The sequence below is a fragment of the Pseudomonas capsici genome (assembly GCF_017165765.1).
Classification (GTDB): Bacteria; Pseudomonadota; Gammaproteobacteria; order Pseudomonadales; family Pseudomonadaceae; genus Aquipseudomonas; species Aquipseudomonas capsici.
Genome location: NZ_JAFGZD010000008.1, coordinates 57,672 through 113,855 on the forward strand (window position 1 = coordinate 57,672; position 56,184 = coordinate 113,855).

57 protein-coding genes (2 of these 57 running past the window's edge) are annotated in these 56,184 nt (G+C 59.9%); 29 read left to right on the top strand and 28 right to left on the bottom strand.

Going from position 1 to position 56,184, the window contains the following annotated elements; all coding sequences use genetic code 11:
- Positions 1-210: the end of an Lrp/AsnC family transcriptional regulator gene (locus JSY17_RS13185; RefSeq protein WP_025261939.1), read on the top strand. 270 nt of this gene lie to the left of the window's left edge; the window shows 210 of its 480 coding nt (coding positions 271-480); the start codon falls outside the window, past its left edge; it ends in the stop codon at positions 208-210.
- A gap of 24 nt (positions 211-234) precedes the next feature.
- Positions 235-441, top strand: a complete 207-nt coding sequence (locus JSY17_RS13190) for a DUF2788 domain-containing protein (RefSeq protein WP_117182025.1) — start codon at positions 235-237, stop codon at positions 439-441.
- A 112-nt stretch (positions 442-553) separates the two neighbouring features.
- Here the strand turns inward: JSY17_RS13190 and JSY17_RS13195 are convergent, their stop codons facing one another.
- The 4 genes from JSY17_RS13195 to JSY17_RS13210 all read right to left on the bottom strand — a co-directional run bounded on the left by JSY17_RS13195 (position 554) and on the right by JSY17_RS13210 (position 6,513).
- Entirely contained in the window at positions 554-1,180 is a 627-nt protein-coding gene (locus JSY17_RS13195) for an rRNA large subunit pseudouridine synthase E (RefSeq protein WP_232849445.1), read from the bottom strand.
- A 66-nt stretch (positions 1,181-1,246) separates the two neighbouring features.
- Entirely contained in the window at positions 1,247-2,710 is a 1,464-nt protein-coding gene (amn, locus tag JSY17_RS13200) for an AMP nucleosidase (RefSeq protein WP_117182023.1), read from the bottom strand.
- Positions 2,711-2,762: 52 nt separating this feature from the next.
- Positions 2,763-4,412 (bottom strand): acyl-CoA dehydrogenase family protein, encoded by a 1,650-nt coding sequence (locus JSY17_RS13205; protein ID WP_206401904.1) that lies wholly within the window; start codon positions 4,410-4,412, stop codon positions 2,763-2,765.
- Positions 4,413-4,524: 112 nt separating this feature from the next.
- Positions 4,525-6,513, bottom strand: a complete 1,989-nt coding sequence (locus JSY17_RS13210) for a 7TMR-DISM family protein (protein ID WP_206401905.1) — start codon at positions 6,511-6,513, stop codon at positions 4,525-4,527.
- A 369-nt stretch (positions 6,514-6,882) separates the two neighbouring features.
- Here JSY17_RS13210 and JSY17_RS13215 point away from each other — a divergent pair, with 369 nt between their 5' ends.
- Together JSY17_RS13215 and thiE are read left to right on the top strand one after the other, a co-directional pair.
- Positions 6,883-7,680 carry a bifunctional hydroxymethylpyrimidine kinase/phosphomethylpyrimidine kinase gene (locus JSY17_RS13215; protein ID WP_206401906.1) on the top strand — a complete coding sequence of 266 codons (798 nt, stop codon included), beginning with the start codon at positions 6,883-6,885 and terminating at the stop codon, positions 7,678-7,680.
- Positions 7,681-7,703: 23 nt separating this feature from the next.
- Entirely contained in the window at positions 7,704-8,327 is a 624-nt protein-coding gene (gene thiE, locus JSY17_RS13220) for a thiamine phosphate synthase (RefSeq protein WP_122369818.1), read from the top strand.
- Between the two features lie 81 nt (positions 8,328-8,408).
- On the opposite strand, the gene JSY17_RS13225 is transcribed toward thiE, so the two are convergent.
- Complete coding sequence (locus tag JSY17_RS13225) at positions 8,409-8,930, bottom strand: methylated-DNA--[protein]-cysteine S-methyltransferase (RefSeq protein ID WP_122369820.1); 522 nt, start codon at positions 8,928-8,930, stop codon at positions 8,409-8,411.
- Complete coding sequence (locus JSY17_RS13230; protein ID WP_206401907.1) at positions 8,927-10,372, bottom strand: AlkA N-terminal domain-containing protein; 1,446 nt, start codon at positions 10,370-10,372, stop codon at positions 8,927-8,929. Before JSY17_RS13230 ends, JSY17_RS13225 begins: the two co-directional genes overlap by 4 nt.
- A gap of 192 nt (positions 10,373-10,564) precedes the next feature.
- Here JSY17_RS13230 and hemL point away from each other — a divergent pair, with 192 nt between their 5' ends.
- Together hemL and JSY17_RS13240 are read left to right on the top strand one after the other, a co-directional pair.
- Positions 10,565-11,848: a glutamate-1-semialdehyde 2,1-aminomutase gene (gene hemL / locus JSY17_RS13235; RefSeq protein ID WP_206401908.1), complete on the top strand. Its 1,284-nt coding sequence runs from the start codon at positions 10,565-10,567 to the stop codon at positions 11,846-11,848.
- Positions 11,849-12,037: 189 nt separating this feature from the next.
- Positions 12,038-12,586 carry a tetratricopeptide repeat protein gene (locus tag JSY17_RS13240; protein ID WP_117182189.1) on the top strand — a complete coding sequence of 183 codons (549 nt, stop codon included), beginning with the start codon at positions 12,038-12,040 and terminating at the stop codon, positions 12,584-12,586.
- Between the two features lie 33 nt (positions 12,587-12,619).
- Here JSY17_RS13240 and JSY17_RS13245 read toward each other — a convergent pair whose 3' ends face one another.
- On the bottom strand, positions 12,620-12,946 hold the full coding sequence (locus tag JSY17_RS13245; RefSeq protein WP_025261951.1) for a DUF1820 family protein: 327 nt from the start codon (positions 12,944-12,946) through the stop codon (positions 12,620-12,622).
- A 129-nt stretch (positions 12,947-13,075) separates the two neighbouring features.
- On the opposite strand from JSY17_RS13245, the gene miaB reads away from it, so the two are divergent.
- The 5 genes from miaB to lnt all read left to right on the top strand — a co-directional run bounded on the left by miaB (position 13,076) and on the right by lnt (position 18,472).
- Positions 13,076-14,404 (top strand): tRNA (N6-isopentenyl adenosine(37)-C2)-methylthiotransferase MiaB, encoded by a 1,329-nt coding sequence (gene miaB, locus JSY17_RS13250; protein ID WP_117163490.1) that lies wholly within the window; start codon positions 13,076-13,078, stop codon positions 14,402-14,404.
- 166 nt (positions 14,405-14,570) lie between these two features.
- Complete coding sequence (locus JSY17_RS13255) at positions 14,571-15,593, top strand: PhoH family protein (RefSeq protein ID WP_117184849.1); 1,023 nt, start codon at positions 14,571-14,573, stop codon at positions 15,591-15,593.
- On the top strand, positions 15,586-16,086 hold the full coding sequence (gene ybeY, locus JSY17_RS13260; RefSeq protein ID WP_117182016.1) for an rRNA maturation RNase YbeY: 501 nt from the start codon (positions 15,586-15,588) through the stop codon (positions 16,084-16,086). Before JSY17_RS13255 ends, ybeY begins: the two co-directional genes overlap by 8 nt.
- 5 nt (positions 16,087-16,091) lie before the next feature.
- Positions 16,092-16,934 (top strand): HlyC/CorC family transporter, encoded by an 843-nt coding sequence (locus JSY17_RS13265; protein ID WP_117182015.1) that lies wholly within the window; start codon positions 16,092-16,094, stop codon positions 16,932-16,934.
- A gap of 17 nt (positions 16,935-16,951) precedes the next feature.
- Positions 16,952-18,472: an apolipoprotein N-acyltransferase gene (gene lnt, locus JSY17_RS13270; protein WP_200979691.1), complete on the top strand. Its 1,521-nt coding sequence runs from the start codon at positions 16,952-16,954 to the stop codon at positions 18,470-18,472.
- 57 nt (positions 18,473-18,529) lie between these two features.
- Here the strand turns inward: lnt and JSY17_RS13275 are convergent, their stop codons facing one another.
- Positions 18,530-19,288, bottom strand: a complete 759-nt coding sequence (locus tag JSY17_RS13275; protein WP_201014251.1) for a YdcF family protein — start codon at positions 19,286-19,288, stop codon at positions 18,530-18,532.
- Between the two features lie 84 nt (positions 19,289-19,372).
- Entirely contained in the window at positions 19,373-19,744 is a 372-nt protein-coding gene (locus JSY17_RS13280) for a hypothetical protein (protein WP_117182012.1), read from the bottom strand.
- A gap of 316 nt (positions 19,745-20,060) precedes the next feature.
- On the opposite strand from JSY17_RS13280, the gene leuS reads away from it, so the two are divergent.
- From leuS to JSY17_RS13305, 5 genes are all read left to right on the top strand, one after another.
- On the top strand, positions 20,061-22,667 hold the full coding sequence (gene leuS / locus JSY17_RS13285) for a leucine--tRNA ligase (RefSeq protein ID WP_206401909.1): 2,607 nt from the start codon (positions 20,061-20,063) through the stop codon (positions 22,665-22,667).
- Positions 22,668-22,755: 88 nt separating this feature from the next.
- The gene (locus JSY17_RS13290) at positions 22,756-23,361 is read left to right on the top strand and encodes an LPS-assembly lipoprotein LptE (RefSeq protein ID WP_117182010.1); all 606 of its coding nucleotides are present in this window, start codon (positions 22,756-22,758) and stop codon (positions 23,359-23,361) included.
- Between the two features lie 41 nt (positions 23,362-23,402).
- Positions 23,403-24,440, top strand: coding sequence for a DNA polymerase III subunit delta (gene holA / locus JSY17_RS13295; RefSeq protein ID WP_206401910.1), 1,038 nt, complete (start codon positions 23,403-23,405; stop codon positions 24,438-24,440).
- A 207-nt stretch (positions 24,441-24,647) separates the two neighbouring features.
- Positions 24,648-24,803, top strand: coding sequence for an alternative ribosome rescue factor ArfA (gene arfA, locus JSY17_RS13300; protein ID WP_117182008.1), 156 nt, complete (start codon positions 24,648-24,650; stop codon positions 24,801-24,803).
- 87 nt (positions 24,804-24,890) lie between these two features.
- A complete protein-coding gene (locus tag JSY17_RS13305) occupies positions 24,891-26,219 on the top strand; it encodes a lytic murein transglycosylase (protein ID WP_206401912.1) in 1,329 nt (442 codons plus the stop codon).
- A 69-nt stretch (positions 26,220-26,288) separates the two neighbouring features.
- On the opposite strand, the gene lipA is transcribed toward JSY17_RS13305, so the two are convergent.
- From lipA to JSY17_RS13365, 12 genes are all read right to left on the bottom strand, one after another.
- Complete coding sequence (gene lipA, locus JSY17_RS13310) at positions 26,289-27,296, bottom strand: lipoyl synthase (RefSeq protein WP_117163502.1); 1,008 nt, start codon at positions 27,294-27,296, stop codon at positions 26,289-26,291.
- A gap of 1 nt (position 27,297) precedes the next feature.
- Entirely contained in the window at positions 27,298-27,945 is a 648-nt protein-coding gene (lipB, locus tag JSY17_RS13315) for a lipoyl(octanoyl) transferase LipB (protein ID WP_117163503.1), read from the bottom strand.
- Positions 27,945-28,220 (bottom strand): DUF493 domain-containing protein, encoded by a 276-nt coding sequence (locus tag JSY17_RS13320; RefSeq protein WP_025261966.1) that lies wholly within the window; start codon positions 28,218-28,220, stop codon positions 27,945-27,947. The genes lipB and JSY17_RS13320 overlap by 1 nt, the downstream gene beginning before the upstream one ends.
- An 89-nt stretch (positions 28,221-28,309) precedes the next feature.
- Positions 28,310-29,470: a D-alanyl-D-alanine carboxypeptidase family protein gene (locus tag JSY17_RS13325; RefSeq protein ID WP_117163504.1), complete on the bottom strand. Its 1,161-nt coding sequence runs from the start codon at positions 29,468-29,470 to the stop codon at positions 28,310-28,312.
- A gap of 234 nt (positions 29,471-29,704) precedes the next feature.
- Positions 29,705-30,718 (bottom strand): septal ring lytic transglycosylase RlpA family protein, encoded by a 1,014-nt coding sequence (locus JSY17_RS13330; protein WP_117163506.1) that lies wholly within the window; start codon positions 30,716-30,718, stop codon positions 29,705-29,707.
- Positions 30,718-31,737 carry a lytic murein transglycosylase B gene (mltB, locus tag JSY17_RS13335; protein WP_200979678.1) on the bottom strand — a complete coding sequence of 340 codons (1,020 nt, stop codon included), beginning with the start codon at positions 31,735-31,737 and terminating at the stop codon, positions 30,718-30,720. Before mltB ends, JSY17_RS13330 begins: the two co-directional genes overlap by 1 nt.
- A 5-nt stretch (positions 31,738-31,742) precedes the next feature.
- Positions 31,743-32,846 carry a rod shape-determining protein RodA gene (gene rodA / locus JSY17_RS13340; protein WP_162880485.1) on the bottom strand — a complete coding sequence of 368 codons (1,104 nt, stop codon included), beginning with the start codon at positions 32,844-32,846 and terminating at the stop codon, positions 31,743-31,745.
- A 31-nt stretch (positions 32,847-32,877) separates the two neighbouring features.
- The gene (gene mrdA / locus JSY17_RS13345) at positions 32,878-34,773 is read right to left on the bottom strand and encodes a penicillin-binding protein 2 (RefSeq protein WP_117163509.1); all 1,896 of its coding nucleotides are present in this window, start codon (positions 34,771-34,773) and stop codon (positions 32,878-32,880) included.
- Positions 34,774-34,801: 28 nt separating this feature from the next.
- Positions 34,802-35,269, bottom strand: coding sequence for a 23S rRNA (pseudouridine(1915)-N(3))-methyltransferase RlmH (rlmH, locus tag JSY17_RS13350; protein ID WP_025261972.1), 468 nt, complete (start codon positions 35,267-35,269; stop codon positions 34,802-34,804).
- 9 nt (positions 35,270-35,278) lie between these two features.
- Positions 35,279-35,665 (bottom strand): ribosome silencing factor, encoded by a 387-nt coding sequence (rsfS, locus tag JSY17_RS13355; RefSeq protein WP_117163511.1) that lies wholly within the window; start codon positions 35,663-35,665, stop codon positions 35,279-35,281.
- A gap of 60 nt (positions 35,666-35,725) precedes the next feature.
- Positions 35,726-36,385 carry a nicotinate-nucleotide adenylyltransferase gene (gene nadD, locus JSY17_RS13360; RefSeq protein WP_162880486.1) on the bottom strand — a complete coding sequence of 220 codons (660 nt, stop codon included), beginning with the start codon at positions 36,383-36,385 and terminating at the stop codon, positions 35,726-35,728.
- A 22-nt stretch (positions 36,386-36,407) separates the two neighbouring features.
- Complete coding sequence (locus JSY17_RS13365) at positions 36,408-37,679, bottom strand: glutamate-5-semialdehyde dehydrogenase (RefSeq protein ID WP_117182005.1); 1,272 nt, start codon at positions 37,677-37,679, stop codon at positions 36,408-36,410.
- Positions 37,680-37,954: 275 nt separating this feature from the next.
- On the opposite strand from JSY17_RS13365, the gene JSY17_RS13370 reads away from it, so the two are divergent.
- Positions 37,955-38,626 (top strand): DNA-3-methyladenine glycosylase, encoded by a 672-nt coding sequence (locus JSY17_RS13370; protein WP_206401914.1) that lies wholly within the window; start codon positions 37,955-37,957, stop codon positions 38,624-38,626.
- 3 nt (positions 38,627-38,629) lie between these two features.
- On the top strand, positions 38,630-39,946 hold the full coding sequence (locus tag JSY17_RS13375) for a bifunctional DedA family/phosphatase PAP2 family protein (protein WP_117182003.1): 1,317 nt from the start codon (positions 38,630-38,632) through the stop codon (positions 39,944-39,946).
- Between the two features lie 58 nt (positions 39,947-40,004).
- Here the strand turns inward: JSY17_RS13375 and JSY17_RS13380 are convergent, their stop codons facing one another.
- Genes JSY17_RS13380 through JSY17_RS13390 form a run of 3 tightly spaced genes read right to left on the bottom strand, consistent with a single transcriptional unit; the run spans position 40,005 to position 41,683 of the window.
- Positions 40,005-40,595, bottom strand: a complete 591-nt coding sequence (locus tag JSY17_RS13380) for an LON peptidase substrate-binding domain-containing protein (protein ID WP_117182002.1) — start codon at positions 40,593-40,595, stop codon at positions 40,005-40,007.
- A 12-nt stretch (positions 40,596-40,607) separates the two neighbouring features.
- Positions 40,608-41,324, bottom strand: coding sequence for an LrgB family protein (locus JSY17_RS13385; RefSeq protein WP_117182001.1), 717 nt, complete (start codon positions 41,322-41,324; stop codon positions 40,608-40,610).
- Entirely contained in the window at positions 41,321-41,683 is a 363-nt protein-coding gene (locus tag JSY17_RS13390; RefSeq protein ID WP_117163517.1) for a CidA/LrgA family protein, read from the bottom strand. The genes JSY17_RS13385 and JSY17_RS13390 overlap by 4 nt, the downstream gene beginning before the upstream one ends.
- Positions 41,684-41,886: 203 nt before the next feature.
- On the opposite strand from JSY17_RS13390, the gene JSY17_RS13395 reads away from it, so the two are divergent.
- The 3 genes from JSY17_RS13395 to JSY17_RS13405 all read left to right on the top strand — a co-directional run bounded on the left by JSY17_RS13395 (position 41,887) and on the right by JSY17_RS13405 (position 44,864).
- Positions 41,887-42,342: a MaoC family dehydratase gene (locus JSY17_RS13395; RefSeq protein ID WP_117163518.1), complete on the top strand. Its 456-nt coding sequence runs from the start codon at positions 41,887-41,889 to the stop codon at positions 42,340-42,342.
- 128 nt (positions 42,343-42,470) lie between these two features.
- Positions 42,471-44,195, top strand: a complete 1,725-nt coding sequence (locus tag JSY17_RS13400; RefSeq protein ID WP_201014248.1) for a C13 family peptidase — start codon at positions 42,471-42,473, stop codon at positions 44,193-44,195.
- Positions 44,196-44,222: 27 nt separating this feature from the next.
- On the top strand, positions 44,223-44,864 hold the full coding sequence (locus tag JSY17_RS13405) for an oxidoreductase (protein WP_117181999.1): 642 nt from the start codon (positions 44,223-44,225) through the stop codon (positions 44,862-44,864).
- Between the two features lie 44 nt (positions 44,865-44,908).
- Here JSY17_RS13405 and JSY17_RS13410 read toward each other — a convergent pair whose 3' ends face one another.
- The 3 genes from JSY17_RS13410 to mpl are packed head-to-tail and all read right to left on the bottom strand — an operon-like array spanning position 44,909 to position 47,161.
- Positions 44,909-45,193 (bottom strand): YceK/YidQ family lipoprotein, encoded by a 285-nt coding sequence (locus JSY17_RS13410; protein WP_206401916.1) that lies wholly within the window; start codon positions 45,191-45,193, stop codon positions 44,909-44,911.
- Positions 45,186-45,815 (bottom strand): flavin prenyltransferase UbiX, encoded by a 630-nt coding sequence (gene ubiX / locus JSY17_RS13415; RefSeq protein WP_025261986.1) that lies wholly within the window; start codon positions 45,813-45,815, stop codon positions 45,186-45,188. Before ubiX ends, JSY17_RS13410 begins: the two co-directional genes overlap by 8 nt.
- Positions 45,812-47,161 carry a UDP-N-acetylmuramate:L-alanyl-gamma-D-glutamyl-meso-diaminopimelate ligase gene (mpl, locus tag JSY17_RS13420; RefSeq protein ID WP_122369844.1) on the bottom strand — a complete coding sequence of 450 codons (1,350 nt, stop codon included), beginning with the start codon at positions 47,159-47,161 and terminating at the stop codon, positions 45,812-45,814. Before mpl ends, ubiX begins: the two co-directional genes overlap by 4 nt.
- Before the next feature lie 195 nt (positions 47,162-47,356).
- On the opposite strand from mpl, the gene exaC reads away from it, so the two are divergent.
- The 8 genes from exaC (at position 47,357) to JSY17_RS13460 (ending at position 55,306) form a co-directional block, all read left to right on the top strand.
- On the top strand, positions 47,357-48,877 hold the full coding sequence (gene exaC, locus JSY17_RS13425) for an acetaldehyde dehydrogenase ExaC (protein ID WP_117181997.1): 1,521 nt from the start codon (positions 47,357-47,359) through the stop codon (positions 48,875-48,877).
- 278 nt (positions 48,878-49,155) lie between these two features.
- Positions 49,156-50,550 carry an ethanolamine ammonia-lyase subunit EutB gene (locus JSY17_RS13430; protein WP_117163525.1) on the top strand — a complete coding sequence of 465 codons (1,395 nt, stop codon included), beginning with the start codon at positions 49,156-49,158 and terminating at the stop codon, positions 50,548-50,550.
- Positions 50,547-51,386: an ethanolamine ammonia-lyase subunit EutC gene (gene eutC, locus JSY17_RS13435; protein ID WP_206401918.1), complete on the top strand. Its 840-nt coding sequence runs from the start codon at positions 50,547-50,549 to the stop codon at positions 51,384-51,386. Before JSY17_RS13430 ends, eutC begins: the two co-directional genes overlap by 4 nt.
- Before the next feature lie 84 nt (positions 51,387-51,470).
- Positions 51,471-51,923 carry a GNAT family N-acetyltransferase gene (locus JSY17_RS13440; protein ID WP_117163527.1) on the top strand — a complete coding sequence of 151 codons (453 nt, stop codon included), beginning with the start codon at positions 51,471-51,473 and terminating at the stop codon, positions 51,921-51,923.
- A 210-nt stretch (positions 51,924-52,133) separates the two neighbouring features.
- On the top strand, positions 52,134-52,781 hold the full coding sequence (locus JSY17_RS13445) for a DedA family protein (RefSeq protein WP_117163528.1): 648 nt from the start codon (positions 52,134-52,136) through the stop codon (positions 52,779-52,781).
- Between the two features lie 3 nt (positions 52,782-52,784).
- Positions 52,785-53,597 carry a M90 family metallopeptidase gene (locus JSY17_RS13450; RefSeq protein WP_206401919.1) on the top strand — a complete coding sequence of 271 codons (813 nt, stop codon included), beginning with the start codon at positions 52,785-52,787 and terminating at the stop codon, positions 53,595-53,597.
- Positions 53,598-53,700: 103 nt separating this feature from the next.
- Positions 53,701-54,228 (top strand): inorganic diphosphatase, encoded by a 528-nt coding sequence (gene ppa, locus JSY17_RS13455; RefSeq protein WP_117184836.1) that lies wholly within the window; start codon positions 53,701-53,703, stop codon positions 54,226-54,228.
- Between the two features lie 346 nt (positions 54,229-54,574).
- Positions 54,575-55,306 carry a LexA family transcriptional regulator gene (locus JSY17_RS13460; RefSeq protein ID WP_117163531.1) on the top strand — a complete coding sequence of 244 codons (732 nt, stop codon included), beginning with the start codon at positions 54,575-54,577 and terminating at the stop codon, positions 55,304-55,306.
- A 483-nt stretch (positions 55,307-55,789) separates the two neighbouring features.
- On the opposite strand, the gene JSY17_RS13465 is transcribed toward JSY17_RS13460, so the two are convergent.
- A protein-coding gene (locus tag JSY17_RS13465) for a glycine betaine ABC transporter substrate-binding protein (RefSeq protein ID WP_122369850.1) crosses the window boundary here: on the bottom strand, positions 55,790-56,184 show its 3' end. 637 nt of this gene lie beyond the right edge of the window; 395 of the gene's 1,032 nt are visible here — the last part of the coding sequence; the start codon falls outside the window, past its right edge; its stop codon occupies positions 55,790-55,792.

Here is a 56,184-nt window from a genome sequence, read left to right on the forward strand (position 1 = left end):
AACCTGCCTCAGGTGCAGGAATGCAGCCTGGTAACCGGAATGGACGCCGATTATCAATTGAAAGTGGTGGTTCCTGATATGGATCACTACCAGAAACTGCTGCTGGGCCATCTTACCCGCATCGAAGGCGTCACCAGCGTCAAGTCGAGCTTCGTGCTCAATCAGGTGCTGGCCAGCACTGAATTACCCCTGACTCACCTGCGCAGCTAAGCGGCACCCGGACTGGAGCAAACGATGGATCCCGTGCTTTTCGAAGAATGGATGATGACGATCCTGGTCACCATCCTGATCTGTTTCATGGGCTTTATCGTCTGGGATCTGGCGAAGAAATCCAGGGCCGGCAAATTCGGCACCTTCATATTGTTCTTCGTGCTGGGCCTGGGAATCATGGCATTCGTGATCAAAAGCCTGGTGATTGCCTATATCGAGAATGGCTCCTGAGAACCCGATCAATCAAGGCGCACACAAACCTGCAGGAGGCAGCTATATTCTGCGGCTGAACGAGAAGTCGCCAGCAAGCTGCCTCCCACAAAGTGATTTACGGCCTTATCCGTCAGAGCTTTATTTCCCGATATTGCCCCTGATCCAGCCCCTCCAGCGTCCAGTCGCCAATCCTGACCCGCACCAGCCGCAGGGTTGGCAGGCCTACCGCAGCCGTCATGCGCCGTACCTGACGATTGCGGCCTTCCTTGATGATCAATTCCAGCCAACTGGTCGGCACGCTCTTGCGAAAGCGCACCGGCGGGTTGCGCGGCCAGAGTTGCGGCTCGTCCAGTTGGCGAGCCTCGGCGGGCAAGGTCGGGCCATCGTTGAGCTCGACACCGTTGCGCAGTTGTTGCAGTTGCTCGTCGGTCGGCTCGCCTTCAACCTGCACCCAATACGTCTTGGGCAATTTGTGTCTGGGGTCGGCAATCCGCGCCTGAAGCTGGCCGTCGTTGGTCAGCAACAGCAAGCCTTCACTGTCGCGGTCCAGACGCCCTGCCGGATAGACGCCGGGGATATCGATAAAATCCTTGAGCGTTGCCCGGCCATCACCATCGCTGAACTGCGTCAGCACATCGAAAGGCTTGTTGAACAGGATAAGTTTCGGCTCGGCAGGCGGCGCTTTGGCGACGCGGCGGGTCGTGCCGGCGTGCTTGGCTGCAGGGCGGCGAGGCACAGGACGTTGGGTGCGGGGCATGAGAACTTCAGTGGCTGACAAACAGAAAGGGCCACTTTAGTGGCCCTTTGCATAAATACCAATCACTTAACGGAACGGCGGCTCATCGAAGCTGCGCAGTTTGCGTGAGTGCAGCGAGTTCAACTCGGTGCGCAACAGATCCAGCGCGGCGATGCCGATCTTCAAATGCTGGCTGACGGCACGCTCGTAGAAAGCGTTGGCCGACCCCGGCAATTTGATTTCACTGTGCAAAGGCTTGTCCGATACGCAGAGCAAAGTGCCGTAAGGCACGCGCAGACGGTAGCCTTGGGCTGCGATCGTGCCACTTTCCATATCCACCGCCACGGCGCGGGACAGGTTGATAAGCGGACGCTCCTGTGCCCAGCGCAGTTCCCAGTTGCGGTCATCGTAGGTCAGGACCGTGCCCGTGCGCAGGCGCTTCTTGAGATCGTCGCCACGCTCGCCGGTAATCTGCGCCGCCGATTCCTGCAACGCCAGTTGCACTTCGGCCAGGGCCGGGATCGGGATATGCGGAGGCAGCACGCGATCCAGAATGCCATCGCGACGCATGTAGGCGTGAGCCAGTACATAGTCGCCAATGGTCTGGGACTGACGCAGGCCGCCGCAGTGGCCGATCATCAGCCAGCAATGCGGACGCAGCACCGCCAGGTGATCGGTAATGTTCTTGGCATTGGACGGGCCGACGCCGATATTGACCAGCGTGACGCCATGACCATCTTCCGCGATCAGGTGGTAGGCCGGCATCTGGTAGCGGTGCCAGACCACGCTGGCAACGATGGCCTGGGCCTCTTCGCTCCCCATGCTCTTGTCGACCACCACATTGCCGGGCAGCACCATGCGTACGAAACGCGGGTCTTCGCGCAGTTTTTCCAGGCCATGCAGGATGAACTGGTCAACGTAGCGGTGATAGTTGGTCAGCAGAATCCACGGCTGCACATGACGCCAGTCACTGCCGGTGTAGTGCACCAAACGCCGCAGAGAGAAATCCACCCGCGCCGCGTCGAACAGCGCCAGCGGCAACGGGTCGGTATTGGCCCAGTCGTACAGACCATCAGCGATGCCGTCGGTCGCGGCGGACAGGTCGGTGCTGGGGAAAACACGGGCCAGCGCAGCGGCGGTCACGCCGGAGCCAGCCAGTTCATCGCCCTGCTCGACCACATACGGATAAGGAATGTTCTGCTCGCTCATGCCCACTTCGATGGTGACCGTGAAATCGTTCATCAACGGGCGCAGTTGTTCGAGCAGGTATTTACGGAATGCCTTGGGGTGGGTGACGGTGACGCTGTAAGTGCCGGGCAGTTGCACCTTGGCGTAGGCGCGGGTGGTCAGCGGCACATCGCCCTGATAGGCGTAGGTCAGGCGCAATTCCGGGTAGCGGAACAGCGCTCGTTGTTCTGCGTCGGGCTCGACGCGGTCTTTCAGGTAGCGCTTGAGGGCCTGGCTCAAGGCGCTGGTTGCACGTTCATGCAGTTCTGCGAGCCGCTCCACAGCTTGCTCGGCGGTTTCTACAACAACAAAGGCTTGCGTCACGGTTTAGGTCCTGTCTGATCTTGCAGGCCCTCATCCTAACGGGTTCGCGTGCTTATGCCACCTGTGGTGAAGAGCGGGCCAGCAAAGTTTCTGCATCGACACCTACCGGCAAAGCGCCATAAACACGCCCGGACGACATCAATCGACCGGCAATGAAAGCGTCACTGACAGCGGTATTACCCGCTTCGAGCAGCAGTCGGGCCTGCAGGCCCAGCGCGATGTCTTCAGTCAGTTGCCGGGCGCGGTACTGAATATCGCGGGTGTCTGTGAATGCGGCTTGCAGTTTTTCGATATGCGCCTTCAGATGCCGGTCGCCATGCCCGTCACCCAATTCAGCGAACAAGACATCCAGCACACCCGACTCCTTCGACAGCGCCCGCAACACGTCCAGGCACTGCACATTGCCGGAGCCTTCCCAGATCGAGTTGACCGGCGCTTCGCGATACAGCCGCGGCAGAATACTGTCTTCCACATAACCGGCACCGCCCATGCATTCGGCGGCTTCGTTGATCATGGCCGGTGCACGCTTGCAGATCCAGTACTTGCCCACTGCCGTGACCAGCCGCACAAAACGCCTCTCATGATCGTCATCCAGATGATCCAGCGCGCGCCCCATGCGCAGGGTCAACGCCAGCGCGGCCTCGCTCTCCAGAGCCAGGTCGGCCAGCACGTTCTGCATCAAGGGCTGCTCATTGAGCAGTCGCCCGCCGACCTTGCGATGGGCACAGTGATGTGTGGCCTGGGTCACCGCTTGGCGCATCAGCGCGCTGGAGCCGATCATGCAGTCGAAGCGGGTCATGGCGACCATTTCAATGATGGTCGGCACACCCCGGCCCTCCTCACCGACCATCCAGGCCAGGGCACCGCGCAGTTCGATCTCGCTGGAGGCGTTGGACCAGTTGCCCAGCTTGTCTTTCAAACGCTGAATATAGAACTCGTTGCGGGTGTCATCCGGACGATGGCGTGGCAGCAGGAAACAGCTCAGGCCCTTGTCGGTCTGCGCCAGGGTCAGGAATGCATCGCACATGGGAGCGGAGCAGAACCACTTGTGGCCGACCAGCTCATACGCCTGCCCCGGCCCGCCCGCACCCACCGGATAAGCCCGCGTGGTGTTGGCGCGCACATCGGTGCCGCCCTGTTTCTCGGTCATGGCCATGCCGATGGTTGCACCGGTTTTATGAGCGATGCCGATATTGCGCGAGTCGTATCGGGTAGACAGGATTTTCGGCAACCATATCTGCGCCAGCTCGGGCTGCAACCTGAGGGCCGGTACGCTGGCAAAGGTCATGGTCAGCGGGCAGCCGCTGCCGGGGTCGGCCTGGGTGTGCAGATAACTCATCGCAGCCCGCGCCACATGGGCACCGGGTTGCGGATCGGTCCATGGCAGGGAAGGAATACCATGCTCGACGGCGGTGTTCATCAACTGATGATAAGCCGGATGAAACTCGACCAGATCAATGCGATGGCCGTATCGGTCATGGCTGGCGAAGGTCGGCTTGTTCTGGTTGGCGAGAAAACCGGCCTCCATGAGAGTGCCGCCCGCCAGTGCGCCATAAGCATCGATCCGGGACTCGGCCCAGCCCGCGTCAAAACGTTTTACCCAGGCCTGCAGTGGCAGGTCGATGCGGTAGAGGTTGACGCCATCCAGCGAAGGCGGCTGATTGGTCACCTGATGGGTTTCGGCGAACTGATGCAGGTTCATGAGTGGCCTCCTGTCTGCGGGCGCCCGGAGCGCCATTTGCAGCAGTGAACCACGCAGTTGCGGCTTTAAACAGTGCCGTTCGTGCCGAATGATCGGGGCTTTTTCCCGCGCCTCAGATGCCCCACTGAGCTTTGGCAGCCGGAGCCCTGCGCACGGCGCCCGGTATGGCCATCAGCAGAGGCAGGCTCAGGGTGAAACAACTGCCCTTGCCCGGCTCGGAACGATGGCTCAGGCTCCCGCCCTGCAACTCCACCAGTTGTCGGCAGATCGCCAGACCGATTCCCAGCCCGCCATACTCACGCGTCATGGAACCATCGACCTGGAAGAAACGCTGATACAAGGTCGCGTCATCCAGTTGGCTGAATCCTATACCGGTATCCATCACCTCGACCCGCAGCAACAGGACGTCGTTGTCATGCTGTTGAGACATGGCGCGCACCTTGACCCCGCCCCGCTTGGTGAACTTGATTGCATTGTCCAGCAGGCATTCGAGGCACTGGTACAGCTTGTGGACATCGCCACGCACGCTTTCCGGCATTTGCTCGTCCAGCTCGAATGTCAACTCCAGGCCCTTGGCCTGCGCTGCGCCGCGAAAGCGGTCACGCAATTGCTCGAACAGACCGCACGTATCGAAGGCATCGCTTTCGGCATACAGCACGCCGGCCTGAAGCTCGGTCAGGGTCAGGATGCCGTTGATCATGCTCATCATGTCCTGAGCGGAGGCAGCAGCCGTCTGCTGATACATCTCCAGCTCGCCGTCCATCGGCACGGTCTGCATCAGTTCCAGCGAACCGATGACCCCATTCATCGGCGTTCGCAGCTCATGGGTCAGCGTGGCCAGAAACTCGTCCTTGAGCCGGTTACTGGTGGCCAGTTGGTGGTTCAGGCGCTCCATGTCCTTGCCGGCTTCGAGCAGGGTCTGGGCCTGTTGCTCGCGGATATGGTTGACCCGGTCAGCCAGGGCCAGCGACAGGAATGCCATTTCCAGTACCGAACTGATCTGGCTGGCATACAGGCTGAGGAAGGTATTGGGGATATACCCGAAAAGCATGGCGGCGTTGACCAGCCCGCCTATCAGAAACACAACCCAGGCGACCAGGAAGTAGCGAGCGATTCGCACGCCCTTGAGCACCGCCGTAATACCGGTTGTCAACATCGCCAGGAAACACGCCAGCACCAGCATCGTTACGCTGCGCAATGCCAGGCCGTAATTGGCGAACAGGGCCAGCAGCATTGCCACCACGGCACCGGCCATCACGGCAATCAGCATGAAATCCAGCCAGCGCGCCAAGGCTCTGGTCTGCAGAAAGCTGCGTGAAAACTGGCTGACGAAAAACACCGAGATCGCCATCAACAAGGGCGTAGCGGTGTTGGCCCACACAGGGCTGTTCGGCCAGAGGTATTCGATGGCGACGCCATTGATCGATAGCTGATAGAGGCCGAACGAGGCGATATACAGGATGTAATACAGATAGCCGGGGTCGCGCACGCTGATGTAGATGAACAGGTTGTAGACCAGCATGCCCATCAACACGCCATAGATCAGCCCGAGGATATAGACCTTGGCGGGCTGTTCTTCCATGTAGGCATGACTGGCCCACAGATTGAGCGGTGCCTGGATCGGTCCCTGGCTGGCGATGCGCATATAGACAGTGATCGGCTTGTTCGGGGGAAGGTCTACCCCGAACACGAAGTTGCCCTGTTTCACGTCGCGACTTGAAAACGGCAGCATGTCACCGGTTTTCCAGGTCAGTTGATAACGCCCGTTGCCGTCCGGCAGATAGACGTCCACGTGGTCCATCGGTGGATAAGCCAGCTCCAGCAGCCAGTCAGAATGTGGAGCCCGGGGATTTGGCTTGTAGAACAGTTCGATCTTCAGCCAGAACGCCGAGCGCGAGTAACCCGCGTTGAGTGTTTCGCTGTCGAGCGCACGAAAGGCTCCGGCCTCGGAAACGACCCTGTCGATACTCGCCTTGCCACTCACGTCTTCAAAAACCTGGATCTCGCGCCCCAACGGCAGGCTGCGAATGTTTTCATCAAACTCGACGGCATGAGCCAGCAATGGAAACCAGGCAACCAGCATGATCAGCAAATAGCGCATAAAGCCCCAAGGTAGAACGTCGCTGTCATTTCATCCGTTGATGACGACGCCCCGCAAATTTCTTTCCTTGAAACAGGCAATAGTTCAAAACAGACAGGTCAGTGTATGGACCTTGCTTACGCCGATACACCTGACTCTGGTATCAAAGAGTCACCAGAGACAAAAAAGGTTTTCACGAATATCCAAGCATAGCGGTTAATGGCCTTTAGTCACTATTGCTTGAAAATAAAAGCAACGGCTCTATCTCGGCACTCGCAGGGCAAACTCAAATATTTCTGTCTTGAAAGCATCGTTAAACTTTCACCTTCGCCCAGAAAAAAACTGAACGACCGGCAGTCCGGGAAAGGTTTAGTGATAAGCTCGCGCACCATGAATATCTATAGCTCCCGTCCCGTAGTCCTCTGCCTCAGCGGCCACGATCCCAGCGGTGGTGCCGGCCTGCAGGCGGATATCGAAGCTCTGCTCGCCCAAGGCTGCCATGCTGCTGCGGCCGTGACAGCCCTGACCGTTCAGGACACGGTCAATGTCAGCGACTTTCGCGTGCTTGATCGTGAATGGGTCCTGGCCCAAGCCAACGCGGTCTTCAATGATTCGAGCGTAGCAGCAGTCAAGCTGGGCATGCTGGGTTCACTGGAAATGGTCGACACCGTTGCCCAACTGCTGACGGCGCATCCCGATCTGCCTGTGGTCTGCGACCCGGTCCTGCGCGCTGGCGGCGGTGGCCGACTGGGCAAGGACGAAGTCGGTTACGCAATGCGTGAGCGCCTGCTGCCCCTGTCGACGATTGCCACTCCCAACCTGCCCGAAGCCCGCATCCTGGCCGAGCTGCCCGAAGGCACTGCCGACGAATGTGCGCAAAAACTGCTGCCATTCTGTGAAAACCTGCTGATTACCGGCGGGCATGGCGACGAACAGCAAGTGCACAACCGCCTCTACACCCGCAGTGGTCAGGCCCATACCTTTATCTGTCAACGCCTGCCCGGCAGCTATCACGGTTCGGGGTGCACGCTGGCCAGTGCCCTGGCCGGACGGCTGGCTCAGGGAGAAGCGCTGGTCAGCGCGGTGCAAACGGCGCTGGATTACACCTGGCGAACGTTGCGCGACGCAGAGCAACTGGGCAAGGGACAATTCGTGCCTCGCCGTCTGCCACTGGATTTTGGTTCGTAACGCCCAGCCATGAGGCTCATTCGATGAAACTACGTGGCCTGTATGCCATTACCGACAGCACCTTGCTGGCCGGTAAATTCCTGCCTTACGTTCAGGCCGCCCTCGAAGGCGGCGTGACCTTGCTGCAATACCGGGACAAGACCGGCGACGAATCCCGTCGCCTGCGCGAAGCCAGCGAACTGCTCAAGCTGTGCGAGCAGTACAAGACCCGGTTGATCATCAACGACGATGCCGAACTGGCAGCCCGCTTGGGCGTCGGGGTTCATCTTGGGCAAACCGATGGCTCGCTGCCGGATGCCAGAGCGCTGCTGGGGCATAAGGCGATTGTTGGCGCGACGTGCCACGGCAGGCTTGAACTGGCTGAAAAGGCCAAGGCAGACGGTGCCACCTATGTAGCATTCGGGCGTTTTTTCAACTCCCAGACCAAACCCGATGCGCCCGCCGTGCCTTTCGACCTGCTGGATCAGGTACGTGCCAAAGTCTCGTTACCCATTGCCGTGATTGGCGGCATTACCGTGGAGAACGCACCGCAACTGGTGGCCCATGGCGCTGATCTGCTGGCAGTGGTTCATGGGTTGTTTGGAGCCGAAAATACACAGGAGGTCACACGGCGGGCGAAAGCGTTCAATGCGCTTTTTCGCGAATGATTGGCCCGAAGTGTGAGGCCGCTTGACCCTGTCGCGAGCAAGCGCCCTCCCACACTGGGAAAATCACTTCAAACCCGTCTTCTAAACGACCCCGATCACCTTGAGTTCGAAATCAGGCATGCCATTGGCATTTTCCAGCGCCAGTAACGCTCGCTTGCGATCAACACCACCGGCATAACCGGTCAGATCCCCTCCCGCACCAATGACCCGATGACACGGCACGATGATCGAAATCGGGTTCTTGCCGTTGGCCGTACCGACTGCGCGAGAGTGTCCGGGGCTCAGGCCCATTTTCCGGGCCATCGCGCCGTAGGACAGCACTTCGCCATAAGGAATCCGCGCCAGTTCGCGCCACACCTGCTCCTGAAAGGAAGTGCCCCGCAACCGCAGCGGCACCTCGAAGACACGACGCTGGCCACTGAAGAACTCGGTCAGTTGCTCCTGCGCCTGACGAATCACCCGGGGGACGGCATGATCGTTGGGCAGCAGCACCAGTTGCGGAAAGTATTTCTGGCCGACGAAGTACACACCGGTCAGCGCATCGTCCTCGGCTCGCAGGGCGACATCGCCCAGCGGACTTGAAAGCAGATAGCCATGAATCATTTTTTGGCCTCCTCACGTTGACGCCAGACATGCACCGTAGCGTAAGCACGCCAGGGTGCCCACTGACTGGCATATTCATTGAGCTGGGCGACCGTTGCACAGCCTAGATGTTTTTTAAGCACCGCATCGCCTTCGGGAAAAGCATTGGGCCAGCCCAGGGCACGCATGGCGATATATTGCACGGTCCATTCACCGATGCCGCGAATATGCCGCAAGGCCGACAGGGTTTCATCCAGAGGCACCAGCGGTTCGAGGATGATGCGCCCTGCCGCCACTTCCTGCGCCACAGCGATAATGGCTTCGGCACGAATACGGATGATACCCGTGGCAATCAGGTCTTCCGGAGACAGGCCGGCAATCGCCTCCGCTGTCGGAAACGCATGCCGCAGTCCGAAAGGAGCTTCATCCACCGCCGTACCGAAACGCTCGGCGATACGTCCCAGAATCAACCGGGCCTGAGTCACCGATATCTGCTGGCCAACCACCGCCCGAACCGCGATCTCGAAACCATCGAATGCTCCCGGTACGCGCATGCCCGGCAACCCGCCAATCAGCGGCCCGAGATGAGCATCCACCAGATCAGGCCGACAGCCAGTGTCGAACACCCGCCGCACACGCCCCAATACCTGAGCGATACCCGACTGAAGAGAGGCCGACACCGTCACTACCAGGGCATGGCGCAATGGCGCATGACTGACTGTCAGCCAGCCGGCCAGCAGGCGCCCCGCATGCTCGACGGTGATCACCCGGGTATAGGACTCGTCATCCACATGTTCGACCCCGACAATGCAACGATGGGCCAGAAACTCCAGCACGCCCGCCCATGAAAAAGGCGGCCGGTAAGACAACTCGAAACGCATGCTGGCCTCACCGCAGCGGTTCGTTGCCTTTCTCAAGCGCAACGGGTTGAGGCCATAACGCGCCTGAAAGACATCATTGAAACGCCTGACACTGCCAAACCCGGAAGCCAGCGCCACTTCAGCCATGGACATGCCCGTATCGGTCAACAGACGCTTGGCGATCAGCAGCCGCTGGGTCTGGGAATAATCGATCATCGACACACCAAACTCGGCCTCGAAAATCCGCCGCAGGTGCCGCGAAGTCACGCCGACCCGATCAGCCAGGACATCGAGGCTTCTGCCACTCAGAAAGCCCTCCTCTATCAATCGTGCGGCAGCCTGAGCCAGCCGACTGGAGACATCCAGCAAGCCATGGCCCGGTGCCAGTTCAGGACGGCAGCGCAGGCACGGACGAAAACCCGCCTGCTCGGCAGCCGCCGCCGTTGCATAGAAACTGCAGTTTCTGGCCAGTGGCGCACGTACCGGGCACATGGGCCGGCAATAGATTCCGGTGGTCGAGACGCCCATGAAAAACCAGCCGTCAAAACGGCGGTCCCGGGCGACAAAGGCCGCATAGCACACATCAGGATCGAGAGTTTTCATGAAGCTGACCCTACTCCAGCGCCGGGAAAAAGTCTGGCTGAATTCGGACATGTGCATCCGGCAGCCATGTGGCATTTGCTATAGTGCGGCTCCCTACGCCTTCCGGCCTCGTGACGTCACCGAAGCAGCCATGCACAGAGCTGCACACTCAGCGTAGAAACGACTTCCCGGTTCAAAAGCAGAGACCCGATCATGTCCCGTTCCGAAACACTCTTCGCCAACGCCCAGAAACACATCCCCGGTGGTGTCAACTCGCCGGTCCGCGCTTTCAAGAGCGTTGGCGGTACGCCCCTGTTCTTCAAACATGCTGCTGGCGCTTACGTGACTGACGAAGACGACAAGCGCTATGTCGATTACGTCGGTTCCTGGGGCCCGATGATTCTGGGCCATAGCCACCCGCAAGTACTCGAGGCCGTACGCAGCCAGCTGGAACACGGTCTGTCCTATGGCGCACCGACCGCCATGGAGACCGAGATGGCCGATCTGGTCTGCTCCCTGGTGCCCTCCATGGAAATGGTGCGCATGGTCAGCTCCGGCACCGAAGCGACCATGAGCGCGATTCGCCTGGCCCGCGGCTACACCGGCCGCGACAGCATCATCAAGTTCGAGGGCTGCTACCACGGCCACTCCGACAGCCTGCTGGTCAAGGCCGGTTCCGGCGCACTGACTCTGGGCGTGCCCAGCTCGCCCGGCGTTCCGGCCGCTTTCGCCAAACACACCCTGACCGTGCCGTTCAACGACCTGGAGGCCGTCCGCCAACTGCTGGCCGATGTCGGTCAGGAAGTGGCGTGCATCATCGTCGAACCGGTCGCGGGCAACATGAACTGCGTTCCGCCTGCACCGGGCTACCTGCAAGGCCTGCGCGACCTGTGCGACGAACATGGCGTGGTGTTGATCTTCGACGAAGTGATGACCGGTTTTCGTGTGGCACTCGGCGGCGCCCAGGCTTACTACGGCGTTACACCGGACCTGAGCACTTTCGGCAAGATCATTGGCGGCGGCATGCCGGTGGGCTGCTTTGGCGGCAAGCGCGAAATCATGTCGCATATCGCGCCGCTGGGACCGGTCTATCAGGCCGGTACGCTGTCGGGCAACCCGCTGGCCATGGCCGCCGGCCTCACCACCCTGCGCCTGATCAGCCGCGAAGGCTTCCACGATGAGCTGAGCGACTACACTCGCCGCCTGCTCGAAGGCCTGCAACAACGTGCCGACGCAGCGGGTATCCCGTTCGTGACCACTCAGGCGGGTGGCATGTTTGGTCTGTATTTCAGTGATGCCAGGGAAATCGTGACCTTCCAGGACGTCATGAGCAGCGATGCAGACCGCTTCAAACGCTTCTTCCACCTGATGCTCGAAGACGGTGTGTACCTGGCGCCAAGCGCATTCGAAGCAGGTTTCACCTCCATCGCCCATGGCGAAACCGAGCTGAAACTGACCCTCGATGCTGCCGAAAAAGCGTTCGCTGCGCTGAAATAAGCTAATGTAGGAGCGAATTCATTCGCGAATGAATTCGCTCCCACGGGTTTGAACCCCATAAATCGGGCCCGTGCAGCAGAAAAGCCGTAAAGACTTTGTAAGGTTGGCCCTGCTTATTTCATAATGGCCAGCCAGCACGTTTCGCTGGACGGGTACGCCCGCACCTTTTTCAGAGGTAAGTCGACTCCCATGAACCGCACCGGCCGCACCCTTGCATTGGGCTGCCTGTTGCTTGTCTATCCCCTGCTGACCAATGCAGGTGGCAACTCGTTGTTAATCCCAGCGGTGGGTCGTTGCACCCTCAATACTCAGCCCGAGAATCTTCCGGCTGCGCTTTCGGCATGCCAGCAGGCAGCACAATCGGGGGATGCACAAGCGCAATACGAGCTGGGCGAGTTCTATTACGAGGGGCAGAACACTCCTCGCGACCTGCCACAGGCGCTGAACTTTTTCGAGCAGGCATCGTTGCAGGGGCATGCGCAGGCGCAGTATCAGCTGGGCTTGATGTTTGCTCGCGGCGAAGGTGTGCAGGCCAATAACATTCAGGCGTATATCGTGCTGAAGATGGCTGCGGTCAATGGTTCGGAAGAAGCGCTGGATGCGGCGGACGAAGTGTCGGCCAAGATGAAGCGCGACGAACTGGAAGTCGCGACCCAGGTACTGGGCCAGATCTTCCGCAAATACCTGATGGAACTGCAGACCGCCGAAGGGCGGAGCCCGTTCTCGCCTCTGCCCTGATCGAATCGCGTCAGGGCTGACCTTCCTCGTTTTCTACTTTTCAGGCATCGGCATCGGAAACGGCATCACATTGCCACCTCCACGAGCCTCGCTGATCTTCGGCGTGCCCATGCGCTCGACCTCATCGATGCGCACAATCGAATGCATCGGCACGAAACTGCGCACCACGCCCTCGAACTGCGCCTTGAGCTTTTCTTCGCTGGGGTCAACCACGACAGTCGTACGCTCACCGAAGACGAACTCTTCCACTTCCAGAAAACCCCACAGATCGCTCTGGTAGATCTGCTTGGCGTACATCTCGAAAACCTGGCCCTGGTTGAGGAAAATCACCTTGTAGATTGGAGCTTCGCGTTTGGTCATAAAAGCCGGATAACGATCACAGATAAAAAAGGGCACGAACTATAGCATGTCCTCCGGACAGGCAACGCTAGGAACCGGTGAGCATCGTCCCTATAATGCGCGGTTCTTTGAATCCGCTGATGATCACGCATGGCCAAGAAGCTTTATATCGAAACCCACGGTTGCCAGATGAACGAGTACGACAGCTCGCGCATGGTCGATCTGCTGGGCGAACATCAGGCCCTGGAAGTCACCGCACGTGCGGAAGATGCCGACGTGATCCTGCTCAATACCTGCTCGATTCGCGAGCGCGCCCAGGATCGGGTCTATTCCCAGCTGGGTCGCTGGCGTGAACTGAAACTGGCCAACCCGGAGATGGTCATCGCCGTCGGCGGCTGCGTCGCCAGTCAGGAAGGCGCGGCGATTCGTGATCGCGCACCTTACGTGGACGTGGTCTTCGGCCCGCAGACCCTGCACCGCCTGCCGGAAATGATCGACACCGCACGCATCACCCGCCTGCCCCAGGTGGACGTGTCGTTCCCGGAAATCGAAAAATTCGACCACCTGCCCGAGCCGCGCATCGATGGCCCAAGTGCCTATGTGTCGGTGATGGAAGGCTGCAGCAAGTACTGCACGTTCTGCGTCGTGCCTTATACCCGTGGCGAAGAAGTCAGCCGCCCGTTCGATGACGTACTGGCGGAAGTCATTCATCTGGCCGAAAACGGCGTGCGTGAAATCACCCTGCTGGGCCAGAACGTCAACGGCTATCGCGGCACCACTCATGATGGCCGCGTAGCCGATCTGGCCGACCTGATCCGCGTGGTTGCGGCAGTCGACGGTATCGACCGCATCCGCTACACCACTTCGCACCCTCTGGAGTTTTCCGACAGCCTGATCCAGGCTCACGCCGAAGTGCCGGAGCTGGTCAAACACCTGCATTTGCCCGTGCAGTCGGGTTCCGACCGCATTCTGGCGGCCATGAAGCGCAACCACACCACGCTGGAGTACAAGTCCAAGCTGCGCAAGCTCAAGGCTGCCGTGCCGGGTATCAGCATCAGTTCGGACTTCATCGTCGGCTTCCCGGGCGAAACCGAGAAAGACTTCGAGAACACCATGAAGCTGATCCAGGACGTGGGTTTCGACTTCTCGTTCTCGTTCATCTACAGCCCGCGCCCCGGTACGCCAGCCGCCGATCTGAAAGACGACACCCCCGAAGCGCTCAAGAAAGAACGCCTGGCAGCCCTGCAACATCGCCTCAACCAGCAGGGTTTCGAGATCAGCCGACAAATGGTCGGCAGCATCCAGCGCATTCTGGTGACCGATTACTCGAAAAAGGACCCCGGCGAGCTGCAAGGGCGCACCGAAAACAACCGGATCGTCAACTTCCGCTGCGACAACCCCAAGCTGATCGGGCAATTCGCCGATGTGCACATTGACGATGCGCAGCCGCATTCCTTGCGGGGCTCGTTGTTGCAGTAACGTTTTTTCGCGAATGAATTGGCTCCCACAATTGGCCTCGTGGGAGCGAATTCATTCGCGAACACCCCACCCTCTCCCCCCTTTAACAAGTCAGACCTTTCGCCCAAGGTTCTCTAGGGGTATTCTTCAATTCAACTCAACTGCCGTCGGGCGGCTAAAAACGACCTTGAACGCTCCCACAGAACCTCATCGCTTTATCCTCGAACCTTTCGAGGCCCATCGTTTCGCCAACTTGTGCGGGCAACTCGACGAGCATCTGCGCTTGATCGAACAACGCCTGGACATCGAGATCCGCAATCGCGGCAATCAATTCGAGCTCATTGGCGAGTCCCGGCACACCACCTCGGCTGAAAACCTTCTGCGCCGCCTGTACCGTGAAACCAAGGGTACGGACCTGACGCCAGACATGGTTCACCTGTTCCTGCAGGAATCCGGTGTCGAAGGGCTGGACAACCATCCGGCCGCCGAAGTGGGCGTGGCCCTGCGCACCAAGAAAGGCATGATTCGCCCACGCGGCCTGAATCAGCAGCGTTACGTCAAGGAAATCCTCGGTAACGACATCAACTTCGGCATCGGCCCGGCGGGTACCGGCAAGACCTATCTGGCTGTCGCCTGCGCGGTGGATGCCCTGGAGCGCGAGCAGATCCGCCGCATCCTGCTGGTGCGTCCGGCCGTCGAAGCGGGCGAAAAGCTCGGCTTCCTGCCAGGTGATCTGGCCCAGAAGATCGACCCTTATCTGCGTCCGCTCTACGACGCCCTTTACGAAATGCTGGGCTTCGAATATGTCGCCAAGCTGATCGAGAAGCAGGTCATTGAAGTTGCACCGCTGGCCTACATGCGCGGACGCACCCTTAATAACAGCTTCATCATTCTCGACGAGAGTCAGAACACCACCGTCGAACAGATGAAAATGTTCCTGACCCGTATTGGCTTCGGCTCTACCGCCGTCATCACCGGTGACATTACCCAGGTCGACCTGCCCAAAGGCACGAAGTCGGGCCTGACCCATGTCATCGATGTCCTCAAGGACGTGCCCGGCATCAGCTTCAGCCACTTCAAACCCAAGGACGTGGTTCGCCATCCGCTGGTGCAGCGTATCGTCGAAGCCTATGAGCGCTTCGATGACCGCTTCAGCGACACGCAGACCGGCAGCGCCAACTCCTCACGGGACAGCCGCCGCGATGCTTGAGCTGGATCTGCAACTGGCAAGTGAAGCAAAAGCCCCCAGCGAAGCCCAGTTCCGCCTCTGGTGCGAAATGGGCCTGCGCCAGCGCAGCGCCGACTCGGAGCTGACCATCCGTCTGGTCGACGAACCCGAAGGGCGCGAACTTAATCACACCTGGCGGCACAAAGATTACGCCACCAACGTGCTCTCCTTCCCTGCGGACGTGCCCGACGACATGCTGGACATCCCGCTGCTGGGCGATCTGGTCATCTGCGTGCCGGTGGTCAATCGCGAAGCACAGGAACAAGGCAAGGCCGTTGATGCGCACTGGGCGCACATGGTCATTCACGGCTGTCTTCATCTGCTTGGTTACGACCATATCGAGGATGAAGAAGCCGAGGAAATGGAAGCACTGGAACGAACGTTGCTTGAGGAACTGGGCTATCCGGACCCTTATGCAGACGACGAAAGCGCCGAACATCAACATTCAGACACACCAAGCAAGGATCACGAGTAAGGGCTATGAGCGAAGACCGATCGAGCAACGGACAAAAGTCATGGCTGGGTAAACTGACCCAGGCTTTTGTCCACGAGCCGAAAAACCGCCAGGAGCTGCTTGAGCTGCTGCGCGAAGCCCAACAGAACAAACTGCTGGACAGCGAAGCGCTGGCCATTGTCGAAGGGGCCATTCAGGTGGCTGACCTGCAAGTACGCGACATCATGGTGCCGCGCTCGCAGATGATCAGCATCCGTGCCAACCAGACACCCCGCGAATTCCTGCCTGCAGTCATCGATGCCGCGCATTCGCGCTATCCGGTGATCGGCGAAAGCCACGACGACGTACTCGGCGTGCTGCTGGCCAAGGATCTGCTGCCGCTGATCCTCAAGCCCGACGGCGACAGCGACGACATCAAGAGCCTGCTGCGCCCGGCGACCTTCGTCCCCGAGTCCAAGCGTCTCAATGTGCTGCTGCGCGAATTCCGCGCCAACCACAACCACATGGCCATCGTCATTGACGAATACGGCGGTGTGGCCGGTCTGGTGACCATCGAAGACGTACTGGAACAGATCGTCGGCGATATCGAGGACGAGCACGACGTCGAAGAGGACAGCTACATCAAACCGCTGCCCAGCGGCGACTTCCTGGTCAAGGCCCTGACGCCCATCGAAAGCTTCAACGAGTTCTTCGACAGCGAGTTTTCCGATGACGAATTCGATACGGTCGGCGGGCTGGTCATGAATGCCTTCGGTCATTTGCCCAAGCGCAACGAAATCACCGAAATCGGTGCCTATCGTTTCCGCGTCCTGAGCGCTGACAGCCGTCGCATTCACTTGCTACGCCTGAGCCCGATCTCTCGTCCGTAACGTTTCAAGGAATAGACATGCGCTGGATAACCCGCCCCGGCTGGCCCGGTAATCTGCTGGCCGTGGCGGCTGGCGGGCTCACGACCCTGGCCCTGGCGCCCTTCGACATCTGGCCTCTAGCCCTGGTGGCGGTGGCGATTTTCTACCTGGGCCTGCGCGAGACGAGTCCGCGCCAGGCATTCGTCCGGGGCTGGTGCTACGGCTTCGGCCTGTTCGGTGCGGGCACCAGCTGGATCTACGTCAGCATCAATACCTACGGTGGTGCATCGCCACTGCTGGCCGGGCTGTTGATGCTGCTGTTCATCTCGCTGATCGCCCTGTTCTTTGCCCTGCCCGCCTGGGTGTGGGCACGCTGGATTCGTCGCAATGAAGCGCCGCTGGCCGACGCTCTGGCCTTCGCAGCCTTGTGGACAGCCCAGGAAGCCTTTCGCGGCTGGTTCCTGACCGGCTTCCCGTGGCTGTATTCGGGCTACAGCCAGTTGCATGGCCCTTTGGCCGGTCTGGCACCGGTCGGTGGCATCTGGCTTATTTCCTTCGTGCTGGCGTTGACCGTTGCACTGCTGAGCAATCTGCACCGCTTGCGGGCACGCAAATCCTTTCTTGCCGCAGGCGTGGCGTTATTACTCGCCCCCTGGATTATCGGTATCGCCCTCAAAGGTCACGCCTGGACCTCACCGGCGGGCGCACCGCTTAAAGTCGCGGCGATACAGGGCAATATCGAACAAAGCATGAAGTGGGACCCCAAGCAGTTGAATGCGCAACTGGCGCTTTATCGCGACATGACGTTCAACTCGCAACAGGCCGACCTGATCGTCTGGCCGGAAACGGCTGTGCCGGTGCTCAAGGAATCTGCGGAAGGTTACCTGACGATGATGGGCAAGTTCGCCGCCCAACGAGACTCGGCGCTCATTACCGGCGTACCGGTGCGCGAAGTGACCGAACGTGGCGAATCCCGTTATTACAACGGCATCACGGTCACCGGCGAAGGTGATGGCACCTACCTGAAGCAGAAGCTCGTCCCGTTTGGCGAATACGTGCCGCTGCAGGACATTCTGCGCGGGCTGATCGCCTTCTTCGACCTGCCCATGTCCGACTTCGCCCGCGGCCCGAGCGACCAGAGCATGCTGCAGGCCAAGGGGTATCAGATTGCGCCGTTCATTTGCTATGAAGTGGTCTACCCGGAATTCGCGGCTGGCCTTGCGGCACAGAGCGACGTGCTGCTGACCATCAGCAACGACACCTGGTTCGGCACCTCCATCGGCCCGCTGCAACACCTGCAGATGGCCCAGATGCGCGCTCTTGAAGCCGGTCGCTGGATGATCCGCGCCACCAACAATGGCGTCACCGGCCTCATCGACCCGTTCGGCAGGATCACCGTACAGATTCCGCAATTCGAGCGCGGCGTGCTCTATGGCGAAGTGGTCCCGATGCAGGAGCTGACGCCCTACCTGCACTGGCGCTCATGGCCGCTGATCATCGTCTGCACGCTGCTGTTTGGCTGGGCATTGCTGGCGGCGCGTATTGCAAAAACAGTTTGAGCTACAAGCTACAAGCTTTTGACTTGAAGCTTGTAGCTTGCAACTTGCGGCTTCCGCTCAATACGCTCCCCGATAAAACAACTGCCCCATCGCCTCATTGATCAGCCAACGGTTTTGCATGAAGGCCGTCGCATCCGGCAGCCAGCCACCCAGCGGCTGCTCGCTGGCGCGCCCCAGGAAACCTACCGGAGCGGCCACCACAGTGAATCCGGCCTGCTCGAAGCTCCAGCGTGAGCGCGCCATGTGCCAGGCCTGGGTGACCACCACCACCCGCTTGATACCCAAGGGTTGCAGCATCTCGGCGGTCATCGTCGCGTTTTCCCAGGTGGTACGGCTAAGCCCTTCCTGCCAACGTACCGCCACCCCGAAATCTTCTTGCAGCGATTGCGCCATGATTGCGGCCTCACTAGGCGGCTCGCCGAAATGCAAACCGCCGGTAACCAGGACCGGCAATCCGGAAGCCTTGGCCAGATGCGCGGCAAAGCGCAACCGCTCCAGTCCGACACCTGTCGGTACATCAGTGCCCCAGGCCGGATCATTGCGTTCACGTCCGGCCCCCAGGACCACAATGGCGTCAGCCTGCTGTGCCAGGGTAGCCCACTGCTCACGCGGCAAGGGCTGATCGTGCTCCAGCGCGCGCGCCCCCCACTCCACCACCACCGGCAGACTCATCAGCCACAGGCCTCCGAGCCCCAGCGTGAAGCAGGCAGCCGCGATGCGTGGTCGGGAGCGACGCACCCACCAGGCAACAGCGAGCAGCACCAGGAAAATGCCCGGAGGCAGAAGAAGGGATTTGAGCAGATAACGTAAAGGCATCGAGCATCTCCAGAGATGCCCGAAGCCTAAGTTTTTTGAAACTAAGCAGCAATGCTTATAAGGCGGACCCGAAGCCCGCTTGCGTTAGAGCTTGAATGTAGTGTTTGACGTGTAGCGGCTCGACTCACCCGATGCCCTGGCCCGCCTCTTGTCCTTGAGCCAGATGATTCTGGCGGACTCTTTAGGCGGCATTATCGAATGTGTCTGCTCCGGTGAAACAATGAAACTGCCCTCAGACTTACCCTTAACAGCCCCGCTCACACCCATCGCATCTTTTTCAAGATAAGCCTCGATAAATTCGAGTTCGGCACTGCTCAAACCTGCAAGTTCAAGCTCGACGGGCGACTCGTTACGAAGTCGAACCGCGGTATCTGCCGTTTCCAGAGCAAGCCCCAGACGATGGATCAAACGTTCATACAGCTCAGGAGTGCTTACTGTGTGCTGCAACTCTGTCATCCGCTCACCTCTTTGGAGAGTAAAAATATACTCTCGCCATTGAGCTTAGCGCTGCTGTAAAAACAGGCGTGAAACTGCGACCAACGGCCAGATAGAGCCGTCTGAACGGTCTTTGAAGGAGCGCTGCAACAATCAGCGTTTCCCTCGGTAGACAGCGCTCATGTATGCTACGGCGCTTCCTGTAATTCCACTTCCGCTCTCACATGAGCCTGTACGCACCGCAAAGACAGTCACGATTGTCCGGCAAAGGGTGCCAAGCTGACTCGGCGAAGCAATGAAGAGGTCAAGGGTCACCAATCTTTAGTAAAAAGTAGCCATGCACGAACTCTATCAGCCCCGCGAAATCGAAGCCGCCGCCCAAGCCTTTTGGGAAGAGCAAAAGTCTTTTGAAGTCAGTGAGCAGCCAGGCAAGGAAACCTACTACTGCCTGTCGATGTTCCCTTATCCGAGCGGCAAGCTGCACATGGGTCATGTGCGCAACTACACCATTGGCGACGTGATCTCTCGCTACCAGCGCATGCAGGGCAAGAATGTCCTGCAGCCGCTGGGCTGGGATGCTTTCGGCATGCCTGCGGAAAACGCCGCGATCGACAACAATGTCGCGCCGGCCAAGTGGACCTACGAAAACATCGACTACATGAAGACCCAGCTCAAGAGCCTGGGCCTGGCCATCGACTGGTCGCGTGAAGTCACCACCTGCAAGCCCGATTACTACCGCTGGGAACAATGGCTGTTCACTCGCCTGTTCGAGAAAGGTGTGATCTATCGCAAGAACGGCACCGTGAACTGGGACCCGATCGACCAGACCGTACTGGCCAACGAGCAGGTCATCGACGGCCGTGGCTGGCGTTCGGGCGCGCTGATCGAGAAGCGCGAAATCCCGATGTACTACTTCAAGATCACGGCCTACGCCGATGAGCTGCTGCAAAGCCTCGACGAATTGCCCGGCTGGCCTGAACAGGTCAAGACCATGCAGCGCAACTGGATCGGCAAATCCCGCGGCATGGAAGTCCAGTTCCCTTACAACGAAGCTTCGATTGGCGAAGCCGGCGCGCTGAAAGTCTTCACCACCCGCCCCGACACCCTGATGGGCGCCACCTACGTGGCCGTGGCCGCCGAGCACCCGCTGGCGACCCAGGCAGCGCAAGGCAATGCCGAGCTGCAGGCGTTCATCGATGAATGCAAGAGCGGCAGCGTCGCCGAAGCCGACGTCGCCACCCAGGAAAAGAAAGGCCTGCCGACCTCGCTGTTCGTCGAGCATCCACTGACCGGTGAAAAACTGCCGGTGTGGGTCGCCAACTACGTGCTGATGCACTACGGCGACGGCGCGGTCATGGCCGTACCGGCTCACGACGAGCGCGATTACGAGTTCGCCACCAAGTACAACCTGCCGATCAAGGCCGTGGTGCGTACCAGCGCGGGCGACGAAACCCCGGCGCCATGGCAGGAAGCCTACGGCGAGCATGGCGTGCTGATCAATTCCGGCGAATTCGACGGCCTGGATTTCCAGGCCGCGTTCGACGCCATCGAAGCCGCACTGCTCAAGAAGAACCTGGGCCAGTCCCGCACCCAGTTCCGTCTGCGCGACTGGGGCATCAGCCGTCAGCGCTACTGGGGCTGCCCGATCCCGATCGTCCACTGCGCCACATGCGGCGACGTACCGGTTCCGGAAGATCAACTGCCGGTGGTGCTGCCGGAAGACGTCGTACCCGACGGTGCAGGCTCGCCACTGGCGCGCATGCCTGAATTCTACGAGTGCACCTGCCCGAAATGCGGCGCACCGGCCAAGCGTGAAACCGACACCATGGACACCTTCGTGGAGTCCTCCTGGTACTACGCACGCTACGCGTCCCCGCACTACGAGGGTGGTCTGGTCGAGCCGAACGCTGCCAACCACTGGCTGCCGGTGGATCAATACATCGGCGGTATCGAACACGCGATCCTGCACCTGCTGTATGCGCGCTTCTTCCACAAACTGATGCGCGACGAAGGTCTGGTAACGTCCAACGAGCCGTTCAAGAACCTGCTGACTCAAGGCATGGTCAACGCCGAAACCTACTTCCGCATGGAAGCCAACGGCAAGAAGACCTGGATCAATCCTGCCGACGTGACCCTGGAACGCGACGCCAAGGCCAAGGTCATCAGCGCGGTCCTGACCAGCGACGGCCTGCCGGTGGAAATCGGCGGCACCGAAAAGATGTCGAAGTCGAAGAAAAACGGCATCGACCCGCAAACCATGATCGATCAGTACGGTGCCGACACCTGCCGCCTGTTCATGATGTTCGCCTCGCCGCCCGACATGAGCCTGGAGTGGTCCGACTCCGGCGTCGAAGGCTCGCACCGCTTCCTGCGCCGCGTATGGCGTCTGGCTCAGGCCCACGTTGGCCAGGGCCTGCCGGGCAGCCTCGATCTGGCGACCCTGAGCGATGATCAGAAGGCCATTCGCCGCTCCATTCATCAGGCGATCAAACAGGCGAGCCAGGATATTGGTCAGAACCAGAAATTCAACACAGCCGTCGCTCAGGTGATGACTTTGATGAACGTGCTGGAAAAGGTCCCGCAGGCCACGGCCCAGGATCGCGCACTGCTTCAGGAAGGCCTGGAAACCGTCGCCCTGCTGCTGGCGCCGATCACGCCGCACATCAGCCACGAGCTGTGGAAACAGCTGGGGCATGAAAATGCCGTTATCGATGCCGGCTGGCCGGTTCTGGACGAAAGCGCGCTGGTACAGGACAGCCTGCAACTGGTGATTCAGGTCAACGGCAAGCTGCGTGGCCAGATCGAGATGCCGGCCAGCGCCAGCCGCGAAGAAATCGAAGCCGCTGCACGAGTCAACGAAAACGTGCTGCGCTTTATCGATGGCCTGACGATCCGCAAAGTGATCGTCGTGCCTGGCAAGCTGGTCAATATCGTCGCAAGCTGATTGGATCAGGCGCCTGGCAAGGGTCGGGCGCCAGACATATTTCCAGGGCTGCAAGATCGGCCCAAACGGATTCAAGGGGAGCATCAAGATGATCAAACGCAATTTGCTGGTGATGGGCCTGGCGGTGTTGTTGAGTGCCTGTGGCTTCCAGCTGCGTGGCACCGGCACCAACGAGCTGGCGATCAAGGAACTGGATCTGAGCGCACGCAACCAGTACGGCGAGACGGTCACCCAGCTCAATCGCACACTGACCAACTCGGGCGTCAAGATCTACACCGGCGCGCCATACAAGCTGATCCTGACCAACGAAGCCGAAACCCAGCGCACTGCCAGCTATTCGGGCTCCGGTCGCTCGGCCGAGTACCAGTTGACCGTTACGCTCAACTACGAAATGCGTGGTGAGAAAGACCGCGTCCTGCTGGGTGACAAAGTCAGCGTGGAGAAGATCTACAACCATGACGGCAACAACCTGACCGCTTCGGATAACGAAGCCCAGCAAGTGCGCAATGAAATGCGTAGCGAACTGGTCCAGAAGATGATGGCCCGTCTGCAACAGCTGACCCCGGAGCGTCTGGCGCAACTGCAGAAGAAAGCCGACGACGTGGCCAAGGCTGAGGCGGACGCTCTGGAAGCGGCCCAGCGGATACGCGACGAGACGCCTCAGCAGTCGCCTCTCGAAGTACCTGCCAGGTAAGTGTCCGGGGCCAGCTTGCTGGCCCCGGTATCATCCGAACCATGAAACTCGCCCCCGCCCAACTCAGCAAGCATCTGCAAGGTGCTCTTGCGCCCGTGTATGTCATCAGCGGCGACGATCCGCTGCTCTGTCAGGAAGCCGCCGACGCCATCCGCACAGCCGCACGCCGGCAAGGTTTCGACGAGCGCCAGGTATTCAGCGCCGACGCCAGCTTTGACTGGGGCACACTGCTGCAGGCAGGTGCCAGCATGTCGCTGTTCGCCGAACGTCGCCTGCTGGAGTTGCGTCTGCCTTCGGGAAAACCCGGCGACAAAGGCGCTGCCGCGCTCATGGAGTACTGCGCCAATCCTGCCGAAGACACGCTGCTGCTGATCAGCCTGCCCAAGCTCGATGGCAGTGCCCAGAAGACCAAATGGGGCAAGGCGCTGATCGAAGGTCCGCAGACCCAGTTCCTGCAGATCTGGCCGGTGGACATCGGCCAGCTACCGCAATGGATTCGCCAGCGCCTGTCCCAGGCTGGGCTGGCTGCCACTCAGGATGCCGTGGAGCTGATTGCAGCCCGTGTCGAAGGCAACCTGCTGGCTGCCGCGCAGGAAGTCGAAAAGCTCAAGCTGATGGCCGAAGAAGGCCAGATCACTGTCGACACCGTTCAGGCTGCCGTAGCTGACAGCGCGCGCTTCGATGTTTTCGGCCTTACCGACGCGGTACTCAACGGCGAAGCGGCCCATGCCCTGCGCATTCTGGAAGGCCTGCGTGGCGAAGGCGTCGAGACGCCAGTGATTCTCTGGGCGCTGACCCGTGAACTTCGGATACTGGCCAACATGTCGTTGCAATACAGCCAGGGCATCCCGCTGGATAAAGTCTTCAGCTCGGCAAGGCCACCGATCTGGGACAAACGCAAACCCCTGATGAGCAAAGCCCTGCAACGCTATTCGGCCAAGCGCTGGGCTCAGTTGCTCATGGACGCACAACGCATCGATGCCCAGATCAAAGGCCAGGCCGCAGGTTCGCCATGGAGCAGCCTGAGTCGGTTGACCCTGTTGATGGCTGGACAGCGGTTGCCGTTGCCTGCCGAGTAACAGGGCCTTTAGATACCGAATTGATTCCGCTGCAGGAGCGCGCTTGCCCGCGACAGCGGTCCTCCAGAAACCATAACTATCCTGGGATGCGAATTCATTGACGAAAAAGCCTTCCAAACCCCATCGCCATAGCACACAGCTATTGGACATGGCCCCCGCCCTGCCCGATCATTCGCGCCGTTCAACCCCAGCCGAGAGTATCCCGCCATGAGCAAGCCAAAGCGGCCAAACAAGGCCAAGTCCATCATTGCCCAGCCATTGTTCCGCAGTCGTCAGGAACGACCAGCCAAGGGCAAAGGCAGCTACCGCCGCGAAGCCTTCCAGTCTAAAAGCTGGGAGGCTTCTTGCTTTATGGCTGCGTGATAAACAGCAACAAGCCTTCAGGCGCTTTCAACCGCCAAGCCGTGTTAAGGTCTGCATCTGTCGTCGGTAATCCCTTTGGACCCAAGCATGCCTTCTTGTTTTACCCATCCTTGGCAGTTGCGCCAACTCATCGCCGCCTCCAGCCTTATCGCTCTGGTAGCTTGCGCAGAAAAACCCACTGCTGCCGATGCCACTCCTCTTCAAGCCAGCAAGACCCAGCCTGTCGCGCCTGTAGCGGTGCCGACACCGGCTCTGGTCGTGGATGAAAACCTCACCATCCAGCCCGCCATCAGCTTTACGGAATGGCAGGCAGGCTTTCGCAATCAGGCACTGAGGGCCGGTATCCGCGCCGATGTCTTCGACCGTGCATTCAGCGGTGTGACGCCAGACATGAGCGTGGTCAAGGCGGACCGCACCCAGCCGGAGTTCAGCCGCCCGGTATGGGAATATCTGGACGGCGCAATTTCTGCCGCCCGGGTACGCAAGGGCCAAGCCCTGCTTGCCCAGTACAGCACCGACCTGCAGAACATCGAGCAGCGCTACGGCGTCGATCGTCAGGCGCTGGTGGCGGTATGGGGCATGGAGAGTAACTTCGGCCAGTTCCAGGGTTCGCAATCGGTAATCCGCTCCCTGGCCACACTGGCCTACGAAGGCCGTCGTCCGGAATTCGCCCAGAGCCAGTTGCTGGCAGCGCTGGAAATCCTCCAACAAGGCGATATCACCCCGGAGAAAATGCTTGGCTCATGGGCAGGAGCCATGGGACAGACCCAGTTCATACCGACCACCTACAACACTCATGCGGTGGACTTCAACGGTGATGGGCGTCGGGATATCTGGAACACACCGGCCGATGCCCTGGCGTCCACGGCTCACTACCTGCAAAGCTCAGGATGGCAGCGTGGCCAGCCGTGGGGCTTCGAAGTGGTGCTGGGTTCGGATTTCGACTACTCCCTCGCTGACGCTTCGACCCGCAAGAGCCTGCCGGAATGGCAAAAGCTTGGCCTGAAGCTTCCCGATGGCTCGGCATTGCCTGTGGCTGCCAGCCAGCAACAAGCGGCCCTGCTGCTGCCTGCAGGCTATCGCGGCCCGGCCTTCCTGGTGCTGGACAACTTCCGCGCCATTCTGCGCTACAACAACTCTTCGTCCTATGCCCTGGCGATCAGCCTGTTGTCCGACCGCTTCAAAGGGGCCGGCTACATTGTGGGCAACTGGCCTCGCACCGACCTGCCCCTGAGCCGCTCCGAGCGGATCGAGCTGCAAACCCTGCTGTCGGCCCGCAAATACGATGCAGGCGCTCCAGACGGCATTATCGGTGCCAATACCCGCAAGGCGATTCGCAGTGCCCAGCAGTCCCTGGGCTGGCCAGCCGATGGCTATCCGACCCACGAGCTGCTGAACAACCTGCGCAAGCCCTGACAGGTCTGCATAAAAAAACGGGCCGGATATCACTATCCGGCCCGTTTTTCATTACCCGTCAAATGCTCATCAGAGCAGATTCTTGGCAATCTTGGCCTGTTCGTCGGCGTGGTACGACGAACGTACCAGCGGCCCGGAAGCCACGTTCTTGAAGCCCATCTTGTAACCTTCCTCGGCGAACCAGGCGAAGGTGTCCGGGTGCACGAAGCGCTGGACCGGCAAGTGGCTGCGCGAAGGCTGCAGGTACTGACCCAGGGTCAGCATGTCGATGTCGTGTTCGCGCATGCGCTGCATGACTTCGATGACTTCGTCGTCGGTCTCGCCCAGACCCAGCATCAGGCCGGATTTGGTCGGAACGTGCGGCACCATCTGCTTGAAACGTTGCAGCAGGGTCAGCGACCACTGGTAGTCCGACCCCGGGCGCGCAGCCTTGTACAGGCGCGGTACGGTTTCGAGGTTGTGGTTGAACACATCCGGCGGCTCGGCTGCGGTGATTTCCAGCGCCACGTCCATGCGGCCACGGTAATCCGGAACCAGGGTTTCGAGCTGAACATTCGGCGACAAGGCACGGATTTCACGGATGCAGTCGGCAAAGTGCTGGGCACCGCCGTCGCGCAGGTCGTCGCGGTCCACCGAGGTGATAACCACGTACTTGAGGCGCAGGTCGGCAATCGCCACCGCGAGGTTCTTCGGCTCGTCGGTGTCCAGAGGCTTCGGACGGCCATGGCCGACGTCGCAGAACGGGCAGCGACGGGTGCAGATGTCACCCATGATCATGAAGGTCGCGGTACCGCCGGAGAAGCACTCGCCCAGGTTCGGGCAGGATGCCTCTTCACAGACGCTGTGCAGCTTGTGCTTGCGCAGCAGTTGCTTGATACGGTCGACTTCAGGGGAAACCGGGATTCGTACACGAATCCAGTCCGGCTTCTTGGGCAGTTCAACCGTCGGGATGATCTTGACCGGGATGCGTGCGACTTTTTCGGCACCGCGCAGCTTTACGCCCGCTTCGACTTTCGGACGGGGAGCGCGCTCGGAAACATCCAGCGTCGGGATCAGGGTTTGCACGGTGTCAGTCATATCATTCTATTCCGCCCGTAAGGGTCGCCTGCTCAGCATAGTCGAGGTGTTTGACGAGCTGCGCACGCAGCCGGGCACTTACCTCGGAAAATTCCGTCTTCCCTGCGTGATCGCGTAGCTGGGTCATTGCCAGCCCGGCATATCCGCAGGGGTTGATGCGGCGGAACGGCTCCAGATCCATGTCGACGTTCAACGCCAATCCATGGAACGAACAACCGTTACGAATGCGCAGGCCGAGGGACGCGATTTTCGCGCCGTCGACATATACGCCAGGGGCATCGGCCTTGGCCGCCGCCGTCACCCCATAACTGTCCAGCAAGGCAATCAGGGTGTTTTCGATCCGGGTAACCAGATCGCGAACCCCAAATCCAAGGCGCCTGACATCGAGCAACAGATAGGCAACCAGCTGGCCGGGGCCATGATAGGTCACTTGGCCGCCACGATCGACCTGTACGACAGGAATATTGCCCGGCAACAGCAAATGCTCTGCCTTGCCGGACTGTCCCTGGGTAAAGACCGGAGGGTGCTGCACCAGCCAGACCTCGTCTGCGGTGTCGCGGTCACGCCCGTCGGTGAAGCGCTGCATGGCATGCCAGGCGCTTTCGTAATCGATCAGGCCAAGATCACGAAAGCCCAGGATATCGCCCATCAGAGCACCATATGCACGACACCCGTAGCGCGAAGGGCACTATTGATATCGCGCAACTGGTCTTCGCCGGTGGCGACGATATGCAGTTGTACGGTGGTGTACTTGCCGTTGCTGCTCTGACGCTCGGCGAGCGTGGAGACGTCGATCTTGGCGTGCTTGCCGAGAATCTCGATCACCGCAGCAGTAAAACCCACGCTGGTATCGCCGATCACCTTGATCGGGTAGTCATCGCAGGGGAATTCGATTTTGTGCGACTTGACGTCGGTATCGGTCATGGCAGTAAAGGTCTCACAAGCCGTGACGACGGACACGCAGCCTGCTCAGGAAGCAGGCCGCGAGAAGGTCGGCATTGATTACTAGAAGGTCAGTTGAACAAGCCGTAGAAGAACATGCGAATGCTATCCCACACGCGGCGGAAAATACCACCTTCCTCGACAGCCTCAAGTGCGATGAGGTTGGCAGTATGCACCACCTTGTCGTCCTTCTTGACTTCGACCTTGCCGATCACGTCACCCTTGGCAATCGGGGCAACCAGTTGCGGGTTCATGATCATGCTGGCGCTGAGCTTCTTCATGTCGCCCTTGGGCATGGTCATGCTCAGGTCTTCTGCCAGGCCAGCCTTGACCTGACGGGTGGCACCTTTCCAGACGGATGCCTGGGCCAGTTCCGTACCCTTCTGATAGAAGTTCTGGGTTTCGAAGAAGCGGAAACCGTAGGTCAGCAGCTTCTGGGTTTCGGCTGCACGAGCCTGCTCGCTGTTGGTACCGAACACCACGGCGATCAGACGCATGCCATCACGTACTGCCGAGGACACCATGCAGTAGCCGGCTTCTTCGGTGTGACCGGTTTTCAGACCGTCAACGGTCTTGTCGCGCCACAGCAGCAGGTTGCGGTTAGGCTGCTTGATGCCGTTCCAGAAGAATTCCTTCTGCGAGTAGATCGCGTAGTGAGCCGGGTCTTCGTGGATGATGGCACGCGCCAGGATGGCCATGTCATGAGCCGACGAGTAGTGCTCGGGGTTCGGCAGACCGGTCGGGTTCATGAAGTGGCTGTTGGTCATGCCCAGATCGCCAGCAGTCTTGTTCATCATGTCGGCGAAAGCGTCTTCGCTACCGGCAATATGCTCGGCCACTGCAACGCTGGCGTCGTTACCCGACTGGATGATGATGCCGTGCAACAGGTCGCTGACCGTCACCTGGCTGCCAACCTTGATGAACATCCGCGAACCACCGGTACGCCAGGCGTTTTCGCTGACGGTAACCGGATCGTTCTCGCCGATCTGGCCGCGACGGATTTCCAGGGTCGCGATGTAAGCCGTCATCAGCTTGGTCAGGCTCGCAGGAGCCAGACGCTGGTCACCGTTGTTTTCAACCAGAACGTTGCCGCTGGAGGCATCCATCAGCACGTAGGACTTGGCGGCCAGTTGCGGCGCAGCAGGCGTCATCTGTTCGGCGGCCCAGGCAGCCGGGGCGATGATCAGTGGCACAAGCAGGCACAAACGTTTTGCAAAGGTGGTGATGTTCATCCGTCTCTCGAAATTGCTAATGGGCAAACATGCCCTCACGGGCAAAGCGGAACAAGCCGGCGAAGCGCATGCACTTCACGGCGGCTCGTGGCGCCAGGCTGAATCCCTGGCTGACAAGATCGCCTGTTCAACACACGATCCTGCGGGCAGTGCCTGCAACTCTTGCTCTGACGGCAAGTCCGCATTGCGGGCCACTGCATATCGTTCTCCATACCGCCAAGAACGACTGTTGATTCAATCCAGTGTTACAAGGCTCGGCTGACCAAGGTTGGCCGATCTGACACTATCCTGCAATTGCTGGGCTTCACCCTGCGTGCCTATCGGCCCCATGCGGACCCGATAGAGCGTCTGTTGATTGCGCGCTATCGAACTCACGAAAACCGGTGCCCGAACCATCCCGCTCAGCTTCGATCTCAGGAGCTCTGCAGCGTCCGGATTCGCGAAGGCTCCGACCTGGAGAAACAGCCCAGAGGCTTGTCCTGAAGCGTTTTTTTTTGCGTCACTCTGCAAGGGTACAGGCGGAGCAGCGTGTTGTTGAGGCGGTGGCGTGTATTGCTCGACCGTCCCGGTTGAAGCGGTGAAAGCCGGCGTAGCCGCCTGGGCCACGACCTGAGGCTGGTCGAGCGCCAGTGGAGCAGGACGCCCCCGTTGCGCCCACCATTCCTGCGGATCGATCCCCTCGACCTTGACCCGCGCCGTACCGCTTTCGGCATAGCCGAGCTTCTTGGCAGCCGCATAGGACAGGTCGATGATCCGGTCGGAGTAGAACGGGCCACGATCGTTGACGCGCAGAATCACGGTGCGGTTGTTGTCGAGGTTGGTCACGCGCACATAGCTGGGCAATGGCAGGGTCTTGTGGGCCGCGCTCATGCCATACAGGTCATAGACCTCGCCATTGGCGGTGTTCTGACCATGAAACTTGGTGCCATACCAGGAAGCCGTACCCGTGGCGACATAACGCCTGGATTCGCTCATCGGGAAGTAGGTCTTGCCCAGTACCGTATAAGGGTTGGCCTTGTAGGGACCGGTGTGGACAGTAGGCGTGGCATCGGGAATACGCGAGATATCCACATCCCACCAGGGAGCCCCGTCCTTGTGTGCACGGTTGATATCCAGTCCCGGAGCAGAACGCACGGCGGTGCCGCCCTGCTGTGGCGAACGCGAGGTGGACGAGCAACTTGCAATCAGCAGTGCCAGCCCCGCACAAGCCAGCACTTTCAAAGGTGTACGAATCGGCAATGGCCGCATTACTTCACGCCTCGAGCTTGAACCAACGATTCAGACAGCTGATACACGGCCATCGCGTACATCACACTGCGGTTATAACGCGTGATTACATAAAAATTATTCAGTCCCAGCCAGTATTCCGGCCCTTGATCACCTTCGAGGCGAAATGCCGTGACGGGCAGGTCATCGCGCAGCGCATCATGACTCGCCCAGCCCAGACCTCGCAACTCCCCGACCGACATGACCGGGTCCAGACCAGGACTCAACCCCTCATCGACCCGACTGCCACGTGCCGAAGCACGACTGACGACACGCTGTCCGGCCACCCAGCCATGGCGCTTGAAGTAGCTGGCAACACTGCCGATGGCATCGTCCGGGTCGGTCCAGATATTGATATGTCCGTCACCGTCGAAATCCACGGCATATGCGCGAAAGCTGCTCGGCATGAACTGCGGCAGGCCCATCGCACCGGCGTAGGAACCCTTGAGGGTCAGAGGATCGACCTGCTGTTCACGGGCCAGCAGCAGGAACTCGCGCAATTCCTTGCGGAAAAACGGAGCGCGGGGCGGATAGTCGAAGCCCAGCGTGGACAGGGCATCGATCACCCGGTAGTTACCGGTATTGCGACCGAAGAAGGTTTCGACGCCGATGATCGACACGATGATCTGCGCAGGCACGCCATATTCCTGCTCGGCACGGGCCAGCGCCGCTTCATGCTGACGCCAGAAATCGACGCCGCGAGCGATACGGGCATCGGTAATGAACATCGGGCGATATTCTTTCCACTGCTTGACCCGTTCGGCCGGACGGGAAATCGCATCGAGGATCGCCTGCTTGCGCTCGACTTCGCGAAACACGCCCATCAACTGCTCGCCGGCAAAACCGTACTCACGGGTCATCTCACCGACAAATTCGGCCACTTGAGGAGAACCCTCGTAGTCGCCAGCGATAGCCTCTTGTACAGATCCAAGGATGCTAACCAGACCGACCACCGGAGCATATCGAGCCCAGTTGCGCACTACCTGCATTGAATTCTTCACCTTAATCAAACCTGAGCGATCCATTTACGATGCGTATGGATCGACATCAAAACCCCAAACGCTGACAGCAGCGTCACGAGCGAAGTTCCGCCATAGCTAATGAAAGGCAGTGGTACGCCTACAACCGGCAAGAGGCCACTGACCATACCGATATTGACGAATACATAAACAAAAAATGTCATTGTCAGCGCCCCGGCCAGCAGCTTGCCGAACAGGGTCTGGGCTTGCGCGGTGATGACCAGACCACGGCCGATCAGCAGCAGATAGATGACCAGCAGCGCACAGATCCCCACCAGACCGAACTCCTCGCCCAGTACCGCAATGATGAAGTCGGTGTGGCTTTCAGGCAGGAAGTCCAGGTGCGACTGGGTACCCAGCAGCCAGCCCTTGCCGAAGACGCCACCCGAACCGATGGCCGCCTTGGACTGAATGATGTTCCAGCCGGTACCCAGCGGATCGCTTTCCGGATCGAGGAAGGTCAGTACCCGCTGTTTCTGGTAGTCGTGCATGAAGAAGAACCACATGGCGACAGCCGCAGGCACCGCAGCGGCCAGCACGCTGACGATCCAGCGCCAGCGCAGTCCGGCCATGAACAGCACGAAAGCGCCCGAGGCCAGGATCAGCAGCGAGGTGCCGAGGTCAGGCTGACGCACGATCAGCACGAAGGGCACGCCGATCAAGGCAAGGCTGACCGCCACATGCTTGAGCTGCGGCGGCAAAGTGCGCTTGGACAGATACCAGGCGATGGTCGCCGGCATGATGATCTTCAGGAATTCCGAAGGCTGGAAGCGGATGACCCCCGGAATGTTGATCCAGCGCGTGGCCCCCATGGCGTTGTGGCCCATCACATCCACCACCACCAGCAACAGCACGCCCATGACGTACATGACCGGCACCCAGCGCGCCATGAATCGCGGCTCGAACTGGGCAATGATCAGCATCGCCGTCAGACCGATACCGAAAGAGCTGGCCTGCTTGAGCAGCAGATCCCAGTTCTTGCCACTGGCCGAATACAGGACGAACAGGCTGCCCGCCGCCAGGGTCAGCAGCAGGATCAGCAGCGGGCCATCGATATGAATACGCTGCAGAAACGTCGCCCGGCGACGCATCACATCTTCGCTGGAAAGGATGCGGTCGAAATTACTCTTCACGGGCCGCAGCCTCCGGATTCAGGGAACCGGCGTACTCAGGCTTGAGGACGCCATTCTGGTCGAGCAGCCAGGCATCCATCACCTGACGAACCACGGGAGCCGCAACACCGGAGCCGGACTCACCGTTCTCCACCATCACAGCCACGACTATCTTGGGGTTGTCGGCCGGCGCAAAGCCCACGAACAGGGCGTGGTCACGATGGCGCTCCTGAACCTTGGTGCGGTCGTACTTCTCACCCTGCTTGATGGCGACAACCTGAGCGGTACCGCTTTTACCGGCGATCCGGTACTGCGCACCGATGGAAGCCTTGCGTGCCGTACCACGGGCACCGTGCATCACTTCCTGCATGCCGTGGTTGACCCTGGCCCAGTTGGACGGATCGCGCAGGATGATGTCCGGCATCGGGTTCTCGTCAACCGGAGCCTTGCCTTCGATGCTCTTGGCCAGATGCGGCCGGTTCCACTTGCCCTTGTTGGCGACCAGGGCAGTGGCCTGCGCCAGCTGCAGCGGCGTGGCCTGCATATAGCCCTGGCCGATCCCGAGAATCAGTGTTTCGCCGGGGAACCACGCCTGACGCCGGGTCGCACGCTTCCAGTCCCGGGACGGCATCAGGCCGGGGGATTCCTCGAACATGTCCAGAGACACTTTCTGCCCCAGACCGAACTTGTTCATGTAGCTGGACAGCCGGTCGATACCGAGCTTGTGCGCCAGATCGTAGAAGTAAGTGTCATTTGAACGCATGATCGCCACATCGAGGTCCACCCAGCCATCGCCGGTGCGGTTCCAGTTGCGGTACTTGTGGTCATAGTTCGGCAGTTGGTAATAGCCAGGGTCGAACACCCGCGAGGTCGGGGTCACGACACCCGCATCCAGCCCGGCAACGGCGACTGCCGGCTTGATGGTGGAGCCCGGTGGATAGAGGCCGCGCAGAATACGGTTGAACAGCGGCCGGTCGATCGAATCGCGCAACTCGGCGTAGGCCTTGAAGCTGATCCCCGTCACGAACAGGTTCGGGTCGAAACTCGGTGCGCTGACCATCGCCAGCACCTCGCCCGTGTTCGGGTCCAGCGCCACGACAGCGCCACGACGACCGCCCAGTGCGGCTTCGGCGGCTTCCTGCAGATTGATGTCCAGGCTCAGGACAATGTCCTTGCCGGGAATCGGGTCGGTGCGCTTGAGTACACGCAAGACACGTCCGCGGGCGTTGGTTTCGACTTCCTCGTAACCGACCTGACCGTGCAGCTCGTCTTCGTAGAAACGTTCGATACCGGTCTTGCCGATATGGTGCGTGCCGCTGTAATTGACGGGATCGAGGCCTTTGAGCTCTTTCTCGTTGATGCGCCCCATGTAACCGACCGAGTGGGCAAAGTGCGGCCCCTGGGGATAGTGACGGACCAGTTGCGCCACCACCTCGACGCCGGGCAGGCGGAACTGGTTAACGGCAATCAGGGCAATCTGCTCTTCGGTCAGCTCGAACAGGATCGGCACCGGCTCGAATGGCCGACGCCCCTGCTTCATGCGCTTCTCGAAGATGATGCGGTCATCGGGCGTGAGCTGCAGTACTTCGACGATGGTGTCGAGCACCTGGGACCAGTTGCCGGAACGCTCGCGGGTCACGCTGAGACTGAAGCTTGGCCGGTTATCGGCCACCACAACGCCATTACGGTCGAAAATCAGGCCGCGACTCGGCGGAATCGGCTGGACGTGGACCCGGTTGTTTTCCGAAAGGGTCGAATGGTAGTCGTACTGAATGACCTGCAGGAAATACAGGCGTGCAATCAGGACGCACACCAGCAACATGACGGCCACTGCCCCGAACACGACCCTGCTGCGCACAAGGCGTGCGTCTTTTTCATGGTCTTTTAGGCGGATCGGCTGAGGCATCTAGGGCGCGTTCACAGTAAAGACAAGGCTACTTGTGATAAGGGTGCCCGGACAGAACTGTCCAGGCGCGATAGATCTGCTCACCGATCAGGATCCGCACCAGCGGGTGCGGCAAGGTCAGTGGTGACAGCGACCAACGCTGCTCGCTACGCGCGCAAACCTCCGGGGCAAGACCTTCCGGCCCTCCGACCATGAGATTTACCGTGCGCGAATCCAGACGCCAGCGATCGAGCTCGCTCGCCAGTTGCTCGGTGCTCCAGGGCTTGCCCTGCACTTCAAGCGTGACGATCCGCTCACCCGGTTGCACCTTGGCCAGCATGGCTTCGCCTTCCTGACGGATCAGGCGTGCCACGTCGGCATTCTTGCCACGGGTATTGAGCGGAATTTCCACGAGTTCAAGCGCAAGTTCGGAAGGAAGACGCTTGGCATACTCATGCCAACCCTCTTCCACCCACTTGGGCATACGCGAACCAACGGCGATCAGACGCAGACGCACAGCGATGCCTTATTCGTGGCCCGGAGTGTGGTGCGCAGCGCTGGCAGCGCGGCTTTGCTCGGCACCTTGCCACAGGCGCTCCAGATCGTAGAACTGGCGTGCGGCAGCGGTCATCACGTGAACCACGACATCGCCCAGGTCCAGCAGAACCCAGTCGCTGTCGCCCTTGCCTTCCTCGCTCAGCGGCATCAGGCCAGCAGCCTTGACCTTCTCGCGAACGTTATCGACCAGCGCGTTGAGCTGGCGGTTGGAGGTACCGGTGCAGATCAGCATGTAGTCGGCGATGCTGGTCTTGTCACGCACGTCGAGCGCCAGGATGTCCGCACCCTTGACGTCTTCCAGTGCAGCCGTTGCCAATGCCACGACTTCTTCACTACTCAGTTTTTGCTTTGTCATAAGAAACTCATTCAGCTCATATATGTGGAAACGCCCAAACGCTTGTCTATAAAAGCAGTTTCAGGGCGCTCCATCAGTTTTCGGCGCACAGTACAGTCCGTGCACATCGATATAGGCCAGTACCGCGTCTGGCACCAGAAAACGTACCGACTTACCGCTGGCCAGCAGTTGACGGATCTGGGTGGCAGACACCGATAACGGCGTCTGCCAGACGAATGTAATGTGTCCGCCCGGCCCTTTCAGGGCCTTGGGATCGCTGACCGAGCGTGCCGCCAGCAGGTTGCGCATGGCATCCGGCGACTCGCTGTCCGCGTCCGGGCGTTGCAGCACCACGATATGGCAGTGCTCCAGCAGTTCTTCCCACCGATACCAGGTGGACAGACCGCAAAAGGCATCCCAGCCCAATAACAGAAACAACTGGTCCTCTGCGGCCAGTTCGGCCCGCATCGATTCCAGAGTGTCGATGGTGTACGACGGTTTATCCCGCTTCAGCTCACGGTCATCCACCGTCAAGGGTGACACACCGGCCACCGCACACCGGACCATCGCCAGACGGTCCTGTGCAGTCACACTCGGCATGTCGCGATGCGGAGGCCTGGCGCTGGGCGTCAGGCGCAACTCATCGAGTTCAAGCAGCTCGGCCACTTCCAGTGCGCCGCGCAAATGACCTATGTGTACCGGGTCGAACGTCCCCCCCAGCATGCCGATACGTCTGGGCAAGGCTGCTACGGGCTCGCTCAAGTCAGGCTGGCTCCTGGCCGCGCAATTGACCGTCACCGATCACGATGTATTTCTCGCAGGTCAGGCCTTCCAGGCCGACCGGGCCACGGGCGTGCAGCTTATCAGTAGAAATGCCGATCTCGGCACCCAGACCGTACTCGAAGCCATCGGCAAAGCAGGTCGGGGCATTGATCATCACCGAGCTGGAGTCGACTTCAGCCATGAAACGGCGAATCTGGCCCTGATGCTCGGACACGATGGCGTCACTGTGATGCGAGCCATAGTGGTTGATGTGCTCGATGGCTTCGTCCAGCCCGGTCACCACACGGATCGACAGGATCGCTGCCAGATATTCGGTATGCCAGTCTTCTTCGGTCGCAGGAATCGCGTCGATCAGCGCGCGGGTACGCTCGCAGCCACGCAACTCGACGCCCTTTTCACGAAAACGGGCCGCCATTGCAGGCAGGAACTCGGCCGCCACGACCTGATCCACCAGCAGGGTTTCCATCGAACCGCAGATGCCGTAACGGTAGGTCTTGGCATTGAAGGCAATGTTCTGAGCCTTTGGCAAATCGGCCTCGGCACTGACATACACATGGCAGATGCCATCCAGATGCTTGATGACCGGCACACGGGCATCACGGCTGACGCGCTCCACCAGCCCCTTGCCACCACGCGGAACGATGACGTCCACATATTCAGGCATGGTGATCAGCGCGCCCACGGCATCGCGATCGGTAGTTTCGACGACCTGCACCACACCGGAAGGCAAGCCGGACTCGGCCAGACCGCGCTGGATGCAGGCAGCCACCGCACGGTTGGAATGAATGGCCTCGGAACCACCACGCAGGATGGTCGCGTTCCCGGACTTGAGGCACAGGCTCGCTGCATCGATGGTCACGTTCGGACGCGACTCGTAGATGATCCCGACCACGCCCAGCGGTACGCGCATCTTGCCGACCTGAATACCTGAAGGCCGGTAGCTCATGTCGCGGATTGCGCCCACCGGGTCCGGCAGACTGGCAACCTGACGCAACCCGACGATCATGCTGTCGATACGTGCGGGGGTCAGGGCCAGGCGTTCGAGCATGGCGGGAGCCAGGCCATTGGCACGACCTGCGTTCAGGTCAAGCTCGTTGGCGGCGGACAACTCGGCGCGGGCTTCGTCCAGAGCGGCGGCAATGGCCTGCAGGGCGCGGTTTTTCTGCGCGGTGCTGGCACGTCCGATCACTCGCGAAGCTTCGCGGGCGGCGCGACCCAGGCGGGTCATGTAGTCAAGAACGGACTCAGTCATGGTCTCAGAGGTCTTGGCAGAGAAGAAAGCGGCCGATTATAGCTGTCGCGTCGCCCGAACGACAGCGCAGACAGGCGGATGGTCGATAACAGTGCAAAATCGGATACAACGGCGACCATTTCGCCCCCAGGAAGCTTCCTACAGAGAAAGTTTGCCGTCCTGTCGATGTTTTTGTCATTTCCAGAAACAACAAAGTCGCCCTTCAAGGTACATTCAGATGCATTTAAGGCAGCGCTTGTTATGATCTTCGCCCTTCTTACCTGACGTGTCCGCCTATGCCCGTTGCTCTTGCCGACAGCTTTTTCCATCGAGATGCCCAGCTTCTGGCCCGCGATCTTCTGGGCAAGGTGATTCGGCACAAAGTTGGTGAGTTGTGGCTGGCGGCACGCATCATTGAAACCGAAGCCTATTACCGCACCGAAAAAGGCAGCCATGCTTCACTGGGGTACACCGAAAAACGCAAGGCGCTGTTTCTGGACGGTGGGCACATCTATATGTATTACGCCCGTGGTGGGGACTCGCTGAATTTCAGCGCCGAAGGGCCGGGCAATGCGGTGCTGATCAAGTCCGGTTTTGCCTGGGTCGATGAACTCAGCGACGCCAACGCCCTGGCACAGATGCAACTCAACAACCCGGATGCCAGCGGCGCCATTCGCTCGCAGGAGCGTCTGTGCGCGGGCCAGACGTTGTTGTGCAAGGCGCTGGGCCTGAAAGTGCCCGACTGGGACGCCAGGCGTTTCGATCCGCAAAAGCTGCTGGTCGAAGACATCGGTCAGACACCGAAACTCATCGTTCAAACCACACGCCTGGGGATTCCCCAGGGCCGCGACGAAGACTTGATGTACCGCTTCGTCGATGCCGAATACGCCCGCTTCTGCACGCGGAACCCACTACGACGCGGTCAGGTCGAAGGCCGCGACTATTTTCTAATCCCTCAAGGAAACTGATCCATGGGCGAACTGCTCGATGGCATTACTGGCTGGTTGACCGCGAACCCGTCCTGGGTGGCGATAGCGATATTCGTGGTGGCATTCATCGAGTGTGTCGCCATTGCCGGGATCGTCGTGCCAGGCACCGTTCTGATGTTCGCCATCGCAGCCCTGGCAGGCAGCGGCATTCTGTCGTTGAGCGAAGTATTGCTGCTGGGTTTTCTGGGCGGCCTGCTGGGGGATGCGGTTTCGTACTTCATCGGCAAGCACTTCCATCAGAATATCCGCCAGTTGCCGGGGCTGCGTCAGCATCCGGAATGGCTGACGGGTGCAGAAACCTATTTCCATCGCTATGGCATCGCCAGCCTGCTGGTAGGTCGTTTCATCGGGCCGTTGCGCCCGATGTTGCCGATGATTGCCGGCATGTTCGACATGCCCTTCCCGCGCTTCGCAATTGTCAGCATCATCGCCGCCGCCGGCTGGTCGATCGTTTACCTGATGCCGGGCTGGGCTGCCGGCGCGGCCATTCGCCTGCCATTGCCTGAAGGCTTCTGGAGCGAAGCCGCCTTCGTCGGTGCAGGCCTGGCCATCCTGTTCGGGCTGAGCATCCAGACCAGCATGCGCAAACAGCGTCATGCGACCAAGGTGATTGCAGGCCTGAGCGTGCTGATGCTGGCGGCCCTGCTGATCGGCTGGCCGTACCTGAACCATTTCGACCAGGGCCTTATGACGCTGGTCCAGGAACATCGCAGCGCGACCGCACAGAATATCGTCCTGCTGGTCACCAGCATTGGCGACTTCAAGGCCCAACTGCTGGCTGCGGCACTGCTGATCATTGTCCTGCTGATCGCCCGGCAATGGCGTCATGCGGCTTTCGCCCTTGCCACCACACTGGGCACCGCCGTGGCGAACGGTACGCTCAAGGCATTTTTCGGCCGCGCCCGGCCTGACGTTCTGCTGGACCCGCTGACCACCTACAGCATGCCCAGCGGACACAGTTCGGCGGCGTTTGCGCTGTTCATGACCCTGGCGGTGCTGGCCGGACGCGGGCAGCCAGTCAGACTGCGCCTGACCTGGCTGCTGCTGGGCGGCGTTCCGGCGCTGGCCATTGCCTTGTCACGGGTTTACCTGGGGGTCCACTGGCCGACGGATATCCTGGCCGGGATGATGCTGGCGTTCTGTATCTGCGCCGCGAGCCTGACCCTGATCCAGCATCAGACGCCATTGCCGGCCATGTCGGCGAAAGTGTGGTGGCTGATCGTGCCAGCCATAACCGGTCTGCTGGGCGTGTTCGCCGTCCACGCTCTGGCGCATGCGACGTTGCGCTATCAGTATTGAGTGTTGTGCCTTCGCGAATGAATTCCCGCAGCAGGAGCAAATTCATTCGCGAAAAAGATCAGGCCTGCAGGTCGCCCTGCATCTCGTCGAGCAGATCCTGGATTGCATCCAGACGCTCTTCGGGATCGTCGATTTCCAGCAGTTCGATCTTGTCCTGCTCGGTAAAGGGCAGCAGATAGGCCAGTTGATTGGCCAGTGATTGCTGACCGCTGGCCTCGAGCCCCATGTTCAGGGAGGCGACCATGGGGTGCTCTCCCAGCGCTTCGAGCAAGGCGACCAGATCGGCATCTTCTTCCTGCAAGGGCCGCTCCTGCTGCTCGTCCAGCCACTGGATCTCGGCCAGCAGCGACTGGTCCCGCTGCACGGTGGCGTCGATTACCCGGAAACGCCGCCTGCCGACGACACGAATCCCCAGCAGACCGTTTTCCTGCTGCTGGAAATCGGTGACCAGCGCTTCACAGCCGATCAGCGAGTAGCCTTCGGGAGCCATGCCGACTTCACTGCCATGCGTGATGCACACCACGCCGAAGCCTTCACCCTGTTTCATGCAGCGGCTAACCATGTCCAGATAGCGCGCCTCGAACAACTGCAGGTCGAGCACGCAACCGGGGAACAGCACAGCATTGAGTGGAAACAGCGGCAACGTCATAAATAAGTACCCTTAAACAGCCAAAGACACGGCCAACGGCAGAAACAACGCTGTTGCAACACCCATCAGGCTCATTGCCAGGGCAGCAAAAGCGCCCGCCTCCTCGCCTTCCTGCAAGGCCAGCGAGGTTCCCACCGCATGGGCGGTAAGCCCCAACGCCATGCCACGTGCCGCATGATGATGCACACGCGCCAAGGACAGCAGGCCCGGCCCGAAAATGGCACCGAACACGCCAGTAATCAAGACGAACACCGCAGCCAGTGCCGCAACGCCCCCGATCTGCTCGGCCACCAGCATGGCAATCGGCGAGGTGACCGACTTGGGCGCCATGGTCATCAGGATCATATGATCGGCACCCAGCAGCCAGCCCAGGGACAGGCACAGGCCGGTGGCAAAAACACCACCAATCACCAGCGTAGTTAAGGTTGGCCACAACAACTGCCGAATCCGCCGCAGATTCAGATAAAGCGGCACCGCCAGCGCAACCGTGGCCGGCCCCAGAAGAATGCCGAGGATCTCGGTGCTTTTGCGGTACTCGGTGTAATCCAGACCGCAACCGAACAGGATGCCGATCACGACCACCATCGAGACCAGCACCGGCTGCAGGAACAGCCAGCGGGTTTTCTCATAGGCGGCCATCGCCAGTTGATAGGCACCCAGGGTAATGGCGATGCCAAACAGCGGATGATGAATCACCGACATCCAGGCACCCTGCCAGTCCAGGTTCATGGCTGCTCCTGACGGCGCGCCTGACGCTCGATGAGTTTCTGCATCAGCCAGCCGACAAAGGTCAGGGAAACGATCAGCGACACAAACAGGGTGCCAAAGATGGCCCAGAAGTCTTCGGCAATGGCCGAGGCATAAACCATCACGCCCACCGCAGGCGGCACCAGCAGCAGGGGTAGGTAACGCAACAGACTGCCGGCTGCGACACTGATGGGCTCGCTCACCTCACCGCGCCAGATCAGGTACGCGATCATGAAGACCAGCCCGATGATCGGCCCCGGCAGTACCGACAAGAACAGATGATTGAGCGCCGTCCCCAGCAGTTGGAACAGCACCAGCCATGTAAGACCCCTTAGCAGCATGGGAACTCCAGAAATAAATGAACCCGGTGAATTCACGGCGCCATTATAAACACGCTGCGTTCAACGCTATGGACAGGTATTCGCCTGCACGGAGTCACTTGACCAACCGGCTACCCTCTGCTGATCTTGTCACTCGCCCGACAGGCAATGCCCTCGCGGGGTCGGGCATCAAGGTGTAAAACCGAAAGATCAAGGAGAATGACATGCCTTTTGTACCTGCTACAGAGCTCAAGAACTACATCGGCAAGGAACTGGGACGTTCCGAATGGCTGACCATCGATCAGGAACGCATCAATCTGTTCGCCGAAGCCACCGGCGACTTCCAGTTCATTCATGTCGATCCGGTCAAGGCAGCACAAACTCCTTTTGGCGGCACCATCGCCCACGGTCTGCTATCGCTTTCGCTGATCCCCAAGCTGATGGGCGATCTGCTGGTCATGCCCGAAGGGCTGAAGATGGTGGTCAACTATGGCCTGGACAGCGTACGTTTCGTTCAGCCGGTGAAAGTCGACTCACGGGTACGTCTGAAAGTGGAACTCACCGACGCCACGGAGAAAAAACCGGGGCAGTGGCTGCTCAAGGCCACGGCGACCATGGAAATCGAAGGTCAGGAAAAACCGGCCTTTGTCGCCGAACCCTTGTCACTGTGTTTTGTGTAATTCCATTGAAACATGAAACAGTCGTAACAGACTGTTTCACCCCTCTTACTCGCTGCGGCATACTCCCCCCGGTGTGACACGAACATCTGCTCAAGCAGAGTCACGGACCTACTCTCTTGGGATCTCAAATGCGCGCGCTTGCTCCTCTGGCTCTGACCCTCCTGATCGCTGGCTGCGGCGACAGCGAATCCCTGTTGCCTCCCGATGGCCTGCTGGCCGACGGCGGACGCTACCGTGGCGATCTGGTCAATGGCCGGTTGCAGGGCGAAGGCCGTATCGACTACCCCAATGGCAGTTGGTATGCGGGCCAGTTCGAGAATGGTCTGCGTCATGGCCGCGGTGAATGGCACGCCAGCAACGGCGATATTTACAAAGGTCAGTTCGAACACGGCATGTTTCAGGGGCAGGGCAAGCTGACCACCGCAGGCGGGACGTACGTCGGCGGCTTCAAGCTCGGACGCCGGGATGGCGAAGGCACCTGGCAGGAAAAAGGCGTGCTCTACCGAGGCCATTTCAAGGACGGTCAATACGATGGTCCCGGACGCCTTGAGATGGAGGACGGCAGCCAGTTCCAGGGCCAGTTCGCCCAAGGCAAACCCAACGGCGAAGGCGTGCGCACCGATGCCAGCGGCAATCAGTTCAGCGGTCCCTTCGTCAACGGCCAGCTCCAGGGTAACGGCAGTTTCGCAAGCGCCGATGGCGATCACTATATCGGCGGCTTTCGCAACAACCTGCTCGATGGCAAAGGCCGCTACGAGAACAGCGACGGCGATGTCTGGAACGGCCAGTTCAAGGAAGGAGCGCTGACCGGCCCGGGCGAACTGATCGGCTCGGACGGCAGCCGTTATCAAGGCCAGTTCAACAATTGGCAGTTTTCCGGCGAAGGCCGTCTGCAACTGGCCGATGGCAGCCACTACGTCGGCCAGTTCGCCAATGACACCTATCAAGGTCCGGGAGTCCTGACCTCCGCCGACGGTAGCGAACTGCGCGGCGTCTGGGCCAACGGTCAGCGGATTCGCGACGCTCAGGGCAAGTTGCTGCCCGATCCACTGGAAGCCGGCCTGCTCGCCCAGGGGCCGTTGCTGGACAAGGCACTGGCCGCCGTTCCCGCCTCGACATCCGCTCTGGAGCTGTACAGCCTGGTCGTGGCCGGTGACGGCAAGCAAAGCGTGTTCATGCGCGAGGCCGATTACGTCAGCAACCTGCTGGCGTCGCGATTTGGCGCGTCGGGGCAAATCAGCCTGGTCAATCATCGCGATCACATGGAAGACCGCCCGCTGGCGACCCGCGAATCCATCGGCCGCGCCGCCCGGACCCTGGCGCAACGCAGCGGCCCGGAGGATCTGATATTCATTTACCTGACCAGCCATGGCACCCAGGATCATGAACTGGTGCTCGATCAGCCGCGTCTGTCACTGGCGGATCTGCCTGCCGATGCACTGGCCGCCGCACTGGCACCGCTGAAAGACCGCGACAAGATCATCGTGATTTCTTCCTGCTATTCGGGTGGTTTCATCCCCGACCTCAAGGACGAGCGAACCCTGGTCATGACGGCCTCGCGAGCGGACCGTGTATCGTTCGGCTGCTCCGAAGAAGCTGACTTCACTTATTTCGGCGATGCACTATTTGCCAGGGCGCTGGTCGAAACCGATGACCTGCAACAAGCTTTCAACGAGGCAAAAGCGTATGTCGCGCAACGCGAAATCGAGGATGATTTCGAGGCTTCCGAACCCCAGATATGGGCCCCCAAGGGCGTCATCGCCCGCTGGCAACTGTTACGCAAGAATCAGGCTGAACGAGCGCTGAATACGACGTTGAATCGCAAGGAAGCGAAGACCTCTACTAGCCGCTAGGCTATTCAGTATCAAGGGAGAAACACTATGTACTTGACGCCGCAACACATCCTGCTTGCAGGGGCTACCGGACTCACAGGCGAACACTTGCTTGATCGCCTGCTCAACGAACCCACCGTCAGCCGCGTGCTGGCCCCCACCCGTCGCCCATTATCCGCCCACTCCCGCCTGGAAAACCCGGTGGGCGAACTGAACAGTCTTTTACCTGCCCTCGGCGGCAAAGTGGATATCGCTTTCTGCTGCCTGGGCAGCACCATCAAACAGGCAGGCTCGCAGGAGGCCTTCCGCGCCATCGACCTGAATATGGTACTGGCCGTGGCAGAACGCGCCCGCGAACTGGGAGCGCGGCATTTTCTGGTGATCAGCGCCATCGGTGCCGATGCCCGGTCCAGCGTGTTCTACAACCGCACCAAGGGTGAAATGGAAGAAGCCCTGCGAGCGCAGGACTGGCCGCAACTGACCATCGCCCGCCCGGCCCTGCTGGTGGGCAACCGTCCGGAAACCCGCTGGGCCGAACAGCTCGCCGCACCGATTGCCAAATTGCTGCCCGGCAAATACGGCGCCATCGAAGCCTGCAACCTGGCCCGCGCCATGTGGCGGCTGGCCCTGGAAGAACAGGATGGTGTGCGGATCGTGGAGTCGGATGAGTTGCGCAAGTTGGGGAAATGACAACTGTGGGAAGCAGCTTGCTGCTTCCCTCAATCGCGAAAAAATCACAGCCCTCCCTGGGCCTGATACCCAACCCCCAGCGCAGTCAGCAGAGACAACGGCAGCAACAGAGTGTCGAACAAGGCGCTGGCGGGTAGATCAAGGGCCGGATACTCGGGCGCTTCGGCACCGAAGCGGTCCTTTTCACAGCAACCGCCCTGCATCGCATACAGATCGAGTCGTGTCCCGGCATACACCACAGGCGCGCCCGGCTGGGCCGCATCCAGCGTCCTGACCGTGGCGCAGCCCGTCATGAGCAGCGCGACAGCGATCAGCAGGAGCTTATTCATCGCTCCCCATATGATGCTCACCCCAGCGTGGCAACATGTCCTGCGGGATGTTCAACAGGTTGAGAATCCGGGCCACCACGAAATCCACCAGATCGTCGATAGTCTGCGGCTGATGATAGAAGCCGGGCGAGGCAGGCAGGATCACTGCGCCCATGTTGGACAGCTTGAGCATGTTCTCCAGGTGAATGCTGGAGAACGGTGCTTCACGCGGCACCAGAATCAACTGGCGACGCTCCTTCAAGGTGACATCCGCCGCACGCTCGATCAGGTTGTTGCAGGCGCCGCTGGCAATGGCCGACAAAGACCCCGTCGAACACGGCACCACCACCATCGCACTGGGCGACCCCGAGCCAGAAGCCACCGGCGACATCCAGTCATCGCGGCCATAGACTCGAATCTGTCCGGCCGTCGCACCGGTGTACTCGGTGAGAAACGCCTGCATCATCGCGGGCTTGGGCGGCAGCCTCACGTCGGTTTCGGTCGCCATCACCAATTGCGCAGCCTTGGAGATCAGGAAGTGGACTTCCCGGTCTTCGCGCACCAGACAATCGAGCAGGCGCAAGCCGTACTGGGCGCCCGAGGCACCGGTCATGGCCAGGGTAATACGCTCTGGCCCGCTCATTTCAGCGCCTCGGCCAGCTTGCCATGCAGACCACCAAAGCCGCCGTTGCTCATGATCACCACATGGGTGCCGGGCTGAGCCTGGCTTTTGACCCGCTCGATGATCCCTTCAAGAGAATCGCTGACAATCGACGGCACCGAACATTGCGCAGCGGTCGCGGCCAGATCCCAGCCCAGATTGGCCGGTGCGTACCAGACCACCTGATCGGCCTGCTGCACGCTTTCCGGCAGACCATCGCGGTGCGCGCCCAGCTTCATGGAGTTGGAGCGCGGTTCGATGATGGCGATCACCGGCGCATCGGCGACTTTCTTGCGCAGCCCGTCGAGGGTGGTGGCAATCGCGGTCGGGTGGTGCGCAAAGTCGTCATAAATGGTGATGCCGCGAACCTCTGCGACTTTCTCCATGCGGCGCTTGACGCTCTTGAAAGCACTCAGCGCCTCGACGCCCTGCGCAGGCACCACACCCACATGCCGCGCCGCCGCCAGGGTCGCCAGGGCGTTGGCGACGTTGTGCTGACCGGTCATGGTCCACTCGACCACGCCTTGCGGCTGGCCGTCGAACAGCACTTCAAAACGCGAGCCGTCTTCACTCAACAGACGCGCCTGCCACTGGCCGTTCTGCCCGGTGGTTTGGACCGGCGTCCAGCAACCCATTTCAATAACCCGCTGCAAGGCAGGCTCGGTGGTTGGATGAATCACCAGACCTTCACTCGGGATAGTGCGCACCAGATGGTGGAACTGCCGCTCGATGGCTGGCAGATCCGGGAAGATATCCGCGTGATCGAACTCAAGGTTGTTGAGGATCGCGGTACGCGGGCGGTAATGGACGAACTTGGAACGCTTGTCGAAAAAGGCGCTGTCATATTCGTCAGCTTCGACCACGAAAAACGGCGTGCCGCCCAGACGCGCAGACACCGCGAAGTTCTGCGGAATACCGCCGATCAGGAAGCCCGGGCTCATGCCTGCATGTTCCAGCACCCAGGCCAGCATGCTGCTGGTGGTGGTCTTGCCGTGAGTACCGGCAACGGCCAGCACCCAGCGACCCTGCAGGACATGGTCGGCCAGCCACTGCGGGCCGGAAACATAAGGTAAACCTTTATTGAGCACATGTTCGACGGCAGGGTTACCGCGCGACAGCGCATTACCGATCACCACCAGATCCGGAGCAGGCTCCAGTTGCGCGGCGTCATAGCCCTGAGTCAACTCGATGCCCTGAGCTTCCAGCTGGGTGCTCATCGGCGGGTAGACGTTGGCGTCGGAGCCCGTGACGCGATGCCCCAACTCTTTGGCGAGTACCGCCAGCGAGCCCATGAACGTGCCGCAGATACCAAGGATATGAATATGCATGATGACCTCTTATAACATCCGCGCAGGGTAGCTCAGGACCGCTGAAATGGCACCCGGTGTTTGTCCCGGACGGCGAAAGCCTACGTCTAAAGTTCATGCCCGCTGTCATGATAAATGGCCTAATCTTGCTACTCTTCCCTGCCAGACGTTTGACCACGCTGAATTCCCCCACAACAAGAATCAGGAGACTTCACCATGCGTTACGCACATCCGGGTACCGAAGGCGCCATCATCAACTTCAAGGAACGCTACGGTAACTACATCGGCGGCGAGTTCGTCGCGCCGGTCAAAGGCCAGTACTTCACCAACACCTCGCCCATCACCGGCAAACCCATCGCAGAATTCCCCCGCTCCACTGCCGAGGATATCGACAAGGCACTGGATGCCGCCCATGCTGCGGCCGATGCATGGGGCGCGACCTCCGTACAGGAGCGTTCGCTGACCCTGTTGAAGATCGCCGACCGCATCGAAGCCAACCTCGAAAAACTGGCCATCACCGAAACCTGGGACAACGGCAAGGCGATCCGTGAAACCCTGAATGCCGATATCCCGCTGGCAGTCGACCATTTCCGCTATTTCGCCGGAGCCCTGCGGGCTCAGGAAGGCAGCGCAGCGGAGATCGACGGCAATACCGTGGCGTATCACATCCACGAGCCGCTGGGCGTGGTCGGCCAGATCATCCCGTGGAACTTCCCGATCCTGATGGCGGCCTGGAAACTCGCGCCAGCCCTGGCGGCTGGCAACTGCGTCGTGCTCAAGCCCGCCGAGCAAACGCCGCTGGGCATCAGCGTGCTGGTCGAGCTGATCGGCGACCTGCTGCCGCCGGGCGTGTTGAACGTAGTCCAGGGTTATGGCCGCGAAGCCGGTGAAGCGCTGGCCAGCAGCAAGCGCATCGCCAAGATTGCCTTCACCGGCTCCACGCCGGTGGGTTCGCACATCATGAAACTGGCAGCGGACAACATCATTCCGTCCACCGTGGAACTGGGCGGCAAGTCGCCGAACATCTTCTTCGAAGACATCATGAGCGCCGAGCCGGAGTTCATCGAGAAGGCTGCCGAAGGCGTGGTCCTGGCGTTCTTCAACCAGGGCGAAGTCTGCACCTGCCCTTCCCGTGCGCTGGTTCAGGAGTCCATCTATCCGCAGTTCATGGAAGCGGTGATGAAGAAGGTCCTGAAGATCAAGCGTGGCGACCCGCTGGACACCGACACCATGGTCGGCGCACAGGCCTCGCAGCAGCAGTTCGACAAGATCCTCTCGTATCTTGAGATTGCCCAGTCCGAAGGCGCCGAGCTGCTGACCGGCGGTAAGGTGGAAAAACTGGAAGGCGATCTGGCAACCGGTTACTACATCCAGCCGACGCTGCTCAAAGGCAACAACAAGATGCGCGTCTTCCAGGAAGAAATCTTTGGCCCGGTGGTCAGCGTCACGACCTTCAAGGACGAAGCCGAAGCCCTGGCCATCGCCAACGACACCGAGTTCGGTCTGGGTGCCGGCGTATGGACCCGCGACATCAACCGCGCCTACCGCGTAGGCCGCGCCATCAAGGCCGGTCGCGTCTGGACCAACTGCTACCACCTGTATCCGGCGCATGCGGCATTCGGTGGTTACAAGAAGTCCGGCGTAGGTCGCGAAACCCATAAAGTGGCGCTGGAGCATTATCAGCAGACCAAGAACCTGCTGGTGAGCTACGACACCAATCCGCTGGGCTTCTTCTAACCAAGCCTTTGCTCGCCTAATGAATTCGCTCCCAGCGATCCGTGTGGGAGCGGATTCATCCGCGAACAAGCCAACGCACCAACTCCGGGCAACCCACGCCCCGCGTCAAGGCAACGCCCGCTCAATAACACCGCCGATACCCCGCAAATTCGCACTTCCATTCACTATGGAGTATTAATTGCTTACATCGCTTCCCACAGTCGCTTGAACCGGAACGTCACCGGTTTGACCGAAAGACTACGTCCGACGCCAACGGCGGGACGTCATGGAGAATCTGTATGGCAAGCTTTTCCCAGGCTATCGGTGCGCTGACGTACCGTTTCGACAGCCTCAAGGACGTCATGGCAAAAGCCAGTCCTGCCCGCTCCGGTGATTTTCTGGCCGGGGTTGCGGCGCAAAACGATGGTGAGCGGGTCGCCGCACAAATGGCGCTGGCCAATATTCCCCTCAAGCACTTCCTTGAAGAAGCGCTGATCCCCTACGAAAAAGACGAAGTCACCCGCCTGATTATCGATACCCACGACAAGCTGGCCTTTGCGCCTGTCAGCCATCTGACCGTGGGCGGCTTTCGTGACTGGCTGCTCAGTGACAAGGCCGACGAAGCCAGCCTTCGCGCACTGGCCCCTGGCCTTACGCCGGAGATGGCCGCGGCGGTCTCGAAAATCATGCGCGTGCAGGACCTGGTGCTGGTGGCGCAGAAGATTCGCGTCGTGACGCGCTTTCGCAACACCGTCGGCCTGCGCGGACGCCTGTCGACCCGCCTGCAGCCCAATCATCCGACCGACGAGCCGTCGGGCATTGCGGCCAGCGTGCTGGATGGCCTGCTGTACGGCAACGGCGACGCCATGATCGGCATCAATCCGGCCACCGACAGCACTTCATCGATCGTTGCATTGCTGGAAATGCTCGATGCGATCATCCAGCGCTATGAAATCCCGACTCAGTCCTGTGTGCTGACCCATGTCACCACATCGATTGAAGTGATCAATCGCGGCGTGCCGGTCGATCTGGTCTTCCAATCCATCACCGGCACCGAGGCCGCCAATGCCAGCTTCGGGATCAACCTGAAACTGTTGCAGGAAGGCTATGAAGCGGGCCTGAGCCTCAATCGCGGGACGCTCGGGCAGAACCTGATGTATTTCGAAACCGGCCAGGGCAGTGCCCTGTCGGCCAACGCGCACCATGGCGTTGATCAGCAGACCTGCGAAACCCGCGCCTACGCCGTGGCCCGGCATTTCAATCCGTTTCTGGTCAACACCGTGGTCGGTTTCATCGGCCCGGAATACCTCTACAACGGCAAACAGATCATCCGCGCCGGCCTGGAAGACCACTTCTGCGGCAAGCTGCTGGGCGTGCCCATGGGCTGCGACATCTGCTACACCAACCACGCCGAAGCCGATCAGGACGATATGGACACGCTGCTGACGTTGCTGGGCGTGGCGGGAATCAACTTCATCATGGGTATCCCCGGCTCCGACGACATCATGCTCAATTACCAGACCACCTCCTTCCATGACGCGCTCTATGCGCGGCAAAGCCTGGGCTTGCGTCCTGCGCCCGAATACGAAGCCTGGCTGGAAAGGATGGGCATCTTCACCCAGGCCGATGGCCATGTGCGCTTTGGCGACAGCCTGCCACCGGCCTTTCGCAACGCATTGGCGCATCTGGCATGAGTGAACCTTCCATGACCGACGACACACTCCCCAACCCATGGCTGGAACTGCGCCGCCTGACTCCGGCACGCATCGCTCTGGGTCGTACCGGCACCAGCCTGCCCACTGCCGCACAACTGGACTTTCAGTTCGCCCATGCCCAGGCACGAGATGCCGTGCACTTGCCCTTCGATCATGCGGGATTAAGTGCGCAACTGGCGGAAAAAGGCCGCGAAACCCTGCTGCTGCACAGTGCCGCTGCCGACCGCCACAGTTATCTGCAACGCCCGGATCTTGGACGACGCCTGAACGATGAATCGGCTAGCCAGTTGAGGGATTACGCTACAGCCCATCCCGGCGGCGTCGATCTGGCGATAGTGGTTGCCGATGGCCTGTCATCGCTGGCCGTGCATCGTCATACCGTCCCGTTTCTGGCCCGACTGGAAGAACAGGCCACTGCCGAAGGCTGGACACTGTCTCCCGTCATTCTGGTGGAGCAAGGCCGGGTCGCCATCGCCGATGAAATCGGTGAACTGCTGGGGGCGAAGATGGTGGTGATCCTGATCGGAGAGCGCCCGGGCCTGAGCTCCCCGGACAGCCTGGGATTGTATTTCACCTATGCACCCAAGGTTGGCCTGAACGACGCCCATCGCAACTGTATTTCCAATGTGCGACTGGAAGGCCTGAGTTACGCAATGGCGGCTCATCGCCTGCTCTATCTGATGCGTGAGGCTTGTCGGCGACAGATCTCGGGGGTCAACCTCAAGGATGAAGCCGAATTGAAGACTGTGGAATCGGATGAGGCAGCCGATAACAAAGATAACTTCCTGCTGGCTGGTCCGGTTGAGCCGCATTAGATTGCGCTTTCTAAAGCCAGTCGGCAGCATCGGACCGTCGCCCGAGCACACTGCATTCGCCCATAGTGAAGTTGAGGCCCAATCATGCGGATCATAAAAGCAACTCTCGAACATCTGGACCTGCTCTGCCCACTGTTCATCAAATATCGCGAGTTTTATGGCGAGTTGCCCTTTCCGGATTCGTCGCGCGACTTTCTGGAAAAGCGTCTGCGCCGCGATGAGTCGGTGATCTACCTGGCACTGTCCAAGGATGACGACAACAAGGTTCTGGGCTTCTGCCAGCTCTACCCGAGCTTTTCGTCCCTTTCGCTCAAGCGCGTATGGATTCTCAACGACATCTACGTGGCCGAAGACTCGCGTCGCCAACTGGTCGCCGACCACCTGATGAAGCATGCCAAACAGATGGCCAAAGAAACCCAGGCCGTGCGCATGCGCGTGTCCACCAGCAGCGACAACGAAGTGGCGCACAAGGTCTATGAGTCCATCGGCTTCAAGGAAGATACGCAGTTCAAGAACTACGTCTTGCCGATCAACTAAGGTCATAAATCACCTTGTGAGAGGCTGCTTGCTGGCGACTTAACGGCAAGCTGCCTCCCACCAGTGTTGTCCGATCAGGATTGACCCGCGGGAGCGACTTCAGTCGCGAAGAACCCCGTGCCGTGTTTATACCTCTATAATGCCGCCCGTAGCGCTCAGTAGTTTCTTCCGCACGCGCCCTGTTCCAAGGGTCTGGCCTCAGGTATTCCAATGGATTTCAACCCCCTCGACCTCATCCTGCACCTCGATGTGTACCTCGACCTGCTGGTCAAGAACTACGGCACCTGGATCTACGCCATCCTGTTTCTGGTGATTTTCTGTGAAACCGGCCTGGTGATCATGCCGTTCCTGCCGGGCGACTCGCTGCTGTTCATCGCCGGCGCCGTGGCAGCCGGCGGCGGCATGGACCCGGTGCTGCTGGCCGGGCTGCTGATGCTGGCGGCTATCCTGGGCGACAGCACCAACTACATCATCGGGCGCACCGCTGGCGAGAAACTGTTCAGCAACCCGAACTCGAAAATCTTCCGCCGCGACTACCTGATTCGCACTCAGGTGTTCTATGCACGTCATGGCGGCAAGACCGTGACACTGGCGCGCTTCCTGCCGATCATTCGTACTTTTGCCCCGTTCGTCGCAGGTGTCGGCAGAATGCCTTATCTGCGTTTCGTGGGTTTCAGCGTACTGGGCTCGATCCTGTGGGTCGGCAGCCTGGTCACGCTGGGTTTCTATTTCGGCAATGTGCCCTTCATCAAGCAGAACCTCACCCTTCTGGTGCTGGTGATCATTCTGATCTCGCTGCTGCCCATGATCATCGGTCTGGTACGCAGCCGCATGGGCCGTTCGGTGGACGCCCGCTAAGTCATGTGGTCGTTCAGCAACTGGCGCAGGCGGCGCACGCTGGCCAAAAATCCCGTCGCACCTGAACTATGGCAACGGGTGCGTCAGCGGCTGCCGATTCTGGACGGTTTGAGCGATGCGCAGGATCAAGCCTTGCGCGAAGCCTGCGTGCTGTTTCTGCAAGCCAAGCACCTGACGGCATTGCCGGGCGTAGAACTGGATGATGAGCAACGCCTGTTCCTCGCCGCCCAGGCCCAGTTGCCGCTGCTCAACCTTGAAGACCTGAACTGGTATCAGGGTTTTCATGAAATCGTCCTGTACCCCGGCGACTTCATCAGCCCGCAGCGGCACCGCGACGCCAGCGGTATCGAACATGAATGGGATGGCGAACACAGCGGCGAGGCCTGGCAACAGGGCCCGGTGATTCTGGCGTGGCCGGGAGTGCTGTCCAGCGGCAACTGGGATGCCTACAACCTGGTCATCCACGAACTGGCGCACAAGCTCGACATGCTCAACGGCGACGCCAACGGCCTGCCGCCCTTGCATGCCGACATGCGCATCAGTGAATGGGCCCGAGTGATGCAGAGCGCCTACGACGACCTCAACCGGCAACTGGACAGCGACCCGGACCTCGAAACCGCCATCGACCCCTACGCCGCCGAAGACCCGGCCGAATTCTTTGCCGTGACCAGCGAATACTTCTTCAGCGCCCCCGACCTGCTGCACGAAGCCTATCCCGAGGTCTATGAGCAACTGAAAGCCTTTTACCGCCAGGACACCCTGGCGCGGCTACAGGCCCTGCAAAAGGGCGACACGGACTATCAAAGCCCACGCTGATCCAACGCGGTACGTGTCAACATCCACAGAATATGCCTATAATCCGGCCACTTTTTGGCGCTCGCGCCATTCTCTGTCTGGTTAACTACGGGGGCAAAACCCAATGAGCTACAGCAAGATTCCGGCTGGTAAAGACCTGCCGAACGACATCTACGTCGCTATCGAAATCCCGGCCAACCACGCGCCGATCAAATACGAAATCGACAAAGAATCCGATTGCCTGTTCGTTGACCGCTTCATGGCCACCCCGATGTTCTACCCGGCCAACTACGGTTTCATCCCCAACACCCTGGCCGACGACGGTGACCCCCTCGACGTGCTGGTCGTGACCCCTTACCCGGTTGCTCCAGGTTCGGTGATCCGTGCCCGTCCGGTCGGTATCCTGAACATGACCGACGATGGCGGCGGCGATGCCAAGGTTATCGCAGTACCTCACGACAAGCTGTCCCAGCTGTATGTCGACGTGAAAGAGTACACCGACCTGCCAGCCCTGCTGCTGGAGCAGATCAAGCACTTCTTCGAGAACTACAAGGATCTCGAAAAAGGCAAATGGGTGAAGATCGACGGTTGGGGCAATGCTGACGCAGCCCGCGCCGAGATCCTGAAATCGGTTGAAGCCTACAAAGGCTGATCACCCGTTTCGCTGCTTCGGAACACCTGACCGGGTGTTCCGAACACCTTCTGCAAAACGCCCTCCTCCGCTCTTCCCCTCCTGCCTCGCAAATCCTTCAGAAACCCGACAATAAACAAACGTATAAAAATACATTCATCATTTAAAACGCGATAAACAAAACGTGAATCCGGTAAAGCCGGTTTAAATCAGAACGCTGCGTTTAATTAAAATAAACGTATTGCGGAACATGCCTACGCAACAACTATTCCCCCTGTAGGTCGCTCATCACAAGCAACGGGAGAACAACCGTATTTGAACACCCCGTTCATTTAAACGGATTCGCGACCGCCGTAAACTCGGCCTCATGAATACATCAGGTGATCGACTACGCATACTCCTGCGGGAGTGCCATCTTTCTGCAACGGACTTTGCAGCCAACCGCAAAGTCACGCCCCAGCACGTGAACAACTGGTTCAAACGCGGCGTGCCCATGGCGCGGCTGGAAGAAGTGGCTGAACTACTGACCGTCAACCCCCGCTGGCTGCGCACCGGCGAAGGCCCCAAACACCCGACAGACTCCGCCAACGAGAATAATGGCGGCGATACTCCGATTACGCTCCATCAAGGCAGAAGCCTGCTGCGCGGCGATGTGGAAATTCAGATCTACAAGGAAATCGAATCCACCCACAGCATCGGCAAAACCGTACTGGCCGAAGCACCGGGGCAAAAGATACGTTTGCCCATGCACGTGCTGCAAACCATGAACATCGACCCCAAGAACACCATGTGCGTCGCCATGATCGGTAACAGCATGGCCGACAAGATCCAGGACGGCTCACTGCTGGGCGTCAACCGCGACCTGACCCAGGTCATCGATGGCGAAATGTACGCCCTCGAACACGGTGGCATCCTGCGCGTGCGCTACCTCTACCGCCTGCCCAACGGTGGCCTGCGCCTGCGCAGCCACAACAACAGCGAATACCCGGACGAACTGTTCAGCGCCGAAGAAATCGAGCGGGAAAACATCCGCATCCTGGGCTGGATATTCTGGTGGTCGACCCTCAACAGCCGCCGCAACGCCATGCTGCTGCGCTGAACAGGTACAGCTACGGTGTGAGAAAGTGTTTCAAGGCTGGGCATCCGTGGAAAACATCAGTATCCTATCGCCACCATTCGGCACAGGCCGCCCAGAGCGCTCCGTGCCACACAAGGCGAACGACACGTTCGGTTTGTTACCTTTTCAGCGTCCCTTGCGGATGCACCTGTTGAAGGCGATTGCGGTTTACCAAAAATAAACCAAGACCGTCCCCGAGAAGCCGGCCACAAGCCGGCTTTTTATTGTCTGACGGAAAGTTAGTCAGCGATTCAGAGGCGTCTGTATCGAGCTGTAAGAGAGGGTTGGGGGGATCCGTGTGGTGCGCTTCGGAGGCTGGGTACTACGGCTGTCTCTGATAAGTCCTTTGATACTTGGCTAAAAAACGTGCCAGTATCACGCTCCCCACGAGAAGCCACTCAACAAACGTACCGGGTCCCCAATGACCCGGTACTGCTCGGAAGGTATTGGCATCGCCGTTGAATCTTATAGGGTCTGCGAAACCTTCTTGAACACCTCTTCTGGCACCCAGCCCTTCCAGTCAGCCGTATGGTTGCGCAAGTAATAAAGAGCCGCCTGCTCGGGGGTTTCCTTGTTGGCCACCATTCGTGTGGCCAACGCCCGGATGGTATCGGTGCCTACGAACATCGACTTCAGAAAAGGAATGACTGTCGGATTCTCTTTGGCGAACTTGGCCGATGTGTATTTATTGAGGGAAATATCTGTATACGCACATGCTTGCCGACTTCCAGTACCTTCCTTGAATTGAGCAAGACTTTCTTTGATCGCCTCCCAGCAGGCCTCGCTGTAAGCAGGCTCCTCAAGGCGTGTGAGAGCCAATTCCCCCATCAGAGGGCTGGGATCCCAGTAATAGGTCATGA

Bases quoted from the DNA above. Each gene is read 5' to 3' on its own strand.
- rodA (WP_162880485.1), bottom strand. From the start codon at position 32,846: ATGCGTCGCCGGGCGACGTTTCTGCAGCGTATTCATATCGATGGCCCG.
- rsfS (WP_117163511.1), bottom strand. From the start codon at position 35,665: ATGACAAAGCAAAAACTGAGTAGTGAAGAAGTCGTGGCATTGGCAACG.
- JSY17_RS13320 (WP_025261966.1), bottom strand. From the start codon at position 28,220: ATGACCGATACCGACGTCAAGTCGCACAAAATCGAATTCCCCTGCGAT.
- arfA (WP_117182008.1), top strand. From the start codon at position 24,648: ATGAGCAAGCCAAAGCGGCCAAACAAGGCCAAGTCCATCATTGCCCAG.
- JSY17_RS13225 (WP_122369820.1), bottom strand. From the start codon at position 8,930: ATGATTCATGGCTATCTGCTTTCAAGTCCGCTGGGCGATGTCGCCCTG.
- ppa (WP_117184836.1), top strand. From the start codon at position 53,701: ATGAGCTACAGCAAGATTCCGGCTGGTAAAGACCTGCCGAACGACATC.
- JSY17_RS13325 (WP_117163504.1), bottom strand. From the start codon at position 29,470: ATGAACATCACCACCTTTGCAAAACGTTTGTGCCTGCTTGTGCCACTG.
- JSY17_RS13390 (WP_117163517.1), bottom strand. From the start codon at position 41,683: ATGCTGCTAAGGGGTCTTACATGGCTGGTGCTGTTCCAACTGCTGGGG.
- JSY17_RS13400 (WP_201014248.1), top strand. From the start codon at position 42,471: ATGCGCGCGCTTGCTCCTCTGGCTCTGACCCTCCTGATCGCTGGCTGC.
- JSY17_RS13445 (WP_117163528.1), top strand. From the start codon at position 52,134: ATGGATTTCAACCCCCTCGACCTCATCCTGCACCTCGATGTGTACCTC.
- mrdA (WP_117163509.1), bottom strand. From the start codon at position 34,773: ATGCCTCAGCCGATCCGCCTAAAAGACCATGAAAAAGACGCACGCCTT.
- JSY17_RS13460 (WP_117163531.1), top strand. From the start codon at position 54,575: ATGAATACATCAGGTGATCGACTACGCATACTCCTGCGGGAGTGCCAT.
- JSY17_RS13205 (WP_206401904.1), bottom strand. From the start codon at position 4,412: ATGAACCTGCATCAGTTCGCCGAAACCCATCAGGTGACCAATCAGCCG.
- ybeY (WP_117182016.1), top strand. From the start codon at position 15,586: ATGCTTGAGCTGGATCTGCAACTGGCAAGTGAAGCAAAAGCCCCCAGC.
- eutC (WP_206401918.1), top strand. From the start codon at position 50,547: ATGAGTGAACCTTCCATGACCGACGACACACTCCCCAACCCATGGCTG.
- mpl (WP_122369844.1), bottom strand. From the start codon at position 47,161: ATGCATATTCATATCCTTGGTATCTGCGGCACGTTCATGGGCTCGCTG.
- JSY17_RS13245 (WP_025261951.1), bottom strand. From the start codon at position 12,946: ATGACCAAACGCGAAGCTCCAATCTACAAGGTGATTTTCCTCAACCAG.
- holA (WP_206401910.1), top strand. From the start codon at position 23,403: ATGAAACTCGCCCCCGCCCAACTCAGCAAGCATCTGCAAGGTGCTCTT.
- JSY17_RS13215 (WP_206401906.1), top strand. From the start codon at position 6,883: ATGAATATCTATAGCTCCCGTCCCGTAGTCCTCTGCCTCAGCGGCCAC.
- JSY17_RS13305 (WP_206401912.1), top strand. From the start codon at position 24,891: ATGCCTTCTTGTTTTACCCATCCTTGGCAGTTGCGCCAACTCATCGCC.
- JSY17_RS13195 (WP_232849445.1), bottom strand. From the start codon at position 1,180: ATGCCCCGCACCCAACGTCCTGTGCCTCGCCGCCCTGCAGCCAAGCAC.
- lnt (WP_200979691.1), top strand. From the start codon at position 16,952: ATGCGCTGGATAACCCGCCCCGGCTGGCCCGGTAATCTGCTGGCCGTG.
- JSY17_RS13280 (WP_117182012.1), bottom strand. From the start codon at position 19,744: ATGACAGAGTTGCAGCACACAGTAAGCACTCCTGAGCTGTATGAACGT.
- thiE (WP_122369818.1), top strand. From the start codon at position 7,704: ATGAAACTACGTGGCCTGTATGCCATTACCGACAGCACCTTGCTGGCC.
- ubiX (WP_025261986.1), bottom strand. From the start codon at position 45,815: ATGAGCGGGCCAGAGCGTATTACCCTGGCCATGACCGGTGCCTCGGGC.
- JSY17_RS13385 (WP_117182001.1), bottom strand. From the start codon at position 41,324: ATGAACCTGGACTGGCAGGGTGCCTGGATGTCGGTGATTCATCATCCG.
- JSY17_RS13190 (WP_117182025.1), top strand. From the start codon at position 235: ATGGATCCCGTGCTTTTCGAAGAATGGATGATGACGATCCTGGTCACC.
- miaB (WP_117163490.1), top strand. From the start codon at position 13,076: ATGGCCAAGAAGCTTTATATCGAAACCCACGGTTGCCAGATGAACGAG.
- JSY17_RS13380 (WP_117182002.1), bottom strand. From the start codon at position 40,595: ATGACGTTGCCGCTGTTTCCACTCAATGCTGTGCTGTTCCCCGGTTGC.
- JSY17_RS13370 (WP_206401914.1), top strand. From the start codon at position 37,955: ATGCCCGTTGCTCTTGCCGACAGCTTTTTCCATCGAGATGCCCAGCTT.
- JSY17_RS13210 (WP_206401905.1), bottom strand. From the start codon at position 6,513: ATGCGCTATTTGCTGATCATGCTGGTTGCCTGGTTTCCATTGCTGGCT.
- JSY17_RS13410 (WP_206401916.1), bottom strand. From the start codon at position 45,193: ATGAATAAGCTCCTGCTGATCGCTGTCGCGCTGCTCATGACGGGCTGC.
- JSY17_RS13440 (WP_117163527.1), top strand. From the start codon at position 51,471: ATGCGGATCATAAAAGCAACTCTCGAACATCTGGACCTGCTCTGCCCA.
- JSY17_RS13375 (WP_117182003.1), top strand. From the start codon at position 38,630: ATGGGCGAACTGCTCGATGGCATTACTGGCTGGTTGACCGCGAACCCG.
- JSY17_RS13230 (WP_206401907.1), bottom strand. From the start codon at position 10,372: ATGAAAACTCTCGATCCTGATGTGTGCTATGCGGCCTTTGTCGCCCGG.
- JSY17_RS13395 (WP_117163518.1), top strand. From the start codon at position 41,887: ATGCCTTTTGTACCTGCTACAGAGCTCAAGAACTACATCGGCAAGGAA.
- JSY17_RS13265 (WP_117182015.1), top strand. From the start codon at position 16,092: ATGAGCGAAGACCGATCGAGCAACGGACAAAAGTCATGGCTGGGTAAA.
- lipB (WP_117163503.1), bottom strand. From the start codon at position 27,945: ATGGGCGATATCCTGGGCTTTCGTGATCTTGGCCTGATCGATTACGAA.
- JSY17_RS13365 (WP_117182005.1), bottom strand. From the start codon at position 37,679: ATGACTGAGTCCGTTCTTGACTACATGACCCGCCTGGGTCGCGCCGCC.
- JSY17_RS13275 (WP_201014251.1), bottom strand. From the start codon at position 19,288: ATGCCTTTACGTTATCTGCTCAAATCCCTTCTTCTGCCTCCGGGCATT.
- JSY17_RS13430 (WP_117163525.1), top strand. From the start codon at position 49,156: ATGGCAAGCTTTTCCCAGGCTATCGGTGCGCTGACGTACCGTTTCGAC.
- JSY17_RS13450 (WP_206401919.1), top strand. From the start codon at position 52,785: ATGTGGTCGTTCAGCAACTGGCGCAGGCGGCGCACGCTGGCCAAAAAT.
- lipA (WP_117163502.1), bottom strand. From the start codon at position 27,296: ATGACTGACACCGTGCAAACCCTGATCCCGACGCTGGATGTTTCCGAG.
- exaC (WP_117181997.1), top strand. From the start codon at position 47,357: ATGCGTTACGCACATCCGGGTACCGAAGGCGCCATCATCAACTTCAAG.
- JSY17_RS13405 (WP_117181999.1), top strand. From the start codon at position 44,223: ATGTACTTGACGCCGCAACACATCCTGCTTGCAGGGGCTACCGGACTC.
- hemL (WP_206401908.1), top strand. From the start codon at position 10,565: ATGTCCCGTTCCGAAACACTCTTCGCCAACGCCCAGAAACACATCCCC.
- JSY17_RS13290 (WP_117182010.1), top strand. From the start codon at position 22,756: ATGATCAAACGCAATTTGCTGGTGATGGGCCTGGCGGTGTTGTTGAGT.
- JSY17_RS13330 (WP_117163506.1), bottom strand. From the start codon at position 30,718: ATGCGGCCATTGCCGATTCGTACACCTTTGAAAGTGCTGGCTTGTGCG.
- leuS (WP_206401909.1), top strand. From the start codon at position 20,061: ATGCACGAACTCTATCAGCCCCGCGAAATCGAAGCCGCCGCCCAAGCC.
- JSY17_RS13240 (WP_117182189.1), top strand. From the start codon at position 12,038: ATGAACCGCACCGGCCGCACCCTTGCATTGGGCTGCCTGTTGCTTGTC.